The sequence below is a fragment of the Variovorax sp. GW821-FHT09B05 genome (genome assembly GCF_059418265.1).
On record NZ_JBWKPN010000027.1, the window covers coordinates 1 to 57671 of the forward strand.

Sequence of the window (57671 nt, forward strand, 5' to 3'; positions counted from 1 at the left end):
AGTGGGGTCGCCTTTCTTTGCTTACTTTCTTTGGCGAGACAAAGAAAGTGAGCCGCCCGCCGGGGCGGGACCCGGCCGACAGCCTCCCGCCAGGAGCAAGCCCCGAAGAGGCCCGGAGGACCCGATGACCGAAGAAACCAAACCCGAAGGCAACGACGACCGCACCAGAGTCGTCCCCCGAACCACCCCCCTGGACGACAGCGCCACAGTCATCACGTCCGGCCAGCCCACGCGCACCAGCAGCCCGCTGTTCGCCCCAACAAACCCACCGACGAACCCCACCACAGGCCCGTCACAAGCAGGAACGCACGAAGCCGGCCTCCTCCCCGTAGGCAGCCGCCTCGCAGAATTCGAGATCACCCGAGTCATAGGCCAAGGCGGCTTCGGCGTCGTCTACGAAGCCTGGGACCACACCCTCGAACGCGTCGTAGCGATCAAGGAATACCTCCCGTCCTCCCTCTCCACCCGCCAGGGCGACGGCAGCGTCGTCCCCCTCTCGGAACGCCACCGAGAAACCTTCGACCTAGGCATGCGCAGCTTCATCAACGAAGCCCGCCTGCTCGCCCAGTTCGACCACCCCTCGCTGCTCAAGGTCTACCGCTTCTGGCAGGAACGCGGCACCACCTACATGGTGATGCCCTTCTACCGCGGCGACACCCTGCGCCAGGCGCTGGTGTCGATCCCCGCGGGCGTCGACGAGGCCTGGCTGGTGCGCATCATGGACGGCGTCACGCAGGCGCTCGGCGTGATGCACGGCGCCAACTGCTATCACCGCGACATCGCGCCCGACAACATCATCCTGCTCGAAGGCTCGGGCCGGCCGGTGGTGCTCGACTTCGGCGCGGCACGGCGCGTGATCACCGACAAGACGCAGGCGATCACGGTGATCCTCAAGCCGGGCTACGCGCCGATCGAGCAGTACGCCGAGATGCCCGACATGTCGCAGGGCGCATGGACCGACGTCTACGCGCTCGCGGCCGTGATGCACGTGGCCGTGTGCGGCCGCGCGCCGCCGCCGTCGGTGGCGCGCCTCCTGTCCGACAGCTACGTGCCGCTCGCGGGCAACGAGATCCTGCGCCAGCGCTACAGCCCGCAGTTGCTCGCGGCGATCGACGCCGGGCTCGGCGTGCGGCCCGAGGCGCGGCCGCAGTCGATGGCCGAGCTGCGCGCGGCGCTCGGGCTCGAGACCAGCCAGAGCATCGCGCCGCCCGCGCATCCCTCGCAGCATTCGCGCGGCACCTCGGCGGCGCCGGGGCCGAACAGCCGCAGCGGCGGTGGCGGCAAGACCGTGGTGCTGCCGCCCGCGCCGGCACCGTCGGCCGGCACGCGCTCCGGCGGCGGCAAGACGGCCGTGGCGCTGGTCTCGGTGGCGCTGCTCGCGGCCGCGGCCGGCGGTGGCTGGTGGTGGTTCCAGGGCCGCGGCCATGGCGACACGCCGCCGCCGATCGCGAGCGCGCCGCCGCCGCCAGGCGGCGACACGCAGCAGGTCGCGCAGACACCGCCGCCCCCGCCACCGCCGCCGCCCGCGCCGGCGCCATCGCCGCGCACGCCGCTCGAATCGCTGCAGTCGCTGGCCGGCGGTGCCGCGGCCGGCTTCGAGGTCACGGCCTCGGCCAAGAAGCCCGAGGTGGCGATCGGCAAGGACAAGCTGGCCTTCGAGGTGCGCAGCAAGCGCGACGGTTTCGTCTACGTGTTCCTGCTGTCCAGCGGCGGCGAGATGTTCCTGCTGTTCCCGAACCTGCTCGACAAGTACAACAAGATCACCGCCGGCAGCCCCCTCGCGCTGCCGCGTGCCTCGTGGCCGATGGAGGCCGGTGGGCCCGCCGGGACCAACCAGTTCGCGGTGCTCGTCAGCGAGCACGAGCGCGACTTCGGTGCCTCCGGCGTGCAGAACGAGGGCGTGTTCCCGCAGTTTCCGCTGCCGGTGCTCGCGGCCCTCGAGACCACCCGCGGCAGCGGACCTTCCCCCCTGCTGGGCAAGCCGGTATGCGCGCCCAACACCCCCTGCAACGACGTCTATGGCGTCGCCAATTTCAAAATCGTCGAGAAGTAATCGTCTGTAGAGCGTAACCCGACGGGCCACCTTTCCACGAAGGAGATCTTCACCATGAACAAGCACCTGCCGGCCCTCGCGCCGACGCCCGCGCCGGCCCTGCACCGGGTCGCCGTGGCAGCCGCGACCGCCGCCGCCGCCTTCCTCGCGGGCTGCGCCGTGCCGCCGCCCGCCGCGACCGAGACGCCCGCCGCCAGCACCGACACGGCCGCGGCGGCGCCCGCGCCCGCGCCGGCGCCGCGCCCGCCCTCGAGCGGCAGCGTGGCCGGCCAGGCGCGCACCTTCTCGACCCAGCTCGCCACCTACACCGCGGTCGGCTTCGATGCCGTGCCGGGCTGGACGCGCGACGACTTCGCCGAGAGCTGGCCCGCCTTCCTCGGCAGCTGCAAGGTGCTCAACGGCCGCGGCACCGAATGGAAGTCGGTCTGCGACCGCGCGGTCAAGGTCGACGGCAAGAGCAATCCCTCGATCCGCAACTTCTTCGAGACCGAGTTCTCGGTCTACCAGATCCGCGACGACGACCGCCGCCCCGACGGCGTGGTCACGGGCTACTTCGAGCCCGAGATCCAGGGCAGCCGCAGCTACGCGCCGCCGTTCATCTACCCGGTGTACGGCCAGCCCGAGGACATGCTGTTCGCCGACGCGCGCAAGCTGCCCGCGGGCGACGGCACCGTGGCCGCGCGCGTGCAGGGCCGCAACGTGGTGGTGCAGACCGGCCTGAGCACGCGCGACATGGGCGCGCCGGGCCTCTATGCGCTCGACCTCTCGGGCATCGTGCGCGACACGCTCGACCGCAAGGTGCGCCTGCGCGTCGAGGGCAAGCAGCTCTTGCCGTACTACACCCGCGAGGAGATCGAGACCAAGGGCGCGCCCAACGCCAAGGTGCTGGCCTTCGTCTCGAGCGCCACCGCGCTCTACGAGATGCAGATCCAGGGCTCGGGCCGCATCCGCCTGGCCAGCGGCGAGATGATCCGCGTCGCTTACGCCGAGCAGAACGGCCAGCCGTTCCGGCCCACGCTGGCGCAGGCCGCCAACGGCAAGCCGCGCAGCCCGGTCAAGGTGCGCGGCTCGTCGATCGAGCTCGACCTCGACGACGGCGACGACGACGATGCTGGCAACGTCTCGACCACCATCCGCACGCGCGGTTTCACGCTGGCGCGGCCCGCCACCAGCGGCGCGGTGATGGTGCCCGGCCGGCGCGCGGCCGGCCCGGTGGCCGGCACCGGCATCAAGGACCCGAGCTACGTGTTCTTCAAGGAGGCGACCACACCCGGCGGCCCGGTGGGCGCCTTCGGCGTGCCGCTGTCGGCCGGCCGCTCGATCGCGGTCGATCCGCGCAGCACGCCGCTCGGCTACCCGGTGTTCGTCTCGACGCGCACGCCCGGCAGCGGCGCGCCGATGCAGCGCCTGACCATCGCGCAGGACACCGGCGGCGCGATCCGCGGCGCGGTGCGGGCCGACTATTTCTTCGGCAACGGCCAGCAGGCCGCGACCAATGCGCGCCGCATGAAGGAACGCGGCCAGCTCTGGATATTGCTGCCGCGCGGGCTGGCGGTGGCGAGCGCCGCCGTGTCCTCGGCGATCCGCACGCGCGGCGCGCCGGTCGGCGCCGGCCTCGCGCAATGCCTGGTGCCGACCGAGGGCGTCTGCGAGGACGATTGAGGAGATGACAGCGTGAATGCCGCCACGAGGCCCGGCCCCGGCCGTTGAATCCATGCAGGAAACGCTGTCGTCCGAGGAAAGCGGAGAACTCGTGCGCCTGTGGCGCCGGCGCCAGACGCTGACGTCGAACGACATGGGCCGCATGTACCGCATCGTGGGCGATGCGCTGGTGGCCTGCAATCCGCCCGAGCTGCAGGTGCTCGGCGAAGGGCGCCAGGAGCTGGTGGCGCAGTTCATCTACGTCAAGGTGCTGCGGCTCGATGCCGATCCCGACGAGGCCGAGGAGCGCGCGGGCCACAGCGCGCCCTCGACCGCCTTCGCGCTGTGCGCCTATTTCCGCCGCTACCTGATCGACTGCACGCGCTCGGCCGCCTTCAAGCGCAAGCTGTCGATCGGCGACCAGATCACCGAGGCCCAGCTCGAGGACGAGCTGGGCGCCGACGAGGATCTCGAGGGTTGCCTGGCCGAGCACGGCCTCAGCAGCCTCGCGGTGCAGCAGGCGGCGCGCGCCTTCATCGCCGAGCTGCCCGAGCCCGAGCGCATCCTGCTGTGCGAGGGCTTCGGCAAGGAGGCCGAGGGCGGCCTGTCGGGCATCGCCTCGCGCCATGCCATCGCCTCCTACCACTACCGCGCGGGCCGGCTCGGCCTGGTGCACAAGCGCGAGGGCCTGACCGCCGACTACGCCAAGACCCGGCTCGGCGGCTGGCTCCAGGGCACGCTGGGCATCGCCATCGAGGCCGACAACATGGCGGCGATCCTGCAGGTTTTCAAAATCCTGGGCGCTGAAGCGTCTTATGCCTGAAGACATAGCCATTCAGGAACAGACGCCATGACCACCCATCTCTGGCCACCGCTCAGCGCGATCCGCAGCGCCTTCGAAACCGGGCCCGGCGCCGCTTCGGCGTTCGCGCCCGAGACGCCGGGGCTCGCGACCGTCGCCATGCCCGGCGCGCGCGGCGCGGCGCCCGAAGCGGCTGCAGCGCCGCCGCCGGTCGACCTGCTGCTGCCGCTGGCCGAGCTCGCGCGCCGTCGCGAGGCCGTGGCGCAGCGCAGCTTCGGCGCGCGCTGGGCGCCGGGCCGGCTGGTCAGCGTGGTGCACGAGGGCCGGCTGCTCGGCGTGCTGCTCGACCGCTGCATCCACGGCGAACTCTGGCAGGGCTGGATGGCGGCCGGCGAGGCCGACTGGGCCTCGGCCTTCGACGTGCTGCTCGAGCCCGACGACGAACCCTTCGAGCCGGCCTTCGGACTGATCCAGGCCTGGAACGTGTTGACGCTCGAGCCGAGCCCGCAACTGGCGGCGCGCGTGCTCGGCGAGGTCTCGGCCACGCGGCTCGCCGCGATCCGCGCGGTGCACGACGAGTGGGCCGCGCAGGCCGCGCCCGCCATCGCCCCCGAGCCCGGCCGCATCGCGCTGCGCACCGTGGGCGGCGTGTTCGCCGTGCTGTCGGGCACGCCGCTGGGCCCGCGCGATCCACGCGTCGAATACCAGTCGCTGTACCGCGACGCGGCGTCGCAGCTCGGCGCGGCCTGGCTGCCGGCCGCGCGCAACGCACCCGGCCCGGCCGCCGCGCCGCGCGCGCGGCCCCAGCCCGGGCCCGAGGGCGGCTGGTGGGGCAGCGTGCGGCGCTGGCTCGGCGCCGACGGCTGGATGCGGCCTGCGTTCGCGGTGCTGGCCCTGTGCGTGGTGGTGCAGAACGCGGGCCTGTTCGGCGGCCACGATGCGCAGGACGACGTGCGCTTCCGCGCCGTGCCCACGGCACCGGCCGCGGCCGGTGCCGATCTCACGGTGCGCTGGAAGGACGGCGTGCGCGTGGACGAGGCCGACCGGCTGCTGCAGGCGATCTCGGCCGACGTGGTCGGCGGTCCCGGCAGCAACGGCGTGTGGCGGCTGCGCGTGCCCGACGTGGAGAAGAGCCTGCAGGTGCTGGCCGCCTCGCCGCTGGTCGAAGCGGCGGGACGGGCGTCGGAGCGGCCATGAGCCATGGCGCGCGACCTCCGGCCCGGCTCCCTCCCCCGCTGGGGGAGGGCTGGGGTGGGGGCACGCGGCGCTCGATGGTGGCGCAGTGGCTGCTGCTGCTCGCGCTCGCCTGCCTCGCCCCGCGCGCCTTCGCCACCCAGCGCGCGCTGCTCGTGGGCGTGTCCGAGCTCGTCAACCAGCCGCAGTCGCTGTGGCTGCAGGCGCCGCGCAACGACGTGGCGCTGATGCGCGACGCCTTGCTCCGGCAGGGCTTCGGCGCGGGCGACATCACGACGCTGGCCGATGGCGTGAGCGGTGCCGCGCTGCCCGAGTCGCAGGCGATCCACGACGCGCTGTCGCGGCTGCTCGCGCAGTCGCGCAGCGGCGACTTCGTGCTGCTCTATTTCTCGGGCCACGGCACGCGCTGGCGCGATGCCACCAAGCGCTACCAGGAGCCCGACGGGCTGGCCGAGAACTTCCTCGCGCGCGACGTGCGCGGTGCCGTCGGCGTCGACAGCGCGCTCGCGGGCGGCGTGCGCGACGTCGACTTCGACGGCTGGGTGCAGGCCTTCCTCGCGCGCGGCGTGTTCGTCTGGTCGGTGTTCGACACCTGCGCCGCCACCTCGATGACGCGCAATGCCGCTGCCGCCGTGCCCGCCGTCGCCGAAGGCCCGGCCGACGACGAGGTGCGCTGGCGCGGCCTGCGCGCGGGCCAGCTGCGCGCCGCGCCGGCGGCCGTGCCGCTCGCCGCGCCGCCCGCGCCGCCCGTGGCCGAGCGCGTGGCGCGTGCGCGCTACGTCGCCTTCTTCGCCTCCGAGAGCCACCAGATCACGCCCGAGCTGCGGTTGCCGCGCCAGGGCCGCAACGCGCGGCCGCAGGGCCTGCTGACCTGGGCCGTGGCCGGCGCGCTCGAACGCCGGCCCGCCACCTGGCGCGAGCTGTTCGACGGCGTGCTCGCGCTCTACCCGCCGGTGATCGACGAGCTGGCGCAGCGCTTCCCGACCCGCGAGCTGCCCTCGCCGGTGGCCGAGGGCAACCTCGACGCGCCGCTGTTCGCCAACAGCGCCGGCGCCGTCTCCACCTTGCCGGTGTGGCGCGCGCAGCGCAGCGGCGACAGCCTGGTGCTGCAGGCCGGCCTGGCCGACGGCCTGCAGCCGCAGCAGGAACTGCGCATCAACGCCACGCTCGAGGACGGCACCGTGCGCAGCGTGCAGGCGCGCGCATCGCAGGTCGACCTCGACGGTGCGAGCCTCGCGGTGCCCGCCGCGCTGCGCGAGCTGCCGGGCGCGGTGCTGTGGAGCGCCTCGCCGCTGGCCGCGCCGCCTTCGACCGCACTGCGCGTGCGCAGCGACGGCCCGCTGCCGCCTGGCATCGGCCTCGACTACCCGGCCTCGGTGGTGGCGGTGGGCGCGGGCGCGCCGGCCGATCTGCGCTGGAGCGACCTCGGCGCGGCCGGCCAGCGCATCGAATGGCAGTCGCCGGCGTTCGGTGCCGGCAGCGAGCGCCTGGGCGACAAGGCCGCGGTGCGGCGCCGGCTCGAGACGCTGGCGCGGCTCAAGTGGTGGCGCCAGCTCTGCACGCTCGGCGAGGGCACGCAGATGCCGATCGACGGCTTCGAGGCCGTGCTCGAGGTCTGGAACGGCGACCGGCTCGCGCGCAGCGGGCCGCTGCGCACCAGCGGGCCCGGCCTCCTGCCGCTGCGCGACGGCGAGCGCGCGGCGCTGAACGTGCGCAACACCAGCGGCCATTCGGTCGACATGGTGGTGGCGGGCATCGACGCGCAGGGCCGTCCGCGCGCCGAGTACCCGTCCGATCCCGGCGAGAGCAACCGCTTCGAGCGCGGCACGCGCGAGGCGCCGGCCGCCAAGCGCTTCGAGCTGCCCTGGCTCTCGGCCGAGGGCGCGCGCCTGTTCGTGCTGGCCACGCCGGCCGCGCCGCAGAGCGGGCCGCGGCTGTTCGGCGCCGCGGTCGAGCCGGTGCTGGCCGACCTGCGCGTGCGCGGCCAGGTGGAGCCGCCGCGGCGCCGCCTCTACGCGGCGATGTTGTCCTGGGGCGCCGCGGACGCCGCGTCCCGATGATTTTTTCAAGGAGATTGCAATGAGCTTTTCTGCAGAAGGCGCCCTCGATCCCGACGAGCTGCTGCGCCTGCTCGACCTGATGGCCGGCGAACCGGTCAACGACTTCCTGATGTCGATCGACAACCGCGGCACCAAGGTCAAGGGCGAATCGGAACGCGGCCTCGAGTTCATCGACATCGGCGGCTACTGCCACCAGATGGAGGTGGTGTCGCCGCCCGGCTCGACCAAGGGCTCGGTGCGCGTGCATCCCTTCGTCATCGTGCGCGAGGTCGATGCCGCCACCGCCTCGATCGCGAGCCTGCTGTTCAGCCAGGAGGCCAACCTCGAGGTCTCGATCTTCGTCTACCGCGCCAGCGGCGACCACCTGCCGTCGCAGCCTTTCTTCGAGGTCATCCTGACCGGCGCGCGCGTCGTGAGCCAGGCCATCCTCACCGGCGGCACGCCGCGCCAGCCGCGCGAGGTGACCGTGTTCGAGAGCCGCAACGTGCAGATCAAGACCGCGCCGCAGCTCGCCTCGGGCATCCGCGGCGCCGTGCGCACCGCGGTCATCGCGGCCACCCAGTGAAGCGGAGCCAGCCATGACCACCGCCGCCGAATTCCTCAAGGCCGCCGATCCGGTGGCCGCCCTCAAGGCGCTGAGCGACGACGTGCGCGCCAAGCCCGCCGACAGCAAGCCGCGCGTCTTCATGGCGCAGCTGCTGTGCGTGCTGGGCCAGTGGGAGCGCGCGCTCAACCAGTTGACGGTCGCGGCCGAGCTCGATGCGCTCGCCGTTCCGATGAAGCAGGTGTACGGCGATGCCGTGCGCTGCGAAGGCCTGCGCGCCGAGGTGTTCGCCGGCACGCGCACGCCCATGATCTTCGGCCAGCCCGACGAATGGCTGGCGCTGCTCATCGAGTCGCTGCTGCGGCAGGGACGCGGTGAGGCCGAGCTGGCCGAAGACCTGCGCCAGCGCGCCTTCGACGCGGCGCCGGCCATCGCCGGCAGCATCGACGGCGTGCCCTTCGACTGGCTGTCCGACGCCGACATGCGGCTGGGCCCGGTGCTCGAGGCCTTCGTCAACGGCAAGTACTACTGGATCCCCTATGCGCGGCTCGCCTGCGTGAAGATCGAGCCGCCCGAGGACCTGCGCGACTGCGTCTGGATGCCCGCGCACCTGGACTTCGAGAACGGCGGCGAGACGCTGGCGCTGATCCCCACGCGCTACGAAGGCACCGAGCGCTGCAGCGACGGCCAGCTGCTGCTCGCGCGCCGCACCGAGTGGCGCGAGCTGCGGCCCGAGGTCTGGGCCGGCCATGGCCAGCGCGTGTTCGGCACCGACGCCGGCGAGTACGCGCTGATGGACGTGCGCGAGATCGTGTTCACGGCCGCCGCTCCGGAAGAAGAAAGCGGCGAAGCGAACGGCGAAGAAAGCGGCGCCGGTGGTTGACCTCACCGCGCAGGAGCGGCTGCAGCCCTCGCTGCTCGACCGGCTGGTCGACAGCGCGCCCGACGAGCAGCGCGAGGGCGACGACAAGCGCACGCTCACCAAGCAGGCGCTGCGCGCGGCCGTGCTGCGCGACCTGAGCTGGCTCTTCAACGCCACCAGCTACGGCCTCGGCATGGACGACCGGCAGTACCCGAATGCCGCGCGCTCCGTCATCAACTACGGATTGCCTATGCTGTCTGGCCAGTTCACCTCGTCGATACAGCGTGTCAGCATGGAACAGGCTCTGAAGAACGCGATCCTGCAGTTCGAGCCACGCATCCTCTCACGCACTCTCGAAGTGGAACTCGTCATGGAAGGCTCCGCCCTGGACTCGCACAACTGCGTCGGCCTGCAGATCCGCGGCATGCTGTGGGCGCAGCCGGTGCCGCTGGAGTTCCTCATGCGCAGCCGGGTCGACCTGGAAGAAGGACGCATCGAGATCGAGGACGCGACCCAGAAGCCATGACGCCGCCGGCCCCGCATCCCGCTTCGCCGCGCGCCGATTCCCGCCTGCCGCGGGCCGCGCGCGGGCCGCTGGCCACCTGGAGGTAGCGCCGCGATGGATCCCCGATTGCTGAGCCTGTACGAGCAGGAACTGCGCTACTTCCGCGAGAGCTCGGCCGAGTTCGCGCGCGCCTTTCCGAAGATCGCCAACCGGCTCGGCATCGAAGGCCAGGAGGTCGCCGACCCCTACGTCGAGCGCCTGATCGAGGCCACGGCCTTCCTGTCGGCGCGCGTCAACCTCAAGCTCGATGCCGAGTACCCGCGCTTCACCGGCCACCTGCTCGACATCGTCTATCCGCACTTCCTCGCGCCCACGCCCGCGATGGCGGTGGTCAGCATGGTGCACGACCCCGACGACGCCAACCTCGCCGTGGGGCCGACCCTGCCGCGCGGCGCGGGCCTGCGCTCGCGGCACGCGGTCGGGCAGAGCACCTACTGCGAGTTCCGCACCGCGAGCGCGATGCGGCTGTGGCCGCTGGAGCTGCTGCGTGCCCAGTACTTCAGCTACGCGCCCGACCTGCCGCTGGCCACGCACCCGCAGTCGCGCGCCATCCGCGGCGGCCTGCGCATGGTGCTGCGCACCACCGCCGACCTGAACTTCAGCCAGATCGCGCTCGACGACCTGGTGCTGCACCTGGGCGGTGCCGACGACGTGGCCTGGCAGCTGCACGAATGCGCGCTGGGCCAGCCCATCGGCGTGCTGGTGCGGCCGCTGGGCGCCGGCGGCGCGCTGCAGGGCGAGGCGCGCAGCCTGCCGCCGAGCGCCATCGGCGTGGTCGGCTTCGAGGATGACGAGGCGCTGCTGCCGGTCACGGCCACCGGCTTCTCGGGCTTCCGGCTGCTGCAGGAGTACTTCGCGTTTCCGCAGCGCTTCCAGTTCCTAAAGATCTCGGGCCTGCAGTCGGTGCTGCCGTCGATGCCGGTGACGCAGATCGAGATCGTGCTGCTGTTCTCGCGCGGCGACGCGGCGCTCGAGAAGCTGGTGACGGCCGAGAACGTGCAGCTGCACTGCGTGCCGGTGGTCAACCTGTTCAACAAGCGGCTCGACCGCGTGCCATTGAGCGAAGGCGTGAGCCAGTTCCACCTGGTGCCCGACCGCACGCGGCCGCAGGACTTCGAGGTGCACACCGTGACCGAGGTCGTCGGCCACGGCGCGCCGGGCGCGGACTCGGGCTCGGCGGCCGCGGTGGAGCAGCTGTTCCGGCCCTTCTATTCGGCCTTCCACGGCACGCGCCACAGCCATCCCGCCTACTACACGACCACGCGCGAGCCGCGCATGCTGTCGGTGCGCCAGCGCACCGAGGGCAACCGCAGCAGCCACATCGGCTCCGAGGTCTACATGCAGATCGTCGATCCCCAGCAGGCGCCGTACGCGGCCAGCCTGCGCCAGCTCGCGGTGTCGGCGCTGTGCACCAACCGCGACCTGCCGCTGCTGCTGCCGATGGGCCGCGACAACGACTTCGATTGCGTCGACTCCTTCCCCGCGCAGCGCGTGCGCATGGTGCGCGGGCCCTCGCGGCCGGTGTCGCCGGTGGTGAGCCAGGGGCTGGGCTGGCGCGTGCTCGACCACCTCGCGCTCAACTACCTGTCGATCTCCGACAGCTCGCCGCAGCAGGGCGCGGCCGCGCTGCGCGAGACGCTGATGCTCTACGCCTCGCATGCCGACGAGATGCGCCAGGGGCAGGTGCGCGGGCTGCTGTCGGTCAGCAGCAAGGCGGTGGCGCGCAGGCTGCCGATGAAGGGGCCGATCGCCTTCGGGCGCGGCCTGGAGATCACGCTCGAGGTCGACAAGGACGCCTTCCACGGCCACAGCGTGTTCCTGTTCGGTGCCGTGCTCGCGCGCTACCTGGCGCGTCATGTCGAGGTCAACCATTTCGTCGAGACCGTGGTGCGCATCGCGGGCAAGGGCGAGAACATGCGCTGGAGGCCGCTGTGCGGGACGCGCCAGATCCTCTAGCCGCGCCTGCGGTGCCGACGGAATCGGTGGCCGCGCGCGTCGATGCCGCGCTGCGCCAGTGGTCCGACCAGCCCTGGGCCTACGACTACTTCGCGGTGCTGCGCCGGCTCGAGTCGGCCGCCGCCACCACGCCGCGCTGGGGCCGCGCGCTGCTGCCGAGCGCCGAGCCGGTGCGCGTGGGCCAGGAGCCCTCGCTGTCGTTCGCGCCCGCCGCCTTCAGCCGCTTCGAGCCGGCCGGCGCGCATTCGCCGCCGCGGCTGCGCCAGCACTTCTTCGCCTACATCGGTCCCAACGGGCCGCTGCCGGTGCACCTGAGCGATTTCATCCGCGAGCGCAGCCTGAACCACGGCGACCCGACCTGGCTCGCCTTCCTCGACAGCTTCCTGCACCGCTTCTCGCTGCACTTCTACCGCGCCTGGGCGCAGGCGCGGCCCGCGGTCGCGCTCGACCGGCCCGGCGAGGACCGCTTCCGGCTGCAGATCGGCGCGCTGGTGGGCATCGGCACGCCGGGGCGCACCGGGCGCGACGAGATCCACGACGACGCGCGGCTGCACTTCTCGGGCTGGCTCGCGCGCCGCGTGCACAGCGCCGAGGGCGTCGAGTCGGTGCTGTGCAGCTACTTCGGCGTGCCGATGAAGCTCGAGCGCTGGGTCGGCCACTGGATGAGCCTGCCGGGCGCCGAACTCACGCGGCTGGGCCGCGGCGAGAGCTCGCGCGCCATGGGCATGGGCGCGATGCTCGGCACCCGCGCCTGGGACCGCCAGCACCGCGTGCGGCTGCACGTCGGGCCGCTCGACCTCGCGCGCTACCGCATGTTCCTGCCGATCGGCGACGCGCAGCCCGTGCTGCAGCGCTGGATGCTGCAACTGCTGGGCGGCGAGCTCGAGTGGGATGCCGAACTGGTGCTGCGCAAGGAGCAGGTGCCGCCCACGCGGCTCGGCCAGCAGCGCGGCAACGCGCCGCGGCTGGGCTGGATCTCGTGGCTCGGCGAGCGCCCGCGTTCGCGCGACGCGAGCGACGTGCGCATCGCGAGCCGACCCGGTGGCGAGGCGCATCCGCGCGCGCCGGCCTTTCAATGAAACCCCTTTCGTTCGTCTTGAAGAGATACGGAGTCCTCCATGAGTGAAATCAGCCGCACCGCCCTGTTCGGGAAACTCAATTCGCTGGCCTACAAGGCCATCGAAGGCGCGACCGTCTTCTGCAAGATGCGCGGCAACCCGTACGTCGAGCTCGAGCACTGGTTCGCCCAGCTGCTGCAGGCGCAGGACTCCGACCTGCACCGCGTGATCCAGCACTACGGCCTCGACGTCTCGGTGATCGCCAAGGACATGACGGCCGCGCTCGACCGCCTGCCGCGCGGCGCCACCGCCATCAGCGACTTCTCGCCGCACATCGAGAATGCGATCGAGCGCGCCTGGACCTACGCCACCCTGCAGTTCGGCGAGGCGCAGGTGCGCACCGGCTACCTGCTGGTGGGCATGCTCAAGACGCAGAGCCTGCGCAACCCGCTGTTCGGCCTGTCGAAGCAGTTCGAGAAGGTCAAGGTCGAGGACCTGGCCGAGAACTTCGTGAAGATCTGCGATGCCTCGCCCGAGGCCCAGATGCGCGCGCAGGACGGCACCGGCATGGGCAGCGGCGCGCCCGGCGAGGACGCGGGCGCGATGGCGCCGGCCGCCATGGGCAAGGGCGATGCGCTCAAGAAGTTCGCGGTCGACCTGACCGAGAAGGCCAAGAAGGGCGAGATGGACCCCGTAACGGGCCGCGACGAGGAGATCCGTCAGATCGTCGACATCCTGATGCGCCGGCGCCAGAACAACCCGCTGCTGACCGGCGAGGCCGGCGTCGGCAAGACCGCCGTGGTCGAGGGCTTCGCGCAGCGGCTGGCGCGCGGCGACGTGCCGCCGCAACTCAAGGACGTGAAGCTGCTGACGCTCGACATCGGCCTGCTGCAGGCCGGCGCGAGCATGAAGGGCGAGTTCGAGCAGCGCCTGCGCCAGGTGATCGACGAGGTGCAGAGCTCGCCCACGCCGATCATTCTCTTCATCGACGAGATCCACACGCTGGTGGGCGCGGGCGGCGCGGCCGGCACCGGCGACGCGGCCAACCTGCTCAAGCCCGCGCTGGCGCGCGGCAACCTGCGCACCATCGGTGCCACCACCTGGGCCGAGTACAAGAAGTACATCGAGAAGGACCCGGCGCTGACGCGCCGCTTCCAGGTCGTGCAGGTGCCCGAGCCCGACGAGACCAAGGCCATCCTGATGCTGCGCGGCGTGGCCAGCGTGCTCGAGAAGCATCACCGCGTGCAGCTGCTCGACGAGGCCATCGAGGCCGCCGTGAAGCTGTCGCACCGCTACATTCCCGCGCGCCAGCTGCCCGACAAGGCCGTGAGCCTGCTCGACACCGCCTGCGCGCGCGTGGCCGTGAGCCAGCATGCGACGCCGCCCGAGGTCGAGGACTGCATGCGCCGCATCGAGGGCCTGACGGTCGAGCAGGAGATCATCGGCCGCGAGGAGGCGATCGGCATCGACGTCACCAAGCGCGCGGCGCAGGTGTCGGCGCTGCTGGCCGAGTCGAAGGCGCAGCTCGAGGTGCTCAATGCACGCTGGCAGGAAGAGAAGGGCCTGGTCGACCGGCTGCTGGAACTGCGCGCGAAGCTGCGCACGGGGAACAAGCCGGTGGATGCGGCGGCCGCCGGCGAAGCCGCGCCCGCCGAGGCCGCGCCCGACCGCGCCGCGCTGCTGGCCGAGCTGCACGAGCTGCAGGCGAAGATCCACGCGGTGCAGGGCGAGTCGCCGCTGATCCTGCCCTCGGTCGACGAACAGGCCGTGGCCTCGGTGGTCGCCGACTGGACCGGCATCCCGGTCGGGCGCATGGTCAAGAACGAGGTCGAGGCGGTGCTCAAGCTCGCCGACACGCTGAACCAGCGCGTGATCGGCCAGAAGCACGGCCTCGAGATGATCGCGCGCCGCATCCAGACCTCGCGCGCGCGGCTGGACAACCCGCAGAAGCCGATCGGCGTGTTCATGCTGTGCGGCACCTCGGGCGTCGGCAAGACCGAGACCGCGCTGGCGCTGGCCGAGGCGCTGTACGGCGGCGAGCAGAACATCATCACCATCAACATGAGCGAGTTCCAGGAGGCGCACACCGTCTCCACGCTCAAGGGCGCGCCCCCGGGCTACGTGGGCTACGGCGAGGGCGGCATCCTGACCGAGGCCGTGCGCCGCCGGCCCTACAGCGTGGTGCTGCTCGACGAAGTGGAGAAGGCCCACCCCGACGTGCACGAGATCTTCTTCCAGGTCTTCGACAAGGGCTGGATGGAGGACGGCGAGGGCCGCTTGATCGACTTCAAGAACACGATCATCCTGCTGACCACCAACGCCGGCAGCGAGCTGGTCATGAGCATGTGCCGCGACCCCGAGCTGCTGCCCGACCCGAATGCGCTGGCCGATGCGCTGAAGGCGCCGCTGATGAAGGTGTTCCCGCCCGCGCTGCTGGGCCGCATCGTCACCATCCCCTACTACCCGCTGTCGCCCGAGATGATGAAGAAGATCGTGCGGCTGCAGCTGGGCCGCATCAAGAAGCGCGTCGAGACCAACCACGGCGTGCCCTTCGAGTACAGCGACGCGGTGGTCGACCAGGTGGTCGCGCGCTGCCAGGACCCGGAGTCGGGCGGCCGCGTGATCGACGCCATCCTGACCAACACCGTGCTGCCGACGATCTCGGTCGAGTACCTGCAGCGCCTGGCCGCCGGCGGCGAGATCCGCCGCGTCGCGCTCGACGTCAAGGACGCCGACTTCACCTACGCCTTCGATTGACATGGCGCCGCGGCCGGCACGCTGAGGCGCTCCCAACCAGAAAGACAGCAAGATGGCCGAGCACGAGTTCCGCATCGACAGCGAATCACCCGTCAACAAGGACCTGATGTTCTGGCGCATCGTGGGCCACGAGGGGCTGTCGCGCCCGTCGTCCTACGAGCTCACCGTGCTGTCGCAGGACCGGACCATCGATCCGCGCCAGATCCTGGGCCACGCCTTCGACGTGGTGATCGGCTTCGCGGATGCCGACGACCAGAAGCACGAGCGGCATGCGCGCGGCCATGCGGTGCGCGTGGTGCGCGGCGGGCAGGTCGGTCGCTTCTTCGAATACCGCATCAGCCTGCGCTCCTGGTTCGGCCTGCTGACCAAGCGCATCAACTCGTGCATCCTGCAGGAGAAGCCGGTGCTCGACGTGCTCGATGCCGTGCTGACCGACAGCCCCATCAAGGCCCACGCGAAGACCGAGCCCGCGGGCGTGATCGGCGTGCACGAGGCGCGCCGCTACTGCGTGCAGTTCCAGGAGAGCGACTACAACTTCCTGTCGCGCATCCTCGAGGACGAGGGCGTCTACTACTGGTTCGATTCCTTCGACTCGCCGGGCGTGATGCACCTGGCCGATTCCACCGGCATGGCGCACGGGCCGCTGCCCGCCAAGGGCGTGCTGAACTACGCCGGCGACGGCGCGAGCGAGGCGCGCTTCAACGAGATCGAGCGCTGGGTCAGCGCGCGCCAGCTGCGCTCGGGCAAGTACGAGTCGCGCGACGTGAACTACAAGGCGATCAACACGCTGCTGAGCACGCACGGCGAGATGGTGCCCGCGCACGAGCTGGCGGACCTGGAGGTGTTCGAGTACCCGGGCGGCTTCTTCACGAGCGAGCAATCCGATGTCGTGCTCGAGGTCCGCGCGGGCGAGCTGCCGGCGCGGCAGACGCTGCACTGGGCCGTCACGCGCTGGCCCGATGTCGCGGTGGGCCACACCTTCACCTTCAAGGGCGATCCGGACGGCACGCGCGACGGCGACTACCTGATCGGCGGCTGCGTCTTCGTCGCCACCCATCCGGGCTACGAAGGCATGGGCACCTTCGTCGCGCCGCGGCCGACCGCGGAGCTGCTGCGCGAGGCGCTGCGCGACGACGCGGTCAATGCCGGCTGCACCGATGCGCTGCTCGAGCTGATCGACACCACGCCCACCTTGCGCGAGGGCGTGCGCGGCACCAGCGCCTTCCTGATCACCGCGCTGCCCGCCGACCACATCTTCCGTCCGCCGCGGCTCACGCCGCGCGTGACCATGCCGGGCCCGCAGAGCGCCATCGTCGTGGGCGGCAAGGGCAAGGAGCACGACGTCGACCCCATGGGCCGCGTCAAGGTGCACTTCCACTGGGACCGCAAGGATTTCCGCGACGACCGCTCGACCGCCTGGATCCGCGTCTCGCAGCCCTGGGCCGGCAAGGGCTGGGGCGGCTACTTCGCGCCGCGCATCAACCAGGAGGTGATCGTCGAGTTCATGAACGGCGATCCCGACCGGCCGATCGTCACCGGCCGCGTCTACAACGACGACCAGCCGATCCCCTACAAGTCGGCCACGCAGAGCGGCTTCAAGACCCGCTCCACGCCCGGCGGCGGGCCCTCGAACTACAACGAGATCATGTTCGAGGACAAGAAGGGGGGCGAGCTGGTCAACATCCATGCGGAGCGGAACATGTCGACCTCGGTGGAGGTGGACGATTCGCTGAGCGTGGGGCGCGACCAGACCGAGACCGTGGACCGCGACCGCACGGCGCTGGTCAAGCGCAACGAGAAGAACACGGTGGCGGAGATCCAGACCAACATCGTCGGCATCTCGCAGAGCAACACCATCGGCTCGGGCGGGCAGAAGACCCAGGTGCAGGGCTACCAGGAGAACATCTTCCATGCGAGCCAGAAGACCTCGGTCGTCGGCATGCAGGACCTGATCGTCACGGCGAACCAGAACGTGGCGATCGGCGGGTTCCAGAAGACGGTGGTGGGTGCCAACCACGACATCGGCGTGGTCGGCTTCCAGACCACCTCCGTGGGCGCCGACATGGCCTACCTGGTGACCGGCAACAGCAAGATGCAAAGCGGCGGCGAGCGCAACGACGTCACCGGCGGCAAGCACGCCATCATGGCCAACCAGGTCAAGCTGATCGCCAACTCCTCGATCGACATGATCGCGGTGGGCGACATCAACGCCACCTCGATCGGCTCCAACACCACCGTGCTGGGCTCCAACTCGAGCGGCTACATCGGCTCCAACAGCGAGGCCAACCTGGGCATGAACCGGTCGACCTTCATGGGGCTCAACATGAGCAACGCGCTGGCGGTCGACATCGCGAACTTCGCCGGCGTGCAGATCGAGAACACGGCCGCGGCGCGGCTGACCAACGTCGCCTCGGTGAACCTGAGCCAGAACGGCGTGGACCTCGACCTGCAGACGATGAAGATCATCTCGGGCGGCGGCGGTGCCGGCGCCGCGGCCAGCGGCGGCACCGCGGGCATGGTCACGGGCTTTGCCATCGGTGCCGCGGCCCTGATCGCCGGCCTGTTCGACGTGAACGCCACCTTCACCCAGTACGAGACGGCCAAGACCGAGCTGAAGAAGGCGGCCGAGGAGGCCGCCGCCCAGGGGCTGACGAGCCTGGCCGCCCGCCTGGGCGACATGGCGGCCATCGCCGAGCGGCGCGCCTACGAAGGCAAGCTGTCGATGATCCCGCTGGTGGGCGGGCTCGGCATGGCGGGCGCGGAACTGCTGGGCGGAACCTACGGCCGGCGCACCGCCGATGCCTTGAGCAAGGCGGCGCCCGAGACCGCGGGCAAGGCCCCCGTGGTGCCCGCGGCGCCGGTCATTCCGGACGCGCCGCCGATGCCGCCGCTGCCGCCGCGCTACGTCCCGCCCCACGGCGGCACCTGAGGCCGGCCGCGCATGCAAGTCACCAAGCCCCAGGCGCTGGGCCTGTCGACCCGTCCGGTGGAGTACCGCAAGCGCTTCGGCCTGTGCGTGACCGCGAGCCTGCACGTGCCCTTCGCGCAGGGGCCGTCCGGGGCGTTGTGGAGCGAGCAGTCGATGTGGGAATTCCTCGGCCAGGAGATGGCCGAGCCGATGATCGACGAGGGCGTGGCCAAGCTGACGGCCGAGTTCCTGGTCCACGGGCGCGCCTTCGCGCCGGCCGACCAGCCCACGGGCTGCGCGGTGCGTGCGCGGCTGGGCGCGCGCGAGAAGACCCTGCTCGTGTTCGGCGAGCGTCACTGGAACGGGCAGGACGCGAGCGCGCCGCTGCCCTTCGAACAGATGCCCATCGACTGGGCGCATGCCTATGGGGGCGCGGACTTCGCGGCCAATCCGGCCGGCACGGGCCGCGAGGTGCGCGAAGGCGTGCAGCGGCTGCCCAACGTCGAGTGGCCCGGCACGCGGCTGCTGCGGCCCGATCACGCGGTGGCGCCGGCCGGCTTCGGCGCGCTCGCGTCGACGCACCCGCAGCGCGCCCAGTACCGCGGGACCTACGACGCCGACTACCTGCAGGCGCACGCGCCGGGCTTCGCGCCCGACCTGGACTGGCGCCATTTCAACCTGGCACCGCCCGACCAGTGGTTCGAGCAGCCGCTGCGTGGCGACGAGCCTTTCGCGTTCGACCACCTGCATGCGACGCGGCCGCGCATCGAGGGCCAGCTGCCCGGATTGCGTGCGCGCGTCTTCGCCGGCTACGCGGTGGCCGGCGCCAGCGAACCAAAGCTGCGCGAAGTGCCGCTGCGGCTCACCACGGCGTGGTTCTTCCCGCATGCCGAACGCGCGATCCTGCTGTTCCAGGGACTCGCGGAGGTCGACACCGACGACGGTTCCGATGTCATCTCGCTGGTCGGGGCGGTGGAGCGGCTCGGCGAGCGTCGCCCCGACGAGCACTACGTGGACGCGATCGCGCGGCGCGGCGATCCGCGCCTGGGTGCCGTCCACATGCTGCACGACGGCGACCTGCTGCCCGAGGGACTGAATGCCGACGATCCCGCCGTCGAGGCGGCGCGCGCGGCCTTCGCGATGGACGGCCTGCAGGGCGATGCGCAGTACCTGCGCGCACGCGCCGAGGTCGAGGTGGCCCGCGAGCAGGTCCGCGAACACGGCGGCGATCCGGACGCGCTCGGCATCCGCCTGCCCGAGCGCGAGAAGGTGCCCAAGGGCGCCGAACTCGCGCCCTACATCGAACGCAAGATGAAGGAGGAGCAGCGCCAGCAATGGGCCGTGCTCGAGGATGCGCTGACCCAGGCCGAGAAGGCGCTGGCATTCGCCGCCGAGCAGGGGCTGCCGCCGACCTCGCTGGCGCATCGCGGGCCGCCGCGCTTCAGCGCCGAAGCGAAGCTCGACGAATTGCGCGCCGCCTTCGCCGCGCAGGGGCAGGCGCTGGACACCGCCAAGGTCTATCCGGCGCTGATCAAGCAGCAGGCGGCCGAGCGGCTGGGCTATCTGCAGTCGGCCCATGCCCAGGCGCCCGCGGCGCCGATGGAGGCGGAAGCCGCCAAGGCACTGCGCGAGGAGATGAAGCGCGCGGTGGCGGGCGGCCTGCGCCGCTTCGCGGACCTCGACCTCACCGGCGCCGACCTGTCGGGCCTCGACCTGCGCGGCACCAGCTTCGCCGGCGCCTGGCTCGAAAGCGCCAACCTGTCGAAGTCGAACCTCTCGGGCGCGGATTTCTCGCGCGCCGTGCTGGCCCATGCGGACCTGCGCGGCGCCATCGGCGCGGGCACGCTGTTCGCCGAAGCCAACCTGGGCGCCTCGCAACTCGCCGGCGCGATGTTCGACGAGGCCGACCTGCGCGGCGCCGTGCTGAACCGCTGCGTGCTTGCCGAGACCCAGCTGCGCCGTGCGCGGCTGGAAGGGGCCTCGCTGCTCGAGACGCTGTGGGGCAGCGCGGACTGGAGCGGCGCCCACGGCACCCGCCAGATCTTCTACAAGCTCGACCTGCGGGGGCTGTCGCTCGCCGAGGCGGAACTGGCCGAATGCAGCTTCGTGGAGTGCGACCTGAGCGGCTGCGACCTGCAGGGCGCGCGGCTGCGGCACAGCAGCTTCGTCGGCTGCAAGCTCGACGGCGCGCGGCTCGTCGGCGCGCAGGCCGAGGGCGCGGTGTTCGTGCAGCAGTGCAGCCTCGCCGCGGTGGACTTCAGCGGCGCGGTCCTGGCAGGGTGCAACCTCGGCGAGGCCATCCTCGATGGCGCGAAGCTGGTGCGCGCGAACCTCGACGGCGCCAACCTCACGAAGGCTTCGCTGGCGCGCTGCGACCTGCGGCTCGCGCGCGCCCGCGGCGCGATGCTGCGCAAGACCAGCCTGCGGCAGGCCGCGATGGCGGGCATGGACCTGTCGAACGCGGTGCTGCACCACGCGGACCTGCGCGGTGCCGACCTGCGCCGCGCGAACCTCTTCGGCGCCGACCTGTCGCGCGTGCGCCTGGATGGCGACGCGCGCTTCGAGAACGCGCTGCTGCAGCGCGCGCGCACCTGGCCGCGCCTCACGCCCGAACAGCAGCAGGCCGCGCCATGATGAGTCCCGAACTGCTGTCCATGGCCGTGGCCATCGGCGAGCCCGTCATCGGCATGGACCTCGCCAAGGGCGCCTTCGGCGGGGCCCAACTCGGCGGGGCGGTCTTCTCGGGCGCGCGGCTCAGCGAGGCGGACCTGCGCGGCGCCGACCTGCGCGAGGCGGTGTTCGAGCAGTGCGACCTGCGCGGCGCGCTGCTGGCCGGCGCCAACCTGCGGCGCGCCGTGTTCGATCGCTGCACGCTCGACCATGCCGACCTGCGCGGCGCCAACCTGCACGCCGCCGTCTGGACCGACTGCCAGGCGCCCCATGCCCAGCTCGCCGGGGCCCAGCTGAGCATGGCCATGCTGACGCGCTCGTGCCTGGACCATGCGGTGCTGCGCGGCGCCGACCTCGACGCGGCCGTGATCGACGGATCGAGCCTGATCGACGTCTGCGCCGACGAGGCCCACTGGCGCCAGACCACCGTCATCGGCTGCGACCTCTCACTGCTGACCTGGACCGGCGCGACGCTGGTGCGCGTCGCCTTCATCGATACCGGGCTGCAGAACCGTTCCTTCGCCGGACTGCGGGTCGAAGGCTGCCAGTTCCTCAAGGCGAACCTGTCGGGAGCCGACTTCTCGGGCGCCGACATGCGCCAGTGCAACTTCCAGGAAGCCGTGCTCGACGGGGCCTGCCTGGCCAAGGCGCATGCGCCGCTGGCCCTGTTCTGCGAGACCCGGGGCGAGCAGGTGGACTTCTCCGGTGCGCGGCTGCGCCAGGCGCTGTTCACGGGCGCGAAGCTGCCGGGCGCCAACTTCGCCGGCGCCGACCTCTACCAGACCCACTTCGCGGGCGCGCAATTGCCCAAGGCTCGGCTGGTCGCGGCCGAACTCACCTATGCCGACTTCCGGCATGCGGACCTGTCGGGCGCCGACCTGCAGGACGCATCGATGTTCCGCACCGTGCTGCATGGCGCGAACACGCAGGAGGCGCGCATGTCCGACCGCGGGCGTGCGATCGAGCAGGACCCCGAACTGGCGGCCGCGGAACGCTGGCAGCCCATGGAGCAGAAGACATGACGACCTCGAAAGCAGCCCCGTCGCGGCGCCGTTCGCGCCGCGCCGCCCATCCCCAGGCCGCGCAGCCGGCCCAGCCCGCGCAGGCCATTGCCGCCGGCTGGTGCGTGGGCACCGTGTGCGAATGCGGACCCGCCGGCTTCACGGTGCTGAGCGGTACGCTGCGCCGCAGCGGCCAGCGCGCGGTCAGCTGCCTGCTCGAGCCGCGCGCCGGCGACAGCGTCGCCTGCCTGCAGGTCGCGCCGGACGAACTCTGGATCCTGGCCGTGCTCCAGCGCGAAGGCGAGACGCCGCACGTGCTGCAGCTGCGCGGAGACACGCAGCTGCAGGTCGACGGCCGTCTTTCGCTGGCGGCGCCGCAGCTGTGCATGCGCAGCGACCAGCTCGAGGTGCGCGCCCGCGAGGCGCGCGTGGCGCTGGATTCGGCCGAGCTGACGGGGCGCCACCTGAGCGTGGTGGGCAGCGTGGTCAAGCTCGTCGGCTCGGTGCTCTCGACGGTCATGGACCGCGTCAGCCACTACAGCCGGCACCACGTGCGCACCACGGAAGGCACGGACCGCGTGGCGGCGACGCATGTTGAATGCGAGGCCCGCCAGCTTCTGCGGCTGTCGGGTGAGCACACGCTGGTGAACGGCGAGAAGCTCGTCAAGACGCGCGGCGGCCAGATCCACTTCGGCTAGGAGCACGCACATGTTCGCCAACTGCCAGATGATGGGCACCGACATGGGCTTTCCCGATGTGTGCCTGACGCCCACGCCCGCGGGGCCCGTGCCCATTCCGTACCCGAACATCGCGATGGGGCCGATGGCCATCCCGAACTGTCCCACCATCCTTTTCATGGGGGCCCCCGCGCACAACCTGGCGACCTCGATCCCCATGACCAACGGCGACAACGCCGGCGTGAACATGGGCGTGGCCTCGGGCACCGTCATGGGCCCGTCGCGCCATGTGACCGGCGCGTTCACCGTGCTGCTCAACGGCATGCCGGCCAGCCGACTGACCAGCGTGTCGCTGCAGAACAGCACCAACTGCCCCGGGGTGCGCGTCGTGCCGAGCCAGGCGCTGGTGCTGCTGCTGGCGCCCTAGCGCGGCGCTCTCCATCGCCTTCCGATGCAAAGACATACCTCTTAAGGCGAGATTGCCAAGCCGTCCCCCGGAATGAATACTCCTTCCGAGTTTCGTCGCAAGCTCGCGCACAGCTGTAGGGGCGTCGCCCTGGGGGCCGGTTCATGATCCAAATCACTGTTGTCACCCGCCAAGGCGTCCCGGCGGGCCCGTCCTTGTCGGCGAATTTCGGCCCCGAGGGCGGCACCATCGGCCGCGCCGACACCAACACGCTGGTCCTCGACGATCCCGACCGCACCGTCTCGCGCGTGCATGCCCAGGTGCTGTGCCGCGACGGCCAGTACTTCGCCATCGACCGCGGCAGCAACCCGATGCAGTGCAACGGCGTGTCGCTGGGCTCGGGCAAGGAAGCGGCGCTGACAGACGGCGCGCGCCTGGTGGTCGGCAGCTTCGAACTCGTGGTGCGCGTGCAGGCCGCCGCGCCCGCGCCGGCCGCGGCACCGTTCGCGATTCCCGAAACGATCATGGGCCTGTCGAGCGCGAAGTCGGCACCGGCCACCGCGACCAGCGACGATCCCTTCGCCGACCTGCTCGCGGGCCTGGGGTCGCCGCCCGCGCCCGCACCCGCGCCGGGCCGGTCGCCCGCGCCGTCGCCATCCTCGTCGTCGTCATCGTCGTCAGCCGACTCGCTGCTGTTCCCCGATCCCATGGCCACCGGCTCGCGCAATGCGCAGGCCGCGCAGATCGACCCCTTCGCCAACCTGCTCGGCCCCGACCCGGCCTCGGCACCCGCCGGTGGGCTCGGTGCGCTCGACGACTTCTCCGACCTCGGCGCGCCGCCCGCGCACGGCAAGGCCGCGGGCATCGACGAGCTGTTCGGCGGCGCGGCCGGTGGTGGCGGCATCGGCGGCGATCCGCTCGCGCTGTCGCCGCTGGCCGATCCGCTGTTGCAGCCCAACACCGCGAACGATGCCGATCCGCTGGCCGCGCTGCAGCGCGCCGCGCCGGCCACGCCGATGGCGCGTTCCGATCACCTGCCGATCGAGCAGTTCGGCTTCACGCCACCGAAGGCGATCACGCCGCTGCCACCGGCCGCGGTGCCGCCACCGCCCGCGCCCGCGCCCGTCGCGGCACCCATCCCCGCGCCGCGCGCCGCGCCGCCGCCCGAGCTGCCCGCCTTCGACGACATGACGGGCCTGCCGATCCGCATCAGCGGCCCCGATACCGCGGGCCGCCCCCTGCCGCCGTTGTCCGCGCCGCCGCCGGCACCCGCGCCGCGCGCACCCGCGCCCGTTGCCGCCGCGCCCGTCGAGCGCATCGCGAGCGACGACGAGCTGCTGGCCGCCTTCCTGCGCGGCCTCGGCGGCACGCACCAGCCGCCCGAGATGCTCACGCCGGGCCTGATGGAGCGCATCGGCTCGATGCTGCGCAGCGCCACCGAAGGCACGCTGCAGCTGCTGCTCACGCGCCAGGAGTTCAAGCGCGAGGTGCGCGCCGAGGTCACGATGATCGCGGCGCAGGCCAACAACCCGCTGAAGTTCTCGCCCACGGTCGAGGTCGCGCTCGCGCACCTGCTGGGGCCGGGCGTGCGAGGCTTCATGCCGGCCGAGGCCGCGATGCGCGATGCCTTCAACGACCTGCGCGCGCACCAGTTCGGCGTGATGGTCGGCCTGCGCGCGGCGCTGGCGCACGTCATCGCGCGCTTCGAGCCCGAGGAGCTCGAGAAGAAGATCAGTTCGAAGTCGGCGCTCGACGCGCTGTTCGCGGCCAACCGCAAGGCCAAGCTGTGGGACCAGTTCGTGGCGCTGTACGGCGGCATCGCGACGGAGGCCGAGGACGACTTCCACAACCTGTTCGGCAAGGCCTTCCTCGAGGCCTACGAGGCGCAGATGGCGCGCCTGAAATCCGACGACTGAGGCGCGCGCGACCGCTGCACCGCAGAACAAGAACCCACGACACGCACGACCGACGCGAGGAGCCCCGCTTGGAAATCGAAATCGTCACGCTGTCCCGCCAGGGCGGCCGCAGCTACAACGAAGACGTTCACGGCCATTGGCACGACGAGCGCCATGTCGCCTGCCTGGTGGCCGACGGCGCCGGCGGCCATGGCGGCGGCGACGTGGCGGCGGCCACGGTGCGCGCGAGCGTGCTGGGCGCGTTCTCGGCCGGCCCCAGCCTCGACGAGGGCGTGCTGCGCGCCCTGATCGAGCAGGCCAACCGCGACGTGGTGACGCGCCAGGCCGAGGGCGGCACGCTCGCGGGCATGCGCTCCACGGTGGTGTTCGCGGCCATCGACCTCGAGGTCCATGCGCTGGCCTGGGTGCACAGCGGCGACAGCCGGGCCTACCTGTTCCGCGGCGGCGCGATCGTCGCGCGCACCACCGACCACAGCCTGGTGCAGCAGATGGTGGCCGGCGGCATGCTTGACGAGGAGGGCGCGCGCCTGCATCCGCAGCGCAACATGCTGCTGTCGGCGCTGGGCTCGCTCGAGGAGGAACCCGACATCGCGGTGTCGGACCGCATGCGGCTGTTGCCGGGCGACGTGCTGCTGCTGTGCAGCGACGGCGTGTGGGAGCCGCTGGGCGACGAATGCCTGGTCGAGACCCTGCATGCCTCGCGCACGCCCAGCCAGTGGGTCGAGCAGATCGAGGCGCAGATCGTCGCGCGCGCGAAGCCGGGCCACGACAACTACACGGCGCTCACGCTGTGGGTGATCGACGCCGCCGAGGACGAGACGCGGCTGCTGCCGGTCGAGGCGCAGCCCGAGCCGCGCGATCCCGACGACACCGTCCTCGGCTGACGCAACGGGCGGCGCGTGCCGCCTGCTCTTCCTTCTTCTTTCCTCCCGCACAAAAGGAAACGGCCCGCGATGCCCTCTGGCAGAGGGCGCGGGCCGCTTGGCGTGGGACGCGCCGCTCGCGCGGCGAAGTCCCGGTAGATCTCAGCGGGTCTCGGTGGTGGCCACGTTCCAGCCGAACTTGACGTCGCCGGTGGTGGCGCCCTTGTCGTTCTGGGCCTTGTAGGCGAACTCGATGTCCTTGTAGGTCACGACCACGTTCTCGAGCACGTCGCCGCCTTGCGAACCGGCCGGGGCCACGTTCGAGATGAAGACTTCCTTCATCGTGACCTTGAGGTACTCGCCCTGGCCGTCGCCGGACTTGCGGCAGGTCAGGACCGCGTCCTTGAAGTGCTTGCCGCTGACGCAGTTCTTGGCCAGCACGGGCGAGGCCTTGTCGAAGATGTGGACGAAGTTGAAGAAGCCGGGCTGCGCCTTGCCCTTGCCCGAGCCGCCGCCCGAGGCCGCGCCGGAGGTGTTCGCCACGTCCCACGACCACGACAGGATCTCGATCTCGTCCTTGTGATCCTTGTGGGTGGCCTCGCCGGTGACGCCGTCGAACTTGATGTGGAAATCGGATGCCATCTTGCTACTCCTGTGATGCCTGCGATGCGCGGGCGATGGTTGACGAAAGAGAAAGTTTTTTGGGGCTACCGGCCGCTGCGGGTGGGGCTTCGGCCGGTAGTGATCTCAGAACGAAGAAGCGGGCGGGATTTCAAACCCACCCGATGGCCTATGCCGCGCCCTTGGCGGACGGCAGCTTGGAGACCAGGCGCAGCGAGACCGTCAGGCCCTCGAGCTGGTAGTGCGGGCGCAGGAAGAACTTGGAGGAGTAGTAGCCGGGGTTGCCTTCCACCTCCTCGACCACCACCTCGGCCGCGGCCAGCGGCTTCTGGGCCTTGGTGACTTCGGACGAGTTCGCCGGGTCGCCGTCCACGTAGTTCATGATCCACTTGTTGAGCCAGCGCTGCATCTCGTCGCGTTCCTTGAACGAGCCCACCTTGTCGCGCACGATGCACTTGAGGTAGTGCGCGAAGCGGTTGCAGGCGAACAGGTAGGGCAGGCGCGCGGCCAGGTTGGCGTTGGCGGTGGCGTCGGGATCGTCGTACTCGGCCGGCTTGTGCAGCGACTGGGCGCCGATGAAGGCCGCGAAGTCGGAGTTCTTGCGGTGGATCAGCGACAGCAGGCCGGCCTTCGAGAGCTCGGCCTCGCGCCGGTCGCTGATGGCGATCTCGGTCGGGCACTTCTGGTCCACGCCGCCGTCGTCGCTCGGGAAGGTGTGCAGCGGCAGGTTCTCGACCGCGCCGCCCGATTCGATGCCGCGGATGCGCGAACCCCAGCCGTAGAGCTTGTACGAGCGGTTGATGTTGGTGGCCATCGCATAGGCGGCGTTGGCCCAGGCGTACTTGCTGTGGTCGGCGCCGGCGGTGTCCTCCTCGAAGTCGAACTCCTCCACCGGGTTGGTGTTGGCGCCGTAGGGCGTGCGCGCCAGGAAGCGCGGCATGCACAGGCCCAGGTACTTCGCGTCGTCCGACTCGCGCAGCGAGCGCCAGCCGGCGTACTCGGGCGTGAGGAAGATCTTGGTCAGGTCGCGCGGGTTGGCGAGCTCCTGCCACGATTCCATCTGCATCAGGTTCGGGCTCGCGCCGGTGATGAAGGGGGCGTGGGCCGAGGCCGCGATCTTGGCCATCTCGCCGAGCAGCTCGACGTCGGGCGGGCTCTGGTCGAAGTGGTAGTCGCCGACGATGGCGCCGAAGGGCTCGCCGCCGAACTGGCCGTATTCCTGCTCGTAGATCTTCTTGAACATCGGGCTCTGGTCCCAGGCCGCGCCCTTGAACTTCTTGAGGTTCTTGGCGAGCTCCTGCTTGGAGATGTCCATCACCCGGATCTTCAGGTTCTCGTCGGTCTCGGTGTTGTTCACCATGTAGTGCAGGCCGCGCCACGCACTCTCGAGCTTCTGGTAGTCGGGGTGGTGGATGATCCGGTTGACCTGCTCGGTGAGCTTGGCGTCGATCGCCGCGATCATCGACTGGATCGACTTCGTGACGTCCTTGCCGATGACCTCGCTGTTTGCCAGCGCCTGCTGGGCCAGCGTGAGCACGGCGGCTTCGACCGCGCTCTTGGCTTCGTCGCTGCGCGGCTTGAATTCCTTCTGCAGCAGCGACGAAAAGTCGCTGCCCGCGTACGCGACGTCTTTCAACGCGCTCTGTTCGAGTGCTTCGGCCATGGTGGGTTACTCCTCGTGAACCGGATGTGGAAGTCGGAATGGGACAGTGATCAGGCGGCCGGCGGGGTGGTGCCGTCCTCGGGCTTCTTGGTCGCGGCCAGCGACTGCAGCAGCGCCGGGTCCTCGAGCACCTTGGCCAGCAGTTCCTCGGCGCCGTTCTTGCCGTCCATGTAGGTGACGAGGTTCGACAGCTGGGTGCGCGCCTCGAGCAGCTTGTTGAGCGCGCCGACCTTGCGGGCCACGGCGGCGGGCGAGAAGTCCTCCATGTTCTCGAAGGTCAGCTCGACCTTGAGCTCGCCCTCGCCGGTCAGCGAGTTCTCGACCGCGAAGGCCGCGCGCGGCTTCATGGCCTTCATGCGCGAGTCGAAGTTGTCGACGTCGAACTCGAGGAACTTGCGGTCGGTCACGGGCGCCAGCGGGTCGGCGGGCTTGCCCGACAGGTCGGCCAGCACGCCCATCACGAAGGGCAGCTGGATCTTCTTCTCGGCGCCGTAGAGTTCGACGTCGTATTCGATCTGCACCCGGGGCGCCCGGTTGCGGGCGATGAATTTCTGACTGCTCTTGGCCATGGCGATGCTCCTTGCGGGGGTGAAACGGGGTGGGTCGATCCAGGGATGGAAAGGGGGGGGACGAGGAAGAAGAGGCGAGAGGCCTTAGTCCGAAGCGCGGCGACCGGTCACGTTCTCGATCGTGTCGAGCGCGTTCGGCGCGAGGTTGGCCATGATCTCGAGGAAGCTCACGCCGATCAGCTTCTTGGCGCGCTCGATCAATAGCGGCGCGGGATTGCCGGGTTCGGTGGTCTCGAGGAAGCGGATCACGCGGTCGAGCATCTTCAGCGCGTCCTCGCGGGTCTGGATCTCGCCGCGCGCGGCCGCGGGGCGTGCACCGCCAGCGCCCGCGGCAGCCTCGCCGCCGTCTTCCGCGCCCGCCGCGCCGGCTTCCTCGGGCACGCCGATCGCGGCGCTGCAGGCCTTCTGCACGGTGCGCGCGATGGTGCGCAGCGCGCCCAGGTCGATGGCGTCGGAACGGCCGGTGCGCTCCACCAGCAGCGCCTGCAGCTGGTCGATGAGGGCCGGCGCGGCGATCGCGGCCTCGATGCGCTCGGGCTGCGCGGCCTGCAGGGCCTCGAGGCCAGCCTGCAATTGCGGCGCGGAGTAGAGCGGCTCGCCGTTCGCCGCGAGCGTACCCTGGACCACCGCGATGTCGCGCACGCGGATCGAGCCCACGCCCGGCGCCGCGCCGACCTGGGCGTCGTAGAGGTCGCGCAGCACCATGGTCTCGTCGTTCAACGGCGCGAGCGCGTTCAGGCGCATCGTCGGATCGTTGTCGTCGTCGGCATCGAGCGTTGGATGTATGCCGTCCCAGAAGCGGTCGAGCAATCCGGTCAGAAGGCGCAGGCCGGCGACGAAGCCAGGCACGCCCTGCAACCGGGTGGCGGCACGCAGCATCAGCACGGCGGCGCGCACGTCCTTGCTGCGGCGCAGGATGGCGTCCGACTGCTCGGCCACGCTGCGCCAGTCCGGCTCCACCGCGGGAATGACGGTGTCGCCGAACTGCTGTTCGGGCTTGCCCTGCGACGCGGTCACGAGCGCGGTGAAGTCCGCGTCGTACTCGAGGTCGGTGCCGCTCGGCGCGCTGTCGCCGATCGGTGTGAGCAGTGCATCTGCGAGTTCGTTGGTGAGCATGTTGCCTGTTGAATGTGGCTGGTGATAATCAAAGATGCCTCTCAACCGGTCAATGCAACGAAGGGAATAGCATGCGAGCGCTCGGTACACACCATTCGTCCTATGGAGGCCTTCCGGCCACGGCTTCGCGCCGGCACGTGGCGGCCTTCGGCCTCGCTGCCGCGGCGCTCTTTCTCGCGGGCTGCGCGAGCAAGCCGCCCCCCGAAGTGAAGACGCCCGTGTCGCTGACGCTGGTGGCGGGCCCCGATGCCAATCCCGACGCGCGCGGCCGCGCATCGCCGCTCACGGTGCGCGCCTACGTGCTCAAGACGCCGGGCGCCTTCGAGAGCGCCGACTTCTTCTCGCTGTTCGAGAAGGACCAGGCCACGCTCGGCGCCGAGCTGGTGCAGCGCGAGGAAACGCTGCTGCGTCCCGGCGAGAGCCGCAAGTTCGATTTCGTGCTGCAGCCCGACGCCAAGATGATCGGCGTGATGGGCGCGTTCCGCGACCTCGACCGCGCGCGCTGGCGCGAGGTGCGGCCGCTCGAGGTCGGCAAGATCAACACCATCACCGTGACCTACGGCGCGCGCCAGATCCGCATCGATCAGAAGGCGGAGCCGATCAAGGAGAAGTAGGCGCCGCGCGGCGCGGGATCGGGCGGCGTTCACATCGCGTCCAGGCCCGTGTCGCGGTCCGCGGGCGGCAGCCGGCCGGGGCGCACCAGCGAGGCGTCCGCCGGCAGGAAGCGATGGAACAGGTCGCCCGTGAAGGCGCCATTGCCGCCCGCCGCGCCGCCGGCCACCGTCAGGTAGAGGCCGCGCCAGCGCAATCCCCGGGCCTCGCGCGCCTTGCGGCCATGGCTGTCGAACAGCGCCTCGGCCGCCAGCCTGAGCCCCGGCTGCAGGCTTCGCACCCCCTCCACGAACGAATGCACCGCGAGCCGGCCCGAAGCGCCCGACTGCTCGCGCAGCAATCCCATGCGCAGTGCATGCAGTCGCGCGGCGATCGGCTCGAACACCGCATCGAGCCGCTCGGCGGCGCTGCCGGCATCGGGCATCGGCTGTTCCGCCGCCAGCCGATGGCCCAGGGCCTGCGCCAGCACCTCGGGCGGCAGCGTGCCGCGCAGCGCGCCATAGCCTTCGAGCCCCTCGAGACCCGTGACCACGAGGTAGAACGGCAACTGCAGCCGCAGGGTGCGGCCCGCCTCCTCGACCAGCCGGCGCAGCCGCGCGATGCGCATGCGGAAGGCGATCGCGTCGGCCGGCGCCTCGCGCAGCGCCTGCGCCCCGATGCAGGCCACGATGCCGTGCAGCGGCAGACGCTCGCGGCGCTCGGCCAGCGCCAGCAGCGCCGCGAGCCAGAGGGCGCGCGACTGTGGCGCGTCGGCCGGGTCCTCGAGCACGCGCGCATCGATCTCGATGGCGGCCATGGCACCGCCGGTCCACCAGCGCCAGCCGCTGCGCACCGGGCCGGTCGGCGCGTCGTCCGACGGGTCCGCGTCGAGCGGCGAGGCGGCGAGCAGCCCCGGCAGGTCGGCGGCCGCATCGCCGAGGAACAGCAGCCACGGCGCGCTCGGCGTCGCGCAGCGGCCGAAGTCCTCGTCATCGAGGCTCTCGCCGGCGGCACGCGGGCGCGGCGCCAGCCGCAGCCGCTGCTGCGCGCGCGCCATCGCCTCGTGCAGGCGCTCCACGGCCTGCGCATCGGCCGCGCGCGAGGGCGGCCGCAGCGTGGCGATGCGCTGCTGCAGCGCACGCCGACGCGCGCCGCGCCCGGCATCGCGCACCACGGCGCAGAGCACCGCGAAGCCGAGCGCGCACAGCGCGAGCAGCGGCCAGAAGAGGTGGGCGGGCGGCAGGGTGTGCATGGCGGCGGCGCGCGCGTCAGCGCGCCTCGGTCTCGAGGAACACGAAGTCGGCGATCAGCCGGTCGCCGCCCTTGTTGGCCGCGAGCGCCTCGCGCAGCTGCAGCAGGTAGGCCGAGGCCAGTTCGAACGGCGGCCGGTCGGCGGTCTCGTGGAAGGGCATCGGCGAGGAGATCACGGTCACCAGCACGCTGCCGAAGGGCGGGCTCACGAGCCAGCTCGAGGGGATGTCGCGCCCGAGCTCGAGCTTCTCGCCGGCGTGCAGGCGGGTCGGCGCGCGGCCCGCGTTGAGGTGCATCACCGAGCCGTCGGCGGTGTAGTAGTCGACCCACAGCACGCTGTCGTGGCGCGGCGCGGTGACCTCCACGCGCACCGTGTCGCCCTCGCGCAGGCGGCGCTGCCGCGCGGAGGGCAGGTCCAGCCCGAGGCCGTAGGCCTTGTCGGCATTGCGTGCCTGGTAGGGCTTGAGGATCGCGAACACCTCGCAGTGCGGCCAGACGCGCACGCCGAGCTCGAAGCGCGGCGCCTTCACGCCCGGCAGCTGGCCCACGTCGTGCTGCACGTTGGCCACGTCGGCCGGCAGCGAGACGAAGCCGCTGACCTTGAGTGTGCCCCCGGCTTCCACCGCCACCGCGAGGTCGGCGCAGGCATAGCTCTGCAGTTGCTGCTCGACGCGCTGCGCGAGGTCGGTTTCGGGCCGCGGCGCGCCCGCCAGCCAGGCCCACAGCAGGTAGAGCAGCGGCACCAGCAGCGCCAGCGCCGCGCTCGCGCGCAGCAGCGAGCGGTCGCGCCGGTGCATGTCGATCGGGGCCGGCGGGTCGGGCCCGTCGTAGGGCTGGGGCGTGATGTGCTGCTGCGCGAGGCTGCCGAGCGCGAGCGGCTGCTGCCGCAGCTGGCGTGCGTGCAGGTCCTTGAGCTTGCCGAGTTCGCCGCGGTCGCCGTGCTCGAAGTAGTACTGGCCCTTGAAGCCCAGCGCCAGCGCATGCCAGTAGACCTCGCGCACCTCGTCGTCGCGCGCGCCCAGCGCCGACAGGTGGTGGAAGAACTCGCTGTGGGCGTTGTTCGAGGCGAACAGCTGCACCTGCAGCGGTGCCGCGCCCTGGCCCGCGCCCGGGTGGCGCGCGAGGATCTCGTCGATCCAGGCGACCATCGCGAAGGCGGCCGATTCGAGCTGCGCGGGCAGGAGCGGCGTGGCCGCGGCGCGCGCGCGTTCGCGCGCCGCGTCGAGCAGCTGGCGGGCCTGGATCTGCGCGGCGTCGTGCGCGAGCGCGGGGCGGTTCGCGGCGATCGCGGCATCGAGCGCGAGCCCGAACGAGACGAAGGCCGAATAGCAGTCGATCAGGCGGGCCATGAAGACACGCGCGCCGGCTCAGGCCGCGGCGAGGCGCGCAGGCAGCGCCGGGCGCCGCACGAGAGATGCCCTGCACCGGCGCCTGCTTCGTTGGCACATGCCCATGTCTCGCTTCCTTCGGGTTGGCGACCATTCTTCTCAGCGGCCCCGGGGGGCGCCATATCGCTTGGGGCCTATGCCGTTCGTGGAGCGCGCCAGCCTTGCTGCGCGGGGCATTCGCCGGTATCGTCGGCGGTCGCTGAGTCAATGCACGCTGGGGCGAGCTTCGTGACCCCTTCTCAAGCGTTGAAAGGCCTTAAGTCATGAAAATTCTGATCGCCGACGACCACCGGCTTGTCATCGAAGCGGTCAAGGCCAAGTTGTCCGAGCTGGAGCCCGGCATCGAGTTCGTGCTGGTCATGAGCGTCGACGAGCTGCTCGCCGGTGCCACCGACGACCTCGACCTGGCATTGATCGACCTCAACATGCCCGGCGCCGACGGGCAGGCCCACATCGACGAGATCCGCCGCCGCCATCCGGCCGTGCCGGTGATCGTGCTGTCGGGCTACGAAGACCCGGCCATCATGCGCGCCGCCCTCGAGCGCGGCGTGCTCGGCTTCATTCCCAAGGCCTACTCGCCCGAGGTCATGCTGTCGGCCGTGCGGCTGGTGCTGGCCGGCGGCGTCTACGTGCCGCCGATGATGCTGACCGCGCTGCCGCCCGGCATCGTGGCCGGCGTGGCGCCGCAGCCCGGCGCCGACACCGCGCGCGCGCCGGCCTCCTCGCAGACGCTCGAGCACCTGCGCAACGTGCTGACCGAGCGGCAGGTCGAGGTGCTGCAGCTGCTGTCGCAGGGCAAGCCCAACAAGCTGATCGGCCGCAGCCTCGGCATCAGCGAGGGCACGGTCAAGATCCACCTCGCGGCGATCTTCCGCGCGCTCAACGTGCGCAACCGCACCGAGGCGGTGGTGGCGGCGCAGGCCTTGACCGAAGCGCAGGCCTGACCTGACATGACCCAGGCCCGAGACCGTTCGGGCCGCCCCTCTCGTTTCAGCGCCGTTGCGCCGCCTGCGCCACCGCGCGTGGCACCCTCACCCGCATGTCGAGCAGCATCTGCCCCATGCCCTTGCCCAGCGGGTCCATGCGCATCGACGAGGGCCCGCCGCCGTCGAGCGCCCCGTGCAGCAGCAGGTTCATCGCCGCGATGCCCGGCAGGTAAAAGCGCTCGACCTTGCCGTGCACCAGGTGCGCGAAGTAGGCGCCCACCGCCTCGGGCGTGACGCGCGACCACAGCAGCGGCAGCCACTCGGGCCGGCGCGCCACCAGGCCGATGTTCGAGAGGTCGCCCTTGTCGCCGCTGCGGGCCCAGGCCAGGTCGATGAGCCGCAGTTCGACCTGTTCGCCGCCGTCGTCGGCGAAGGGCGGCGGTTCCGCCATCGGCGGCGCGGCACCATCGCCCGCGCCCGGCGGGATCGCCACGGCCTGCCGCTCGCCGTCGATCGTGAACGACACCGGCACCTGCTCCTTGGCGAGCAGGAACGCGAAGGGCTTGATGAGCGGAGACACCGAGGGCCGGCCGCCACCGGGCCCCGTGGTGCCGGGCGACCACGAGGTGCCCGCGGGCGCGATCTCGCGCGCGAAGATCTCGAGCGCGGCCTTCTGCGGATGGTCGACCGCCACGCGCATCATCGCCTCGCGCACGCCGTGGGTGCGCGCATGCGGGCCGTAGAGCGTCTCGGCGCCGATCGCCTCGATGTGGCTGCGCGTGAAGGGCGGCAGGCCCAGGCGCGCGAGGATGCCGCCGGTGCGCTCGAGGATCGCCTCGGCCGTGCGCCGCGCCTTGCGCTCGGCATCGATGCCCACGATCACCAGGCTGCCCGCGCAGCGGAAGCCATCGAGCTGCGTGGCCGAGACCTTGTAGGCCGGCGTCGGCGCGCGGCCGCGCGCGGGGCCCACGCGCACGCGGTCGGGGCCCTCCTGCTCGATCGTCACGGCGCGGAAATCGCAGCTCACGTCGGGCAGCAGGTAGGCGCCGGGGTCGCCGATCTCGTAGAGCAGCTGCTCGGCCACCGCGGCGCGGATCACCTTGCCGCCCGTGCCCTCGGGCTTGGTCACGACGAAGCTGCCGTCGGCCTGGCATTCGACGATCGGGTAGCCGATGTTCGCCCAGTCGGGGATGTCTTCCCAGTCGGTGTGCAGGCCGCCCGTGGCCTGGCAGCCGCATTCGATGATGTGGCCCGCGAGGCTGCCCGAGGCCAGCCGGTCGAAGTCGCCGGGCTGCCAGCCGAACTCGTGCATCAGCGGCCCGAGCGTGACCGCGCTGTCGACGCAGCGGCCCGTGATCACCACGTCGGCGCCCGCAGCCAGCGCGGCGGCGATCGGCAGCGCGCCCAGGTAGGCGTTGGCGCTCAGCACCTTCTCGGGCAGGGCCTCGCCCGTGAACATGTCGCGGGTGTCCGCGGCACGCAGTTCGGCCATGCGCGCGCCGAGGTCGTCGCCCTCGACCACCGCGATGCGCAGCGGCACGCCCTGGGCCTCGGCCAGTGCGCGCAGCGCGGCGGCGCAGCCCTGCGGATGGATGCCGCCCGCGTTGCTCACCACCTTGATGCCCTGGCGCTTGATCTCGGCGAGCACCGGCTTCATCGCGATCTCGACGAAGTCGGTGGCATAGCCGAGCTCGGGCTTCTTCGCGCGCGCCGCGGCCAGGATCGCCATCGTGGTCTCGGCCAGGTAGTCGAACACCAGGTAGTCGAGCCGGCCGTGCTGCACGAGCTGCGGCGCGGCCACCATGCTGTCGCCCCAGAAGCCCGAGGCGCCGCCGATGCGGACGGTCTTGGTCGGTGCGGCGGTGGATGAAGGCATGGCGGTCCTCGGTGGCGGATGGAAGGGCCAGCTTAGCGAGGCGGCCGCGGCGCGGCTTGCGTCGAGTCGCTGCGCCTCGCGTCGCGTCGCGTCGCATCGCCGGGCGCAGCCTGTTGGCGCAAGACCGGCGGGGCGCCCGCCGCTAGCCTCGTGCGCCAAGGAGACACCATGGAATTCCTGGACGCCCCACCGCTGCCCTTCTACTTCTCCGCCGAGCACGAAGCCTTCCGTGCCGGCCTGCGCGCCTTCGTGGCACGCGAGATCGCGCCCTTCGTGACCGAATGGGACGAGGCCGAGACCTTCCCGCGCGAGCTGTACCGGCGCGCGGCCGGGCTCGGCGTGCTGGGCCTGGGCTATCCCGAGGCGCTCGGCGGCACGCCGGCCGACCTGTTCTACCAGCTGATCGTGGCCGAGGAGTTCGCGCGCTGCGGCGCGGGCGGCGTGCAGGCCTCGCTGAACTCGCACAGCATCGCGCTGCCACCGATCCTCAAGGCCGGCAGCGAGGACCTCAAGCAGCGCGTGATCCCGCCGGTGCTGGCCGGCGAGAAGATCGCCGCGCTCGCGATCACCGAGCCCTCGGGCGGTTCCGACGTCGCGGCGCTTCGGACCACCGCGGTGCGCGATGGCGACCACTACGTGGTGAACGGCGAGAAGACCTTCATCACCTCGGGCGTGCGCGCCGACTTCATCACCACCGCCGTGCGCACCGATCCTGCGAACAAGGGGGCGGGCGGCATCTCGCTGCTGGTGATCGAGGGCGACACGCCGGGGCTCGCGCGCACGTCGCTCAAGAAGATGGGCTGGTGGAGCTCCGACACCGCGCACCTGCGTTTCGAGAACTGCCGCGTGCCCGCGCGCAACCTGGTGGGCACGGAGAACCAGGGCTTCAAGCTGGTGATGAACAACTTCAACGGCGAGCGGCTCCTGATGTCGGCGCTGGCCTGCGGCTTCGCCGAGGTCTGCCTCGAGGAGGCGGTGGACTGGGCGCGGCAGCGCGTCTCCTTCGGCGTGCCGCTGGCCGAGCGCCAGGTGGTGCGCCACAAGCTCATGGACATGACCCTGCGCGTCGATGCCGCGCGCACCCTGGTCTACGACCTGGCCTACCGCATCGAGCACGGCCTGGCCGATCCGGCGAAACTCGTGGCGCGCGTGTGCCTCGCGAAGGTGCAGGCCACCCAGGCCATGCAGTTCTGCGCCGACCAGGCGGTGCAGTTGCTGGGCGGCATGGGCTTCATGCGCGGCACGCGCAGCGAACGCATCTACCGCGAGGTCAAGGTGATGATGATCGGCGGCGGATCGGAAGAGATCATGAAGGACCTGGCGGCCCGGCAGCTCGGGCTCTGAAGAACGAGAAGGACAACGCCCACGATGAACGATTCGACGAACGGCCCCAACGCGGAGACCGCGCGCGACCTGCGCGACGAGTACGCCGAGCTCGCCGCGCTGTGCGCCACGCTCACGCCCGAGCAGTGGCGCGCGCCCAGCGTGTTCTACGGCTGGTCGCCCTGGGACGAGATCGCCCACCTGTGCTTCTTCGACCAGACCTCGATGCTCGCGCTGAACGACCCCGAGGCCTTCGTGCGCGATGCCGCGGCGCTCAACGCGCAGTTCGCGCAGGGCCGCGAGATCAGCTCGCTGGCGCGCGAGAAGTACGGCGCGCTCGACGGCCCCGCGATGCTCGCGCTGTGGCAGCCGATCTCGATGCAGCTGGCCGACGCGCTCGCGGCGCTCGACCCGAAGGCGCGGCTGCCGTGGTACGGGCCGATGATGAGCGCGCGCTCGTTCGCGACCGCGCGGCTGATGGAGACCTGGGCCCATGGCCAGGACATCTGGGACCTGATGCGCCGGCGCCGGCCGGCCAGCGCGCGGCTGCGCCACATCGCGCACATCGGCGCCACCACCTTCGGCTGGACCTTCGTCAATCGCCAGCTGCCGGTGCCCGAGCCCGCGCCCTACATCGAGCTCGACGCGCCCGGCGGCCAGACCTGGCGCTGGGGCGATCCGGCCTCGGCGGAATCGGTGCGAGGCGATGCGCTCGACTTCTGCCTGGTCGTGACCCAGCGCCGCCACCTCGCCGACACCGCGCTGCACTGCACGCCGGGCAGCGCGACGCAGTGGCTGTCGATCGCCCAGTGCTTCGCGGGGCCGCCGGCCGATCCGCCGGCGCCGGGCGTGCGCGCGGTGGTCTACGACGCTGCATGAGGACAGGGCGACCGCTGTCGCTGGCGCTGCGCGAGGCGATCGAACCGGCGCTCGCACGGCTGCGCGCGGGCAGCGCCGAGGGCTGCCTGTCGGACCTGACGTTCTCGAACCTCTGGCTGTTCCGCGAGGCCCACGACTACCGCTACATCGGGCCCGAAGACGACGGCTGGCCGCGCATTTCGGGCCGCACCTACGACGGTACGCGCCACCTGGTCCCGCTGTTCGCGCTGCCGCAGGCACCGCCCGAGGCGCTGGCCGCGATGCTCGAAGACCACGACTGCTTCTACCCGCTGTCGCGGCGCGACGTCGAAGGCCTGAGCACCGACCGTTTCGCGCTGAGCGCCTCGCCCGACGACGCCGACTACCTCTACGACGCCAGCCGCTTCGCCGACTACGCCGGCCGCGCGCTGGCCTGGAAGCGCAGCCAGGTGCGGCAACTGCTCGCGCAGTGCACGCCGCGCGCCGAGGCCTTCGGTCCCGCTTCGGCCGGTGCGGCGCTGCGCGTGCTCGAGGCCTGGATGGCGCAGAAGGGCAAGGCCGCGGGCGAAGCCGACGAGGCGCCGTGCCGCGCAGCCATCGCCGATGCGACGGCGCTCGGGCTCGAGGGCTTCGTGCACTTCGCGCACGACGAACCGCTGGGCTTCGTGCTCGCGCAGGAACTGCAGCCCGGCGTGTTCGCGATGCGCTTCGCCAAGGGGCTCGACAGCCACGCGGGCATCTACCCGCACATGTTCCAGCACTTCTGCCAGCAGTTCGAGGCCGGGTTCGGCCGGCCGGTGCGCTGGCTCAACTTCGAGCAGGACATGGGCATCGCGGGCTTCCGGCGCAGCAAGCGTTCGTACGCGCCGGCGGCGATGGTGCAGAAGTTCAGGGCACGGTTATTGCGCTGAGCCGGCGTGGCGACGGGTATTCTTCCGCCGCCCACCGTACCGACCGCATCCGCCGCGAGGAGCCCGCATGACCCGGACCACCGATTCCCTTCATCGACGCTGGCCGCGCGCCGCATCCGCGGTCGTTGCCGCTGTCGCCGCCGGCTTCGCATTCTCGGCCCAGGCCGCCGACTACACCGGCCCGCTGTTCGACACCCACCTGCACTACAACGAAGAGGCCTGGAACGGCAGCAGCGGCCCGTTCCCGCCGGCCGAGGCGCTCGCGCGCATGCAGCGCAACGGTGTGCGCGCCATCGTCGGCAACTCGCGGCCCAACGACGGCACGCGCACGCTCGCGGCGCTGCGCGAGACCCGCGAGGCCGGCGTCACCGTGGTGCCCTTCGTGCGGCTGTACCGCAACCGCGCCGACTACAACAACTGGTTCCGCGACGAGAGCATCCACGAGATGGTGCTGGCCGAACTCGAGCGCGGCACCGCGAACGGGCCCTACCGCGGCATCGGCGAGTTCCATCTCTACGAGAGCGCCAATGCCAACGGCCCGGTCGCGAAGAAACTGATGGCGCTGGCAGAGCGGAAGCAACTCGCCGTGCTCGCGCACGTGGACGACGAGGCAGTCGACCTGCTGATGGCCAACACGCCGAGCCAGGGCCGCGACACGCGCCTGATCTGGGCCCACACCGGCATCGGCGGCACGCCGGTGACGCGCGTGCGCCAGATGCTCGAGCGCTATCCGAAGCTGATGGGCGAGCTGTCGTACCGACCGGGCCTGGTCTGCGAGGGCGGCACGCTGTGCGCGCCGTGGCGCGAGCTGATCCTGGCCTTTCCCGATCGCTTCCTGATCGGCTCCGACACCTGGGTCAACCAGCGCTGGAGCGCCTACGACGAGCTGATGCGCGGCTACCGCGGCTGGCTCGGCGAGCTGCCGCCCGCGGTGGCGCAGCGCGTGGCGTGGGACAACGCGGCCGGGCTGTTCGGCGTGCGCTGATCCCCAGCCACTGGGCACAAGACGCCCCGGGGGGCGCTGCCTAAGCTGCCATGGACTCTTCCGCAGACCATGGCCACCATCGAATCGACCCTCTCCCCCCACGCCGAAGCCTTCCAGGCCAATCGCGCCCACATGCTCGCGCTGCTCGAGCGCGTACGCGGCTGCGAGCAGCGCGCCGCCGCCACCTCGGAGCGCTCGCGCGAACGCTTCGAGAAACGCGGCCAACTGCTGCCGCGCGAGCGGCTGTCGCTGCTGCTCGACCCCGGCACGCCCTTCCTCGAGCTCTGCTCGCTCGCCGGGCTGGGCCTGGACAACCCCGACCTCGACAAGAGCGTGCCCGGCGGCGGCGTGATCGCGGGCATCGGCCAGGTCTCGGGCCTGCGCGTGATGGTCAATGCCTCCGACTCGGGCATCGACGCCGGCGCGCTGCAGCCCATGGGCATCCCGAAGCAGCTGCGCATCCAGGAACTCGCGCTCGAGAACCGGCTGCCCTACGTGCAGCTGGTCGAGAGCGCGGGCGCCAACCTCATGACCTACAAGGTCGAGGAATTCGTGACCGGCGGCAGCCTGTTCCGCAACCTCGCGCGGCTGTCGGCCGCCGGCCTGCCGGTGCTGACGGTCACGCACGGTTCCTCGACCGCGGGCGGCGCCTACCAGACCGGCCTGTCGGACTACATCGTGATGGTGCGCGACCGCTCGCGCGCCTTCCTCGCGGGGCCGCCGCTCTTGAAGGCCGCCACGGGCGAGATCGCGACCGAGGAGGAACTGGGCGGCGCGCTCATGCACAGCTCGGTGTCGGGGCTCGGCGACTACCTGGCCGAGGACGACCGCGACGCGATCCGCATCGCGCGCGAGATCCTCGCCCACATCGACTGGAACCGCGAGCTGCCGGCGCCGCCGCCGCGGCGCTTCAAGCCGCCGCGCTTCGATGCCGAGGAGCTGCTGGGCATCATGCCGGCCGACCTCAAGCGGCCGGTCGACATGAAGCAGGTGATCGCGCGCATCGCCGACGACTCCGAGTTCCTCGAGTTCGGCGCCGGCTACGGCAGCGCCACCGTGGTCGGCCACTTCAAGATCGAAGGGCTGCCCGTGGGCGTGGTCACCAACAACGGCCCGATCGACAACGCGGGCGCCACCAAGGCCGCCCATTTCATCCAGGCCTGCTGCCAGTCGCGCACGCCGATCCTCTACCTGCAGAACACCACCGGCTTCATGGTTGGGCGCGCGCACGAGGAGGGCGGGATGATCAAGCACGGCTCGAAGATGATCCAGGCCGTGACCAACGCGACCGTGCCGCAGATCACCATCCATTGCGGCGCTTCGTTCGGCGCCGGCAACTACGGCATGTGCGGGCGCGGCTTCCATCCGCGCTTCTGCTTCTCGTGGCCCAACGCGCGCACCGCGGTGATGGGCGGCGAGCAGGCGGCGCAGACCATGGTCAACGTGACCGAGGCCGCGATGCGGCGCAAGGGCGGCGAGGTCGACCGCGCCAAGCTCGCGGAGATGGAGCGCCGCATCGTCGAGCGCTTCGACAGCCAGATGAGCGTGTTCACCACCAGCGCGCACGTGCTCGACGACGGCGTGATCGATCCGCGCGACACGCGCGCCGTGCTCGCGAAGCTGCTGGCCGTGTGCCGCGAGGCCGAGCTGCGCGAGCCGCAGCCCATGCAGTTCTCGGTGGCGCGGCCATGAGCGAGGGGAAGCAGTCCATGAACCAGTCAACGCCCTTCCACAAGATCCTGATTGCCAACCGCGGCGAGATCGCGCTGCGTGTGATGCGCAGCGCGCGCGCGCTCGGCTACCGCACGGTGGCGGTGTATTCGAGCGCCGATGCCGGTGCGCGCCACGTGCGCGAGGCCGACCAGGCCGTGTGCATCGGCGAGGCGCTGCCCGCGCAGTCCTACCTGCGCATCGAGGCCATCGTCGAGGCCGCGCGCCGCACCGGTGCCGACGCGGTGCATCCGGGCTACGGCTTCCTGGCCGAGAACGCCGCCTTCGCGCGCGCCTGCGCGGAGGCCGGGCTGGTCTTCATCGGGCCCTCGGCCGAGGCCATCGAGGCCATGGGCCACAAGGCCGGCGCCAAGGCGCTGATGCAGGCCGCGGGCGTGCCCTGCATTCCGGGCTACCAGGGCGAGGATCAAGGCGAGGAGCGGCTCGCGCGGGAGGCCGCGCGCATCGGCTTCCCGGTGATGATCAAGGCCACGGCCGGCGGCGGCGGGCGCGGCATGCGGCTGGTGCCGTCGGCCGAGGAGTTCGCGCCCCTGTTGCGCAGCGCGCGTTCGGAGGCGCAGAGCGCCTTCGGCGATCCCGAGGTGATCCTCGAGCGCGCGATCGCGCAGCCGCGGCACATCGAGATCCAGGTCTTCGCCGACCGCCACGGCCATGCCATCCACCTGGGCGAGCGCGACTGCTCGGTGCAGCGGCGGCACCAGAAGCTGATCGAGGAGGCACCTTCGCCGGCGGTGGACGGCGCGCTGCGCGAGCGCATGGGCGCGGCCGCGGTGGCGGCCGTGAAGGCGATCCGCTACGAGGGTGCGGGCACGCTCGAGTTCCTGCTCGACGGCGACGGCAACTTCTACTTCATGGAGATGAACACGCGGCTGCAGGTCGAGCATCCGGTGACCGAGGCCGTGACCGGCCTCGACCTGGTGGAACTGCAGCTGCGCGTGGCCGCGGGCGAGCCGCTGCCGCTCGCGCAGCAGGACGTGCGCTTCGAAGGCCATGCGATCGAGGTGCGGCTGTGCGCCGAGGACGCGGCGCAGGGCTTCGTGCCACAGAGCGGCACGCTCGCGCTGTGGAAGATGCCCCCGCAACTGCGCGCCGAGCATGCGCTGCATTCGGGCGCCGAGGTGCCGCCGTATTACGACTCGATGATCGCCAAGCTCGTGGCGCACGGCCGCACGCGCGAGGAGGCGCGGCGCAAGCTGGCCACGGGGCTCGAGGACGCGGTGGCGCTGGGCGTGACCACCAACCAGGCCTTTCTGCGCGCCTGCCTCGTGCATCCGGTGTTCGCGGCGGGCGGTGCCACCACGGCCTTCATCGGCGAGCACCAGGCGGCGCTGCTGCAGGCCGACGAGGCCGCGGCCGCACGCGCGGCCGCGCTCGCGGCGGTGCTGCTGTACGAGCGCGTCGACGACACGCAGGCGCGGCGGCTGCCGCACAAGCTGCCGATCTCGCTGCGCTTCGAGCTCGCGGGGCAGGTGCGGCATGCGAGCGTCGCGTTGATCGCGTCGCGCCGGTTCCAGGTCAGGCTCGATGAAAAGGCCTTCGCGATCGAGCTGATCGAGCACGGCGACGACAGCGTGCGCTTCGCCTGCGATGGCGTGCACGAGAGCGCCGCGTACTGGCGCGACGGCACCTTGCTGTGGCTGCAGTACCGCGACCGCGCGCTGCGCATCGAGGACACCACGCGCGCGGCTTCCGCGCGCCAGGGCGGCGCGGGCGGTGGCGACGGCAAGCTGCGCGCCTCCATGAACGGCCGCGTGGTCGCGGTGCTGGCCGAGCCCGGCCAGTCCGTGCGCGCGGGGCAGCCGCTGCTCACGCTCGAGGCGATGAAGATGGAGCACGTGCACGCCGCGCCGGTGAGCGGCCGGCTGGCCGCGCTGCATGTGCGTATCGGCGACCAGGTCGAGGCGCGCCGTGTCGTGGCCGAGATCGAGGTCGATGCCCCCGTTGCCGAAGGAGTCGCGCCATGAGCACCGCCGCCGTATTGCACGAGAAGCGCGACCGCGCCTTCTGGATCACCATCAATCGTCCCGACAAGCGCAATGCGCTCAACGCGGAGGTGGTGGCCGGCATTCGCGAAGGCTGGCGGCTCGCGCATGCCGACCCCGAGGTGCGCGCCATCGTGCTGACCGGCGCGGGCGAGAAGGCCTTCTGCGCCGGCGGCGACCTGCAGCCCGGCGCGGGCTTCGCGTTCGACCTCGCGCAGCCCACGCTCGACTACGCCGACCTGCTGCGCGAGACGCAGGCCGGCACCCTGCCGAGCATCGCGCGCATCAACGGCACCTGCATGGCCGGCGGCATCGGCCTCTTGTGCATGACCGACCTCGCGGTGGCCGCCGACACGGTGCAGTTCGGCCTGCCCGAAGTGAAGATCGGCCTGTTCCCGATGCAGGTGCTGAGCCTGCTGCAGCGCATCGTGCCGCGCCGCACCCTGCGCGAGTGGTGCCTGAGCGGCGAGCCCTTCGGCGCGGCCGAGGCGAAGGAAGCCGGCCTGCTGAACCACGTGGTGCCGGCCGACGCACTCGATGCGAAGACGCAATGGCTGCTCGAGCGCCTGACCGACAAGTCGCCGACCGCGATCCGCCGCGGCAAGTACGCAATGCGCGCGCTCGAGGCCATGTCCTTCGACGAAGGCATCGCTTTCACCGAGGGGCAGATCGCGCTGCTCGCGGGCACGCAGGATGCGAAGGAAGGGCTGGCCTCGTTCAACGAGAAGCGCAGGCCGGTCTGGACCGGGCGCTGAGCGGGCATCGGCGGCGACCGGTCCCGGTCGCCTGAAGACTTTCTGCCTCAGGCCGGCTGCGTGGCCGGCGCGGTGCCGTGGCCGGTTGCGCATCGCCCGTGTCACATGCGATTCATGTTCGGGAGAACTCCTCGCCCTGAGGCCCCGAAAAGCCCCGGCCGCGCGCGACAGGCGCGAATCCTCCCGAGCTTCTGGCATCAGGCTGACATGCGCCGTTGCGATCATCCTTGCTCGGAAACGGTATCGACCTGGAGCGAAGATCATGGCCGCAGTGTTCCCCGGAAAGAAACATCTGCGGCTTCGGAAGCAGGGATTCACGCTCATCGAACTGATGGTGGTGCTGGTGATCATGGGCGTGCTCGCCGCGCTGATCGTGCCCAACCTGATGAACCGCCCGGACCAGGCGCGCGCGATCGCCGCGCGGCAGGACGTGGGCTCGATCATGCAGGCGCTCAAGCTATACCGGCTCGACAACGGCGAGTACCCCAGCGGTTCCCAGGGACTGCGCGCGCTGGTCGAGAAGCCGACCGCAGGCAAGGTGCCGCAGAACTGGCGCAGTTACCTCGAGCGCTTGCCGGCCGATCCCTGGGGCAAGCCCTATCAGTACCTCAACCCCGGCACCAACGGCGAGATCGACGTGTTCTCGCTCGGCGCCGACGGTGAGCCGGGCGGAGAGAAGGCCAACGCCGACATCGGTTCCTGGCAGCTGTAGGTGGTATCGATGGGTGTCGTTCGGGCGCTGCCCGCGGGCCTGCAAGGCCGGTCGCGCGGCATGGCGGTCGTGAGCATGCTGCTCGTGGTCGCGGTGATCGCGGTGCTGGCGGCGGCCCTGCTCTCGCGGCAGACCGCGGCCATCCGCGCGGCGCAGTCGGAGCAGACCCGGGCACAGGGCTACTGGCTGTTGCGCGGCGAGATCGCCCGCGCGCAGCAGCTGCTTCGGCTGCAGGCGCAGCGCGAACCCGCCACGCGCCTGGACGGCGCATGGAACCGGCCGGTTGCCGGCCAGGTGCTCGGGCAGATCGAGGGCGCGCCCGCGCGCGTATTCACCGAAATCGTCGACGAGCAGTCCAAGTTCAACCTGCGCAACCTGCTGAGCTACCGGCGCGTCGATCCGGCGGAGAGCGGTGCGTTCCTGCGCCTGTGCGCGCTGGTCGGCGTGCCGCCCGACCAGGCCGGACGCATCGCCCGCAGGGTGGTCGCCAGCTTGGCCGAGGCGGACCCGCCGCGCGATGCGCTGACCGATCCCGAGGAGGTCGAGGCACAGCGCGCGGCCGAGCTGCAGCTGGGCATCGACGGCGTGCCCGCGCGCGACCAGGCGCCGCGCCTGCGCACGGTCGAGGACCTGCTGGCCGTTCCGGGCGTGAGCGCCGACAGCGTCGCGCGCCTGCGCCCCTACGTCACCGTGCTGCCGCAACGCACGTGGATCAACGCCAACACCGCGAAGCCCGAGGTGCTGGCCGCATGGGTGCCCGGCCTGTCGCTGGACCGCGCGCGCGCCGTGCTGCAGGCGCGCGACCAGGGCCAGTGGTTCGTCAACCGCGGCGACTTCGTGAACCGGCTGCAGATGCCCGAGCTCGACGAGGGCCAGGTCCTGATCGGCATCGTGAGCCAGTGGTTTCGCGTCTACAGCGCACTGGAGATGCCGCGCACGACGCTGCTGATGCAGGCGCTGATCCACGACGATAAAGAAGTGCTGCCGCAGGTGACCTGGCTGAGGGAGGGCGCATGAGGATGAGCGGCGCATGTTGCTCGCTGCTTCGCGCGCGGTCACGCTCGTGCGCCGGGCGTCGATGCCGTCGGGCGGGAGGCCGCTGAGATGACGCGCATCGACCTGCTGCGGCTCATGCTGCCGCCGGCACGAAGCATCGGCACGGCGCCCGTGCGCTGCGCCTGGCGCCTGCCCGACGGACGCTGGCAGGGCGAGGTGTTCGAGCGCCTGGAACTCATCGGTGCCCGCTGGCAGGCGCGGCGCATCGAGGCCTGTCCGCATCCAGGCGACGTCTCGATGACGAGGATCACGCTGCCGCCGTTGCCGGCCGCGCGCCAGCGTGTCGCGGTGCTCGGCGCGATCGAGCTGCTCGCGCTGACGCCACCGGGCGATCTCGCCGTGGGTTTCGGCCCGCGCGCCGACGACGCCACGGTGCCGGTGGCCTGGATGAACGCCAACGTCCTCGCGGCCTGCATGCAGGCGCTGCGGCAGCACGGGCTCGCACCGCATGCGGTGTATCCGCCGCCGGCCTTCCTGCCCGATGCCGCCGGCCAGCCTGGGCTCGAAGGCTCGGCGAGCGCGGTCCGCATCGACGATTGGGCGGTGGTTCGCTGCGCAGGCGACGACGGCATCGTGCAACCCGTGCTCGCGGGAAGCGACGATCCGGCGAGGCTGCAGGCGCTGTCGCCGGGAGCACGCCGGCTGCACTGGCTGTCGGACGGCGGCGATGACGCGGTGGGCGTGCCTTTCACCGGCACGGGATGGCAGTGGACCTTGCCGATGGACGGGCGCCGGGCCGGCGCCGCCGGGGCCCGCTGGATGCGGCCAGCCATCGGCTGGGGCGTGGCCGCCGCCGCCGTGTGGCTGCTGGGCCTCGACCTCCACGCATCGCGGGTGGCGATCGAGGGCCAGGCGTTGACGCGGCAGATGGCGGCGCGGGTCAAGGCCGCCTTTCCCGAGGTGCCGGTGGTCCTCAATCCATTGCAGCAGGCGCGGCAGTTGCGGGACGCGCGCCGTGCGAGCGTTGCCGGCGGCGCCGGCAACGCGGTGGAGCCGAATTTCTCGGCGCTCGTGCAAGCCTTGGCCGCGGTGCTCGCGCAGGCCGAGGGACAGGTTCAGGGCATGGAGTTCGGCGATGGACTGCTGCGCATCCGCTGGCGCGAAGGCGTGGTGCCGGGCGCGGAGGAACTGAAGGCGCTGCAGGCACGTGCCTCGGCGCACGGACTGGCCATCGAGGCCGAGACGGGCGGCCTGCGCGTGCAGGCCGCCGCGGCGCCGTCGACCACCGCCGGAGCGCAGCCATGAGCGCGCGCCTCGATGCGCCCGCGCGCGGCGCTCCGGCCCCGCGGTGGCGGGAGCCGATGGCGCGTCTTCGCGCGCGCGCGCAGCCACTGCTCGCGCAGTTCCAGGACCGCTGGCGTGGCCTTTCGGGGCGCGAGCGCCTGCAGGTCATGGCGATGGTCGTCGTGGTGGTGCTGGCCGCCGCCTGGCTGCTGCTGGCCAGACCGGCACTGGACACGCTGGCGTACTGGGATGGCGAGTTGCCGCGCCTGCGTTCGCAGGCCGCGGCGCTCGAGGAGGTGCTGGCCGACGTCGGCCATCCGACCGCGGATACGGCCGTCGCGCCCGCCGCGCGCGACCCGGCCGCGCGCGTTCGCGCCAGTCTGGCGGAGGCGGGCCTGGCCGATGCCTACCGGCTGCGCGAGGACGGCGCCATGCTGAAGATCGATTTCGAGCGCTCCGCGGATGACGCGCGGGTGATTGCCTGGATGCTGGACGCACCGCCGGCCCTGGGCATGGCGGTGCAGCGGGCGGCATTGCAGCGCTCCGGCGACGGCGCTCCGGCCGATCGGCGGAGCCATCTGCGCGCCAGCGTGACGCTCGCGGTGCAAGGACAACCAGGGAACGGATCATGATGCGAGCCATCGCGGGTCGAACGGGAAGATGTTGTGCGTTGATCTGCAGCCTGGTCCTCGCGGGCTGCGCCAACGACGCCGCGACGCAGGAGCCCCTGTTCAGGGACGGCACCTACGTGCCCAGCTCGGGCGTTGAGGCGCGGGCAGCGGCCGGCGCGAAGATGCAGGCGACGGCGCGGCCGCCCGTCGCACCGTCGGCAGCGGCCGCCGGCACCGGGCACGTCGTGCGCCCGCTCGCGAGAGACGCGCGAGGCGCTCCCGCCGCAACGGCGGCCACGCCCGTCATGGCCGTGGCCGATGACCGGTCGGTGCTGAACTTCGTCGACGCGGATATCCAGTCCGTCGTCTCCGCGCTGTCGCGCTTCCTCGGCCGCAACTTCGTGATGGACCCGCGCGTCAAGGGCCAGATCACGCTGGTCTCCGACGGCGAGGTTCCCTCGAAGACCGCCTACGACATGCTCGGGTCGGCGCTGCGCATGCGAGGCTTCACGATCGTCGACGTAGGCAACGTGAGCCGCGTCGTGCCGGTGGCCGACGCCAAGCTGCAGGGCGGCGCGGTCAATGCGCGCACGCCGGGCGGCGGTATCGCCACGCGCACTTTCCGCCTGGCCTACGAGAACGCGGAGGCGCTGGTGCCGGTGCTCAAGCCGATGATCGCAGCCGAGAGCAACATCGCGGCCTACGCGGCCAACAACACGCTGGTCATCACCGACTACATCGACAACCTGGAGCGCATCGCGCGCATCGTCGAGAGCATCGACACGCCGACCTCGCTCGACACCGACGTGGTGAAGGTGTTCAACGGCGTGGCGGTGGACATCGCGGGCCTGGCCAACGAGCTGCTGCAGGGCAGCGGCAACGAGACGCGGCGCGACATCGTGGTGCTGGCCGACCCGCGCTCCAACAGTGTGATCATCCGTTCCAGCAGCCCGGCGCGCACCTCGCTGGCGCGCGACCTGATCGTCAAGCTCGACAACTCGCAGGACGATCCCGGCAACCTGCATGTGGTGTACCTGCGCAATGCCCAGGCGACCTACCTGTCGGGCGTGCTGCGGGGCCTGCTTACCGGCGATGCGGGCAGCCAAGTGTCTGGCGGCGGCGATGGCGCGCGCGCCGCACTGGGCGCGGGCGGCATGTCGGGCGGCGCGGGTGCCGCCGGCGGCTCGGGCGCGGCGGGCAGCGCCGGCAGGACCGCGGGCACGACCGGCTCGTCGTCCTCCTCGTCGTCGTCCGCCTCGGGCTCCGGCACGCGCGCCTCGAGCGGCGGCAGCCGCTTCGGCGGCGCGGGCGGCTCGCAGCAGGGAATTCCAGGCAGCGGCGGCCCGGGCTCGGCCTTCTCGGCCAATGGCGTGACCGTGCAGGCCGACGCCACCACCAACACGCTCATCATCGCGGCGCCCGAGCCGATGTACCGCAGCATCCGGCGCGTCATCGATCTGCTCGACCAGCGTCGCGCGCAGGTGCTGGTCGAGAGCCTGATCGTCGAGGTGACGGAACAGGATGCGGCGCAGCTGGGCATCCAGTGGATGCGCAACAACGGGCGCTTCATCGGCGGCTCCAACTTTGGCGGAGGGGCGGGCCTGAACACAGCCGCCAGCAACACCATCGACCTGCTTCCTCAGGGCCTGAACCTCGGCATCGTCGACGGCACAACCGCGTTGCCGGGCGGCGGCCAGATACTCAACCTCAACCTGCTGGCGCGCGCGCTGCAAACCAAGGGCGGCACCAACATCCTCTCGACGCCGAACATCCTCACGCTCGACAACGAGGCGGCCTCGATCATCGTCGGAAAGACGGTGCCCTTCGTCTCGGGCCAGTACATCACGCCGGGCGGCGGCGGATCGGACAATCCGTTCCAGACCGTGACGCGCGAGGACATCGGCCTGCAGCTGAAGATCCGGCCGCAGATCTCCGAGGGCGGCACGGTCAAGCTCGACATCTACCAGGAGGTCTCAAGCATCGACGACCAGAACTCCGGCGTGGCGGGAATCGTGACCAACAAGCGCGCGCTCGATACCAGCGTGCTGCTTGACGATGGCCAGATCATGGTGCTCGGAGGGTTGCTGGAGGACAGCGTCACCAGCACCTCGGAATCCGTGCCGGGGCTCGGGAACATCCCGGTGCTGGGCAACCTGTTCCGCTATGACAAGCGGCAGCGCGCGAAGACGAACCTGATGATCTTCCTGCGGCCCTACGTGATCCGCGATGCCAATGCCGGCCGCGGCCTGACGCAGGACCGCTACAACTTCATGCGCACGCAGCAAAGCCGTGTGCAGCCCGGCAAGCACCTGCTGCTGCCCGACATGCCGGCGCCCATACTGCCGCCGCCGGACCTGCCGGTGGCCGGCGGGCGGGCCGAGGTGGACCTGCGGCCGCAACAGTGGGACCGTACCCGCGAGCAGGCGCCACCGGTCACGCAGTCCTCGCGGGAGGTGCACGAGCGGCCCGCGCAGGGCGAATCGAAGGAGCCCGAGATGCGCTCGCAGCTGCCCGCCAATGTCGGTGTGACCGGCGACCCGGCGGTGCTGTATGCCACACCCGAGAACAACCGCAGCGTGCTGCAGGTGGCCGACGTCGCGCAGGAGCAGGACGCGGTCCGCGTCGCCAAGCGCGTGCGCATCAGCGGCATGCCGGCGTACATCGTGGCCGGCCCGGGCGGCGTTGGCTACGCGGTGCGCGTGGACCTGCCGCGCGACGCCCGCGCGGTCGACACCTCGGTGGGCGTGCTGCGCGAGCTCGGCTACCGCCCCGAGATCGTGGTGGCCCCGTGAGCGCCGCGCTGCGACCGCTGCCCACCCTGCCGCATGCATGGGCACGCGCGCAACGCGTGGTGGTGTGCGGCGTCGGCGGGCCGGGCGATGCCGTCGATGCGGGCGACGCGAGGGCGCTGGCCTTCGGCGCGAGCACGCCCGGCTGGGCGGTTTCCGAGGCACAGCGCCAGACCGGCATCCATGCCTGGCGCGAGGTCACCGAGCCGGAACTGGACGCGTTGCTGTCCGCGGGCTATGCGGAAACCGGCAGTGCGGCCGCCGTGGTGGGCGCGGCCGAGTCGGAGGTCGACCTCGAGCGGCTGATGCAGGACATTCCGGCCGTGACGGACCTGCTCGATGCCCAGGACGACGCGCCTGTCATCCGCATGATCAACGCGCTGCTCACGCAGGCCGCGCGCGACGGCGCGAGCGACGTTCACTTCGAGGCCTTCGAGACGCACTCGGTCGTGCGCTACCGCGTCGACGGAACGCTGCGCGACGTGGTTTCGCCGCGCAAGGAGCTGCATGCTGCGCTGATCTCGCGCATCAAGATCATGTCGCAACTCGACATCGCCGAGAAGCGCATCCCGCAGGACGGCCGCATCACCCTGCGCGTGGGCGGCCGGCCGATCGACGTGCGCGTGTCGACCGTGCCGACGGTGCATGGCGAGCGCGCGGTGCTGCGGCTGCTCGAGAAGGATGCGGGCCGGCTGCAGTTGCAGCGGCTGGGCCTCGCGCCCCACACGCTGGAGACATTCACGCGATTGATCCGGCAGCCCCACGGAATCGTGCTCGTGACCGGCCCGACCGGTAGCGGCAAGACCACCACGCTCTATGCCGCACTCGGCCAGCTCGACAAGAGCGTGAGCAACATCCTTTCGGTGGAGGATCCGGTCGAGTACGACCTGCCCGGCGTCAACCAGATCCCGGTGCACGCGAAGATCGGCATGACATTCGGCGCTGCGCTGCGCGCGGCGCTGCGCCAGGACCCCGACAACATCATGATCGGTGAGATCCGCGACCTGGAGACCGCGCAGATCGCGGTCCAGTCCTCGCTCACGGGGCACGGCGTGCTGGCCTCGCTGCACACCAATGACGCGATCTCTGCCATTACGCGGCTGACCGACATGGGGATCGAGCCGTTCCTGCTGTCGTCCTCGTTGCTGGGCGTGCTGGCCCAGCGGCTGGTGCGTTGCCTGTGCCCGCAATGCAAGCGCGAGGAAGCGCTGCCCGGCGGCGGCACGCGCTGGGTGCCTGTGGGCTGCGCGAATTGCAACCAGTCGGGCTTCAAGGGTCGCACGGGCATCCACGAGCTCTTCGTCATCGACGACGAGGTGCGCAGGATCATCCACGACGGCGGCAACGAGCAGGCCATGCGCGAGGCGGCCCGCGCGCGCGGCATGCGCAGCATGCGCGAGGATGGCCAGCGCTGGGTTGAGGCAGGGATCAGCACGCCCGAGGAAATCCTGCGCGTCACGCGCGACGACGAATAGCGCGCCGGCACGGCCGGAGGCGGACACGCGATGCCACGATTTCACTTCGAAGCGGCCAATGCGAAGGGCCAGGTGCAGGCCGGCGTGATGGAGGCCGAATCGGCGCGCGCCGTGCGACTGCAACTGCGCGAGCGCGGACTGACGGCACTCGGCGTGCACGAGACGAAGGCCGGCAGCGCCGCCGCGTGGTTCGGCCCGAGGCTGGGCGCGGCGGACCTGTGCTGGGCCACGCGCGAGCTCGCGAGCCTGCTGGGCGCGCGGCTGCCGCTCGAGTCAGCCCTGGTGGCCACCGTCGAGCAAGCCGAGCAGAAGGTCGTCGCCGATGCGCTGACCGCCGTATGCGGCCACGTACGCGGCGGCATGCGCCTGGCCGACGCGCTGGGCGAGCGTCCGCGCGACTTCCCGGAGATCTATCGCGCGCTGGTGAGCGCGGGCGAGGACTCGGGCGACCTGGCGCGCGTGATGGAGCGGCTGGCCGACTACCTCGAGGGCCGCGATCACTTGCGCAGCAAGATGCTCACCGCCTTCATCTATCCCGCGGTGGTGGCCTTCGTCTCGGTGTGCATCGTGATCTTCCTGCTCGGCTACGTGGTGCCGCAGGTCGTGAGCGCCTTCTCGCAGGCGCGGCAGGAACTGCCGATGCTCACGCGCGCGATGCTCGCGGCGAGCGCCTATGTGCGCGAGTGGGGCTGGCTCACCGCGCTCGCGATCGGCGGGGCCGTTGCGATGTGGCGCTCTTCGCTGCGCGACGATGCGGCGCGCCTCCGATGGCATGGCGCGGTGCTGCGCATTCCGATGGTGGGCCGCTACGTGCTGGGCGTGAACACCGCCCGCTTCGCCTCCACCCTCGCCATCCTGATGGATGCCGGCGTGCCGCTGCTGCGTGCACTCGACGCCGCACGCCAGACAATGGGCAACGACCGGCTCAAGGCCTGCGCCGCCGACACCACGGCGCGCGTGCGGGAAGGCGCGCCGCTCGCATCGGCGCTGCGCGTGCAGAAGATCTTCCCCTCCAACCTGGTCCACCTCGTCGCGAGCGGCGAGAAGACCGGTGCGCTCGCGCCCATGCTCGATCGGGCCGCCGCCAATCTATCGCGTGACCTCGAGCGACGCGCCACGCGCCTGACGGCATTGCTCGAGCCGCTGATGATCCTCGGCATGGGGGGGGTCGTGATGCTGATCGTGCTCGCGGTGCTGCTGCCGATCATGGAAATCAACCAGATGGTGAAGTGAGTCCGGCGCGGCGAAAGAACGCGCCGGGATCCATCCTCCCGTGTGCCATTCGAATGCTCGGGAGGATTGCGCATCGCGTGCAAGACGCTAGCGCGGCCGAAGCCGTCGCATCTGCCCGTGGCCATCGACGCGGAGCGAGGAAATCGCAGCGCAAATCAAAGGCTTGCGCGAGATCACCGGTGCGGAATCGAGAGCAGTGTGAAAGCTTCCATTCGCTTCGACGAATGGATGAAAGAAGCCGGAACTCGGGAGCGTCGCGAATCGAGTTGGGGGTTCTTGTTCAACGCCACGTCACTGTGCAAATCCAAACTCGATCTGTCGCCAAAACAATGGCGGCGTGTCTACCCAACAGGGGGACGGGCGGCGCAGATGCAATGCCCAAGGATCTGGTCAATTCGTTCTGGGTATCTCAACTTTCTCAGTTTGCTTAAGGAGCAACGCAATGAAATCCGTGAACTTCAAACTCAACAAGCTGTCCCTCGTGATGGCAGTCGGTGTGATGGCGATGGCCGGTGCCGCTTCGGCACAGACGGTGGTCAGCGGTGGCGGCACGCTGGCTCAGCAGATGTACCAAGACATCTTCGACAACGGCACCACCCCGGGTGCCTGGAGCTACACCGGCACCGGTAGCGGCGCGGGCAAGAAGGCATTCCTGCTGAACAACCCGCAAGCCACCGCGGGCAGCGAGTTCCGCAACGAGAGCTTGGCAACGCGCCCGCTCTGGCCCACCACGCAGACCGTGCACATCATCGGCAGCGACTCCGCGCTGACCTCGACCGAACTCACCGCCTACAACGATCCCACGAACGTCAAGGGCAAGTCGGTCTACGGCCCGATGCTCCAGATCCCGGCGGTCGCTACGCCGGTGCTGCTGCCCTACAAGGAAACCGGCCTCTCGACGCTGAACCTCACCACGCAGGAAATCTGCCGCATCTTCTCGTTCCAGACGACGGCACGTACCTGGAACCAGGTGAGCACCGCCGCCGACGACGGCGCCGTGGGCTCCACCAGCCCGATCGCCGTGGTCTTCCGCGTCGAAACCAGCGGCACCACCGAACTGCTGTCCAGCTTCCTGAAGGCTGCCTGCGGTTCGTTCCTGCCCGCCGGCAAGTCGTTCACCTTCTCGAACGACTTCAAGCAAGTCGTGGCTACGGCCCTGCCGACCCTGACGGCTGCCGAAGACGCCAACGGCGACGGCATCCCCGACGTGTGGGTTGCCGCCACCACCGGCAGCGGCGGCGTGAAGGCCGCGATGACGACCAACCATCGCATCGGCTACCTGAGCCCGGATCCGGACTACACGGGCAACGCGAACTCCGTCGTCGCCCGCATCAACGGCTTCCTGCCGACGGAAGCCTCGATCCAGGCCGCCCTGCCCAATCCGCCGACCGGCCTGGCTCGCAACACCCCGACCAACTGGGTTCCGACCTACGCCGTGCCTGCCGCCGCCTATCCGATCTACGGCACCACCAACCTGCTGCTCGGCCAGTGCTATGCGGCCGGCTTCGGCACCGGCACCGTCGGCGCCGCGGTCAAGGACCTCGTGACCAAGCTGAACAACGGCACCTACGACTCGTTCATCGACGGCCCCGTCGGCGTCGGCCACAACTTCGCCAAGCTGCCGACCGCATGGAACAACGCCATCCGCGACACGTTCCTGACCTCGACCAGCAGCCAGGCGATCGGCAACACGTCGGTCTGCGGCACCACCGGCCGTCCCTCCTGATGTCGCGATCCGATGAGTCGCGCGCCGGCCCGTCGGCCTAGTTGAAGCATCGGAGCGAACTCCACGCCAGGCAGTTGCATTTGCAACTGCCTGGCGTTTTCATTTCCGCGCCAAGGAGCGCGCCGCCTCGACCGAGAGCCGGGCTTCAGTTCGGGGAAGAACGGTCCGCGGAACAGGATGCCGGCGGCCGCAGCTTCGCCGATCAAGTCGCCCTTGGTCGCGCGCGCTGTCGATGCCGGCGTCGGGGGCGGAGGTCGGCAGTCGGTGCCGCAACCCCTCGGCGAGGCTCAATCCAGTGGAACCACCTGGCGGTACCGCACCGCGGGCCCGCCGTCGGTGCGCATGCCGAGCGTGATCTCGAACCCGGATGCCCGCGCGCGTGCGAATGCGGCCGGCAGCGCGCGCCAGCCCTGCCCGGGTTCCCACGCGCGCACATCGAACGAGGCGATGTCCTCGAGCACCGTGACGCGATCGGCCGGCCGTGGCGGCGGCAGCGGATAGGCATCCACCGCGGGTCCCGCCGCGCGGTAGAGCGTGCCGGCCTGAAGCCACCATTGCACGCGCTGCCAGCGCCCCGGCTCGGCAGGCGCGGCGCGCACCAGTTCGATCAGCAGCGGTGCCTGGGTCGAGCGCCGGGCGTCCATGCCCGCGGGCAGCAACGCAGCCGCAGGCTCGGGTCTGCGCGGCCTTGCATTGCGCGTGGCGGCCGCCGCGCGCGATGCTGGCGGTGCGTCGGCCTGCGAAGGCGCATCGTCGGCGGCGGAGGGAAGTTCGACGGTGGTGCGCCAGTTCAGGTCGCGCTCGATCTGCTGTAGCGTGCGCAGAAGGCGCGCGTTCTCCTCGGCGCGTGCCTGCAGCCGGGTGTTGGCGCGGCTCATGCCGTCGAGGCCGCGCCAGGCGATCAGGCTGAGCACGGCCATGATCACGATGGCGACCAGGGCCTCGACCAGCGTGAAGCCCGACGAGCCCGAGGGAACCCGCCGCGGACCGCGCGGCGCGGTCTTGCTCACCGGGGCCTCTCGGGCAGCCGCGACTGCAGGCTGGCCAGGCGCTGGCCGTCGTCGCGCCCGAGGTAGACCTCGACCTCGACCGCGCGCATGCCGTCGAGCGAAGGCCCCGTGCGCACCCGGCAGACGAAGGACAGGTCGGCCTGGGGGCATGCGATCTGGCGCAGCCCGGGCGCGGGCAGCGCATCGAGCTGCAGCTCGGCCAGGCTGTTCTGCGCGGAGAGCATCGCCAGCGACCGTTGTTCGATCAGGCCCTGGTTGGTCGCGCTCTGGCTCGTGACGCGCACGAACGCGGCCAGCGCGATGCCGATGATGGCCAGCGCGACCAGCACCTCGACCAGCGTGAAGCCGCATGCGCCGCTCGAGGTGGGCGGCAGGGGCGACGGGGACGGAAGCCGGCGCGCGCGCATGCGTCATTGCACCTGGAAGCCGCCGATGGCATCGCGCAGGATGGCGACGCGGTTCGGGCCGCTGCGCAACTCCAGCACCCAGGGCGCGCCGATCCATTCGGACGTCAGCAGCAGGGGGGCGGCGGGCGTGACCTCCACCGTGCCGGCGCGCCAGCGACGCGGGCGCAGGGCATCGTCCTGCGCGAAGCGGTCGAGTTCCCCGCCCGTCGCGACCATGGGCACGACGCTGCCGGGCGCGCTGGCCCATGTGCCGCGCACGAACTGGTAGCCGTCGCCGTGCGCTTCCCAGGCGATGACGCGTCCATCGATGCGCACCTCCTGCTGCGCGGCCGCGAGCCGCAGGGCGAGTTCGCGTGCGTCGAGCCGCAGCGCCCCGGCAGGGTCGGGCGCGACGCGCAGGGAGATGGCGGCCGTCGCGATGCCGATGATGACCAGCACCACCATCAGTTCGATCAGCGAGAAGCCGTGATTGCGGCGCGGGGGTTTCATGGACGAGGTCGTCGCGTCGGGCGGGATCCGCCGGCGAAGGTTTGGAAAATCGTAGGGCTGGAATGTGGCGTTGACATGAATTGCCAACATGCATCTGCTAATACTGCGGGTCCCGCGCCGACGCGATGCGCGGGCACCGAAGGAATTGCAAGATGACCCGAACATGGAATTGGCTGCAACCGGTATCGCCGGCGCTGTCGGCGCGCGCCGCGCATGCGCTGGGCCTGGTCGCGGTCGTCGCCGGCCTGGGGTTCTGGGGGGCCAGATTGTACGCGCCAGAGGCGCCGCCGCCAACGGCGCGGGCCGTTCCGCCCGCTCCCGCGCCCGATCCCGCAGCGCAGGCCCTGGGTGCGTGGCTCGGGCCGGGGCAGGTGCGCCTGGATGTCGCCGTGATCGGCCTCATGCGTCGCGGCGACCGCGCCGTTGCGGTGCTCAGGATCAATGGCGCGACGCCCCGGGC

Annotated in this window: 46 protein-coding genes (1 of these 46 running past the window's edge); 36 read left to right on the forward strand and 10 right to left on the reverse strand. The window is 71.2% G+C overall.

Annotated elements, in window-relative coordinates:
- Positions 1-124 precede the first annotated feature (124 nt).
- The 18 genes from AC07RM_RS39045 (at position 125) to AC07RM_RS39130 (ending at position 25954) form a co-directional block, all read left to right on the forward strand.
- Entirely contained in the window at positions 125-2053 is a 1929-nt protein-coding gene (locus tag AC07RM_RS39045; RefSeq protein WP_495337907.1) for a protein kinase domain-containing protein, read from the forward strand.
- A 54-nt stretch (positions 2054-2107) separates the two neighbouring features.
- Positions 2108-3715 carry a murein transglycosylase A gene (gene mltA, locus AC07RM_RS39050; RefSeq protein ID WP_495337909.1) on the forward strand — a complete coding sequence of 536 codons (1608 nt, stop codon included), beginning with the start codon at positions 2108-2110 and terminating at the stop codon, positions 3713-3715.
- 52 nt (positions 3716-3767) lie between these two features.
- A complete protein-coding gene (locus AC07RM_RS39055) occupies positions 3768-4517 on the forward strand; it encodes a hypothetical protein (protein ID WP_093350814.1) in 750 nt (249 codons plus the stop codon).
- Between the two features lie 27 nt (positions 4518-4544).
- Positions 4545-5693 carry a hypothetical protein gene (locus AC07RM_RS39060; RefSeq protein ID WP_495337910.1) on the forward strand — a complete coding sequence of 383 codons (1149 nt, stop codon included), beginning with the start codon at positions 4545-4547 and terminating at the stop codon, positions 5691-5693.
- Entirely contained in the window at positions 5690-7750 is a 2061-nt protein-coding gene (locus AC07RM_RS39065; protein ID WP_495337911.1) for a caspase family protein, read from the forward strand. The genes AC07RM_RS39060 and AC07RM_RS39065 overlap by 4 nt, the downstream gene beginning before the upstream one ends.
- A 19-nt stretch (positions 7751-7769) precedes the next feature.
- On the forward strand, positions 7770-8315 hold the full coding sequence (locus AC07RM_RS39070; protein ID WP_093350822.1) for a type VI secretion system tube protein Hcp: 546 nt from the start codon (positions 7770-7772) through the stop codon (positions 8313-8315).
- A 13-nt stretch (positions 8316-8328) separates the two neighbouring features.
- Positions 8329-9177, forward strand: coding sequence for a type VI secretion system accessory protein TagJ (locus tag AC07RM_RS39075; protein WP_398499442.1), 849 nt, complete (start codon positions 8329-8331; stop codon positions 9175-9177).
- On the forward strand, positions 9170-9682 hold the full coding sequence (gene tssE / locus AC07RM_RS39080) for a type VI secretion system baseplate subunit TssE (protein ID WP_093350827.1): 513 nt from the start codon (positions 9170-9172) through the stop codon (positions 9680-9682). Before AC07RM_RS39075 ends, tssE begins: the two co-directional genes overlap by 8 nt.
- Before the next feature lie 93 nt (positions 9683-9775).
- A complete protein-coding gene (tssF, locus tag AC07RM_RS39085; protein WP_296781257.1) occupies positions 9776-11677 on the forward strand; it encodes a type VI secretion system baseplate subunit TssF in 1902 nt (633 codons plus the stop codon).
- Positions 11678-11688: 11 nt separating this feature from the next.
- On the forward strand, positions 11689-12756 hold the full coding sequence (tssG, locus tag AC07RM_RS39090; RefSeq protein WP_495337912.1) for a type VI secretion system baseplate subunit TssG: 1068 nt from the start codon (positions 11689-11691) through the stop codon (positions 12754-12756).
- Between the two features lie 39 nt (positions 12757-12795).
- Complete coding sequence (gene tssH, locus AC07RM_RS39095; protein ID WP_495337913.1) at positions 12796-15492, forward strand: type VI secretion system ATPase TssH; 2697 nt, start codon at positions 12796-12798, stop codon at positions 15490-15492.
- Between the two features lie 52 nt (positions 15493-15544).
- Positions 15545-18421, forward strand: coding sequence for a type VI secretion system Vgr family protein (locus tag AC07RM_RS39100; RefSeq protein ID WP_296781254.1), 2877 nt, complete (start codon positions 15545-15547; stop codon positions 18419-18421).
- A gap of 12 nt (positions 18422-18433) precedes the next feature.
- Entirely contained in the window at positions 18434-21034 is a 2601-nt protein-coding gene (locus AC07RM_RS39105) for a DUF2169 domain-containing protein (RefSeq protein ID WP_495337914.1), read from the forward strand.
- Positions 21031-22092: a pentapeptide repeat-containing protein gene (locus AC07RM_RS39110; RefSeq protein ID WP_398492865.1), complete on the forward strand. Its 1062-nt coding sequence runs from the start codon at positions 21031-21033 to the stop codon at positions 22090-22092. The genes AC07RM_RS39105 and AC07RM_RS39110 overlap by 4 nt, the downstream gene beginning before the upstream one ends.
- Positions 22089-22769, forward strand: a complete 681-nt coding sequence (locus AC07RM_RS39115) for a DUF3540 domain-containing protein (protein WP_495337915.1) — start codon at positions 22089-22091, stop codon at positions 22767-22769. The genes AC07RM_RS39110 and AC07RM_RS39115 overlap by 4 nt, the downstream gene beginning before the upstream one ends.
- A gap of 10 nt (positions 22770-22779) precedes the next feature.
- Positions 22780-23175 carry a DUF4150 domain-containing protein gene (locus tag AC07RM_RS39120; RefSeq protein ID WP_093350847.1) on the forward strand — a complete coding sequence of 132 codons (396 nt, stop codon included), beginning with the start codon at positions 22780-22782 and terminating at the stop codon, positions 23173-23175.
- A 194-nt stretch (positions 23176-23369) separates the two neighbouring features.
- Positions 23370-25070, forward strand: coding sequence for a type VI secretion system-associated FHA domain protein TagH (gene tagH / locus AC07RM_RS39125; protein ID WP_495337916.1), 1701 nt, complete (start codon positions 23370-23372; stop codon positions 25068-25070).
- 68 nt (positions 25071-25138) lie between these two features.
- Complete coding sequence (locus AC07RM_RS39130; protein ID WP_398492870.1) at positions 25139-25954, forward strand: PP2C family protein-serine/threonine phosphatase; 816 nt, start codon at positions 25139-25141, stop codon at positions 25952-25954.
- Between the two features lie 141 nt (positions 25955-26095).
- On the opposite strand, the gene AC07RM_RS39135 is transcribed toward AC07RM_RS39130, so the two are convergent.
- The 4 genes from AC07RM_RS39135 to tssA all read right to left on the reverse strand — a co-directional run bounded on the left by AC07RM_RS39135 (position 26096) and on the right by tssA (position 29902).
- The gene (locus tag AC07RM_RS39135) at positions 26096-26575 is read right to left on the reverse strand and encodes an Hcp family type VI secretion system effector (protein WP_093350855.1); all 480 of its coding nucleotides are present in this window, start codon (positions 26573-26575) and stop codon (positions 26096-26098) included.
- A gap of 148 nt (positions 26576-26723) precedes the next feature.
- Positions 26724-28217 (reverse strand): type VI secretion system contractile sheath large subunit, encoded by a 1494-nt coding sequence (tssC, locus tag AC07RM_RS39140; protein WP_093350857.1) that lies wholly within the window; start codon positions 28215-28217, stop codon positions 26724-26726.
- Between the two features lie 50 nt (positions 28218-28267).
- Entirely contained in the window at positions 28268-28786 is a 519-nt protein-coding gene (gene tssB / locus AC07RM_RS39145) for a type VI secretion system contractile sheath small subunit (RefSeq protein ID WP_093350860.1), read from the reverse strand.
- A gap of 84 nt (positions 28787-28870) precedes the next feature.
- Positions 28871-29902 (reverse strand): type VI secretion system protein TssA, encoded by a 1032-nt coding sequence (gene tssA / locus AC07RM_RS39150; RefSeq protein WP_495337917.1) that lies wholly within the window; start codon positions 29900-29902, stop codon positions 28871-28873.
- A 137-nt stretch (positions 29903-30039) separates the two neighbouring features.
- Between tssA and tssJ the strand changes: the two genes are divergently transcribed.
- Positions 30040-30516, forward strand: a complete 477-nt coding sequence (gene tssJ, locus AC07RM_RS39155; RefSeq protein WP_296781247.1) for a type VI secretion system lipoprotein TssJ — start codon at positions 30040-30042, stop codon at positions 30514-30516.
- A 29-nt stretch (positions 30517-30545) separates the two neighbouring features.
- Here the strand turns inward: tssJ and AC07RM_RS39160 are convergent, their stop codons facing one another.
- Together AC07RM_RS39160 and AC07RM_RS39165 are read right to left on the reverse strand one after the other, a co-directional pair.
- Complete coding sequence (locus AC07RM_RS39160) at positions 30546-31745, reverse strand: type VI secretion protein IcmF/TssM N-terminal domain-containing protein (RefSeq protein WP_495337918.1); 1200 nt, start codon at positions 31743-31745, stop codon at positions 30546-30548.
- A 16-nt stretch (positions 31746-31761) separates the two neighbouring features.
- On the reverse strand, positions 31762-33093 hold the full coding sequence (locus tag AC07RM_RS39165) for a DotU family type IV/VI secretion system protein (protein WP_495337919.1): 1332 nt from the start codon (positions 33091-33093) through the stop codon (positions 31762-31764).
- A 302-nt stretch (positions 33094-33395) separates the two neighbouring features.
- Between AC07RM_RS39165 and AC07RM_RS39170 the strand changes: the two genes are divergently transcribed.
- Complete coding sequence (locus AC07RM_RS39170; protein WP_093350872.1) at positions 33396-34076, forward strand: response regulator transcription factor; 681 nt, start codon at positions 33396-33398, stop codon at positions 34074-34076.
- 46 nt (positions 34077-34122) lie between these two features.
- Here AC07RM_RS39170 and AC07RM_RS39175 read toward each other — a convergent pair whose 3' ends face one another.
- Complete coding sequence (locus AC07RM_RS39175) at positions 34123-35934, reverse strand: acyclic terpene utilization AtuA family protein (RefSeq protein ID WP_495337920.1); 1812 nt, start codon at positions 35932-35934, stop codon at positions 34123-34125.
- A gap of 168 nt (positions 35935-36102) precedes the next feature.
- On the opposite strand from AC07RM_RS39175, the gene AC07RM_RS39180 reads away from it, so the two are divergent.
- The 15 genes from AC07RM_RS39180 (at position 36103) to AC07RM_RS39250 (ending at position 55305) form a co-directional block, all read left to right on the forward strand.
- Positions 36103-37278: an acyl-CoA dehydrogenase family protein gene (locus AC07RM_RS39180; RefSeq protein ID WP_495337921.1), complete on the forward strand. Its 1176-nt coding sequence runs from the start codon at positions 36103-36105 to the stop codon at positions 37276-37278.
- Between the two features lie 24 nt (positions 37279-37302).
- Positions 37303-38136 carry a TIGR03084 family metal-binding protein gene (locus tag AC07RM_RS39185; RefSeq protein WP_495337922.1) on the forward strand — a complete coding sequence of 278 codons (834 nt, stop codon included), beginning with the start codon at positions 37303-37305 and terminating at the stop codon, positions 38134-38136.
- Positions 38133-39026 (forward strand): phosphatidylglycerol lysyltransferase domain-containing protein, encoded by an 894-nt coding sequence (locus AC07RM_RS39190; protein WP_495337923.1) that lies wholly within the window; start codon positions 38133-38135, stop codon positions 39024-39026. Before AC07RM_RS39185 ends, AC07RM_RS39190 begins: the two co-directional genes overlap by 4 nt.
- Positions 39027-39093: 67 nt before the next feature.
- On the forward strand, positions 39094-40011 hold the full coding sequence (locus AC07RM_RS39195; protein ID WP_495337924.1) for an amidohydrolase family protein: 918 nt from the start codon (positions 39094-39096) through the stop codon (positions 40009-40011).
- A 69-nt stretch (positions 40012-40080) separates the two neighbouring features.
- On the forward strand, positions 40081-41703 hold the full coding sequence (locus AC07RM_RS39200; RefSeq protein ID WP_495337925.1) for an acyl-CoA carboxylase subunit beta: 1623 nt from the start codon (positions 40081-40083) through the stop codon (positions 41701-41703).
- 17 nt (positions 41704-41720) lie between these two features.
- Positions 41721-43706 carry an acetyl/propionyl/methylcrotonyl-CoA carboxylase subunit alpha gene (locus AC07RM_RS39205; RefSeq protein ID WP_495337927.1) on the forward strand — a complete coding sequence of 662 codons (1986 nt, stop codon included), beginning with the start codon at positions 41721-41723 and terminating at the stop codon, positions 43704-43706.
- On the forward strand, positions 43703-44479 hold the full coding sequence (locus AC07RM_RS39210) for an enoyl-CoA hydratase/isomerase family protein (protein WP_093350894.1): 777 nt from the start codon (positions 43703-43705) through the stop codon (positions 44477-44479). The genes AC07RM_RS39205 and AC07RM_RS39210 overlap by 4 nt, the downstream gene beginning before the upstream one ends.
- A gap of 262 nt (positions 44480-44741) precedes the next feature.
- The gene (gspG, locus tag AC07RM_RS39215; RefSeq protein ID WP_495337928.1) at positions 44742-45191 is read left to right on the forward strand and encodes a type II secretion system major pseudopilin GspG; all 450 of its coding nucleotides are present in this window, start codon (positions 44742-44744) and stop codon (positions 45189-45191) included.
- 9 nt (positions 45192-45200) lie between these two features.
- The gene (gene gspK / locus AC07RM_RS39220) at positions 45201-46208 is read left to right on the forward strand and encodes a type II secretion system minor pseudopilin GspK (RefSeq protein WP_495337929.1); all 1008 of its coding nucleotides are present in this window, start codon (positions 45201-45203) and stop codon (positions 46206-46208) included.
- Between the two features lie 87 nt (positions 46209-46295).
- Positions 46296-47492, forward strand: coding sequence for a type II secretion system protein GspL (gspL, locus tag AC07RM_RS39225; RefSeq protein WP_495337930.1), 1197 nt, complete (start codon positions 46296-46298; stop codon positions 47490-47492).
- Positions 47489-48103 (forward strand): hypothetical protein, encoded by a 615-nt coding sequence (locus tag AC07RM_RS39230; protein WP_495337931.1) that lies wholly within the window; start codon positions 47489-47491, stop codon positions 48101-48103. The genes gspL and AC07RM_RS39230 overlap by 4 nt, the downstream gene beginning before the upstream one ends.
- A 38-nt stretch (positions 48104-48141) precedes the next feature.
- On the forward strand, positions 48142-50874 hold the full coding sequence (gene gspD / locus AC07RM_RS39235; protein WP_495337932.1) for a type II secretion system secretin GspD: 2733 nt from the start codon (positions 48142-48144) through the stop codon (positions 50872-50874).
- Positions 50871-52346 carry a type II secretion system ATPase GspE gene (gene gspE / locus AC07RM_RS39240; RefSeq protein WP_495337934.1) on the forward strand — a complete coding sequence of 492 codons (1476 nt, stop codon included), beginning with the start codon at positions 50871-50873 and terminating at the stop codon, positions 52344-52346. Before gspD ends, gspE begins: the two co-directional genes overlap by 4 nt.
- Before the next feature lie 30 nt (positions 52347-52376).
- The gene (gene gspF / locus AC07RM_RS39245) at positions 52377-53579 is read left to right on the forward strand and encodes a type II secretion system inner membrane protein GspF (RefSeq protein WP_495337935.1); all 1203 of its coding nucleotides are present in this window, start codon (positions 52377-52379) and stop codon (positions 53577-53579) included.
- Positions 53580-54021: 442 nt separating this feature from the next.
- Positions 54022-55305, forward strand: coding sequence for a substrate-binding domain-containing protein (locus tag AC07RM_RS39250; protein WP_495337937.1), 1284 nt, complete (start codon positions 54022-54024; stop codon positions 55303-55305).
- Between the two features lie 287 nt (positions 55306-55592).
- Here AC07RM_RS39250 and AC07RM_RS39255 read toward each other — a convergent pair whose 3' ends face one another.
- From AC07RM_RS39255 to AC07RM_RS39265, 3 genes are read right to left on the reverse strand one after another with little or no spacing between them, the layout of a single operon-like run.
- A complete protein-coding gene (locus AC07RM_RS39255) occupies positions 55593-56315 on the reverse strand; it encodes a type II secretion system protein GspJ (protein ID WP_495337938.1) in 723 nt (240 codons plus the stop codon).
- The gene (gene gspI / locus AC07RM_RS39260) at positions 56312-56722 is read right to left on the reverse strand and encodes a type II secretion system minor pseudopilin GspI (RefSeq protein ID WP_495337939.1); all 411 of its coding nucleotides are present in this window, start codon (positions 56720-56722) and stop codon (positions 56312-56314) included. The genes AC07RM_RS39255 and gspI overlap by 4 nt, the downstream gene beginning before the upstream one ends.
- 3 nt (positions 56723-56725) lie before the next feature.
- Positions 56726-57211, reverse strand: coding sequence for a prepilin-type N-terminal cleavage/methylation domain-containing protein (locus tag AC07RM_RS39265; RefSeq protein ID WP_495337940.1), 486 nt, complete (start codon positions 57209-57211; stop codon positions 56726-56728).
- Between the two features lie 152 nt (positions 57212-57363).
- On the opposite strand from AC07RM_RS39265, the gene AC07RM_RS39270 reads away from it, so the two are divergent.
- Positions 57364-57671: the 5' portion of a hypothetical protein gene (locus tag AC07RM_RS39270; RefSeq protein WP_495337941.1), read on the forward strand. 151 nt of this gene lie beyond the right edge of the window; the window shows 308 of its 459 coding nt (coding positions 1-308); the start codon lies at positions 57364-57366; the stop codon falls past the right edge of the window.

Coding starts and splice junctions, on each gene's coding strand:
- AC07RM_RS39045 (WP_495337907.1), top strand. CDS start 125: ATGACCGAAGAAACCAAACCCGAAGGCAACGACGACCGCACCAGAGTC.
- mltA (WP_495337909.1), top strand. CDS start 2,108: ATGAACAAGCACCTGCCGGCCCTCGCGCCGACGCCCGCGCCGGCCCTG.
- AC07RM_RS39055 (WP_093350814.1), top strand. CDS start 3,768: ATGCAGGAAACGCTGTCGTCCGAGGAAAGCGGAGAACTCGTGCGCCTG.
- AC07RM_RS39060 (WP_495337910.1), top strand. CDS start 4,545: ATGACCACCCATCTCTGGCCACCGCTCAGCGCGATCCGCAGCGCCTTC.
- AC07RM_RS39065 (WP_495337911.1), top strand. CDS start 5,690: ATGAGCCATGGCGCGCGACCTCCGGCCCGGCTCCCTCCCCCGCTGGGG.
- AC07RM_RS39070 (WP_093350822.1), top strand. CDS start 7,770: ATGAGCTTTTCTGCAGAAGGCGCCCTCGATCCCGACGAGCTGCTGCGC.
- AC07RM_RS39075 (WP_398499442.1), top strand. CDS start 8,329: ATGACCACCGCCGCCGAATTCCTCAAGGCCGCCGATCCGGTGGCCGCC.
- tssF (WP_296781257.1), top strand. CDS start 9,776: ATGGATCCCCGATTGCTGAGCCTGTACGAGCAGGAACTGCGCTACTTC.
- tssH (WP_495337913.1), top strand. CDS start 12,796: ATGAGTGAAATCAGCCGCACCGCCCTGTTCGGGAAACTCAATTCGCTG.
- AC07RM_RS39100 (WP_296781254.1), top strand. CDS start 15,545: ATGGCCGAGCACGAGTTCCGCATCGACAGCGAATCACCCGTCAACAAG.
- AC07RM_RS39105 (WP_495337914.1), top strand. CDS start 18,434: ATGCAAGTCACCAAGCCCCAGGCGCTGGGCCTGTCGACCCGTCCGGTG.
- AC07RM_RS39110 (WP_398492865.1), top strand. CDS start 21,031: ATGATGAGTCCCGAACTGCTGTCCATGGCCGTGGCCATCGGCGAGCCC.
- AC07RM_RS39115 (WP_495337915.1), top strand. CDS start 22,089: ATGACGACCTCGAAAGCAGCCCCGTCGCGGCGCCGTTCGCGCCGCGCC.
- AC07RM_RS39120 (WP_093350847.1), top strand. CDS start 22,780: ATGTTCGCCAACTGCCAGATGATGGGCACCGACATGGGCTTTCCCGAT.
- AC07RM_RS39135 (WP_093350855.1), bottom strand. CDS start 26,575: ATGGCATCCGATTTCCACATCAAGTTCGACGGCGTCACCGGCGAGGCC.
- tssC (WP_093350857.1), bottom strand. CDS start 28,217: ATGGCCGAAGCACTCGAACAGAGCGCGTTGAAAGACGTCGCGTACGCG.
- tssB (WP_093350860.1), bottom strand. CDS start 28,786: ATGGCCAAGAGCAGTCAGAAATTCATCGCCCGCAACCGGGCGCCCCGG.
- tssA (WP_495337917.1), bottom strand. CDS start 29,902: ATGCTCACCAACGAACTCGCAGATGCACTGCTCACACCGATCGGCGAC.
- AC07RM_RS39160 (WP_495337918.1), bottom strand. CDS start 31,745: ATGCACACCCTGCCGCCCGCCCACCTCTTCTGGCCGCTGCTCGCGCTG.
- AC07RM_RS39165 (WP_495337919.1), bottom strand. CDS start 33,093: ATGGCCCGCCTGATCGACTGCTATTCGGCCTTCGTCTCGTTCGGGCTC.
- AC07RM_RS39170 (WP_093350872.1), top strand. CDS start 33,396: ATGAAAATTCTGATCGCCGACGACCACCGGCTTGTCATCGAAGCGGTC.
- AC07RM_RS39175 (WP_495337920.1), bottom strand. CDS start 35,934: ATGCCTTCATCCACCGCCGCACCGACCAAGACCGTCCGCATCGGCGGC.
- AC07RM_RS39180 (WP_495337921.1), top strand. CDS start 36,103: ATGGAATTCCTGGACGCCCCACCGCTGCCCTTCTACTTCTCCGCCGAG.
- AC07RM_RS39185 (WP_495337922.1), top strand. CDS start 37,303: ATGAACGATTCGACGAACGGCCCCAACGCGGAGACCGCGCGCGACCTG.
- AC07RM_RS39190 (WP_495337923.1), top strand. CDS start 38,133: ATGAGGACAGGGCGACCGCTGTCGCTGGCGCTGCGCGAGGCGATCGAA.
- AC07RM_RS39195 (WP_495337924.1), top strand. CDS start 39,094: ATGACCCGGACCACCGATTCCCTTCATCGACGCTGGCCGCGCGCCGCA.
- AC07RM_RS39200 (WP_495337925.1), top strand. CDS start 40,081: ATGGCCACCATCGAATCGACCCTCTCCCCCCACGCCGAAGCCTTCCAG.
- AC07RM_RS39205 (WP_495337927.1), top strand. CDS start 41,721: ATGAACCAGTCAACGCCCTTCCACAAGATCCTGATTGCCAACCGCGGC.
- AC07RM_RS39210 (WP_093350894.1), top strand. CDS start 43,703: ATGAGCACCGCCGCCGTATTGCACGAGAAGCGCGACCGCGCCTTCTGG.
- gspG (WP_495337928.1), top strand. CDS start 44,742: ATGGCCGCAGTGTTCCCCGGAAAGAAACATCTGCGGCTTCGGAAGCAG.
- gspK (WP_495337929.1), top strand. CDS start 45,201: ATGGGTGTCGTTCGGGCGCTGCCCGCGGGCCTGCAAGGCCGGTCGCGC.
- gspL (WP_495337930.1), top strand. CDS start 46,296: ATGACGCGCATCGACCTGCTGCGGCTCATGCTGCCGCCGGCACGAAGC.
- AC07RM_RS39230 (WP_495337931.1), top strand. CDS start 47,489: ATGAGCGCGCGCCTCGATGCGCCCGCGCGCGGCGCTCCGGCCCCGCGG.
- gspF (WP_495337935.1), top strand. CDS start 52,377: ATGCCACGATTTCACTTCGAAGCGGCCAATGCGAAGGGCCAGGTGCAG.
- AC07RM_RS39250 (WP_495337937.1), top strand. CDS start 54,022: ATGAAATCCGTGAACTTCAAACTCAACAAGCTGTCCCTCGTGATGGCA.
- gspI (WP_495337939.1), bottom strand. CDS start 56,722: ATGCGCGCGCGCCGGCTTCCGTCCCCGTCGCCCCTGCCGCCCACCTCG.
- AC07RM_RS39265 (WP_495337940.1), bottom strand. CDS start 57,211: ATGAAACCCCCGCGCCGCAATCACGGCTTCTCGCTGATCGAACTGATG.